This is a genomic window from Desulfallas thermosapovorans DSM 6562, assembly GCF_008124625.1.
Classification (GTDB): Bacteria; Bacillota; Desulfotomaculia; order Desulfotomaculales; family Desulfallaceae; genus Sporotomaculum; species Sporotomaculum thermosapovorans.
Window position 1 is genome coordinate 115,343 of the sequence record NZ_VNHM01000005.1, and the last position, 57,671, is coordinate 173,013.

The 57,671-nt window shown below is 48.9% G+C and carries 53 protein-coding genes and 1 riboswitch (2 of these 54 running past the window's edge); of the genes, 5 read left to right on the forward strand and 48 right to left on the reverse strand.

Annotated elements, in window-relative coordinates; all coding sequences use genetic code 11:
• From pyk to LX24_RS05990, 10 genes are all read right to left on the reverse strand, one after another.
• Nucleotides 1-1,585 carry the 5' portion of a pyruvate kinase gene (pyk, locus tag LX24_RS05945; RefSeq protein WP_166511218.1) on the reverse strand. It extends 167 nt beyond the left edge of the window, so the window shows 1,585 of its 1,752 coding nt (coding positions 1-1,585); it begins with the start codon at nucleotides 1,583-1,585; its stop codon lies off the left edge, out of view.
• Between the two features lie 20 nt (nucleotides 1,586-1,605).
• Nucleotides 1,606-2,568, reverse strand: a complete 963-nt coding sequence (pfkA, locus tag LX24_RS05950) for a 6-phosphofructokinase (RefSeq protein WP_166511219.1) — start codon at nucleotides 2,566-2,568, stop codon at nucleotides 1,606-1,608.
• Between the two features lie 206 nt (nucleotides 2,569-2,774).
• Nucleotides 2,775-3,008: a trp RNA-binding attenuation protein MtrB gene (gene mtrB, locus LX24_RS05955; RefSeq protein ID WP_166511220.1), complete on the reverse strand. Its 234-nt coding sequence runs from the start codon at nucleotides 3,006-3,008 to the stop codon at nucleotides 2,775-2,777.
• Nucleotides 3,009-3,079: 71 nt separating this feature from the next.
• The gene (locus LX24_RS05960) at nucleotides 3,080-6,523 is read right to left on the reverse strand and encodes a DNA polymerase III subunit alpha (RefSeq protein ID WP_166511221.1); all 3,444 of its coding nucleotides are present in this window, start codon (nucleotides 6,521-6,523) and stop codon (nucleotides 3,080-3,082) included.
• 64 nt (nucleotides 6,524-6,587) lie between these two features.
• The gene (locus tag LX24_RS05965; RefSeq protein ID WP_243131637.1) at nucleotides 6,588-7,163 is read right to left on the reverse strand and encodes a class I SAM-dependent methyltransferase; all 576 of its coding nucleotides are present in this window, start codon (nucleotides 7,161-7,163) and stop codon (nucleotides 6,588-6,590) included.
• A 167-nt stretch (nucleotides 7,164-7,330) separates the two neighbouring features.
• Entirely contained in the window at nucleotides 7,331-9,046 is a 1,716-nt protein-coding gene (locus LX24_RS05970; RefSeq protein WP_166511223.1) for a sigma-54 interaction domain-containing protein, read from the reverse strand.
• A gap of 274 nt (nucleotides 9,047-9,320) precedes the next feature.
• Nucleotides 9,321-10,262, reverse strand: coding sequence for an AAA family ATPase (locus LX24_RS05975; protein WP_166511224.1), 942 nt, complete (start codon nucleotides 10,260-10,262; stop codon nucleotides 9,321-9,323).
• An 81-nt stretch (nucleotides 10,263-10,343) separates the two neighbouring features.
• The gene (gene trmL, locus LX24_RS05980; protein ID WP_166511225.1) at nucleotides 10,344-10,826 is read right to left on the reverse strand and encodes a tRNA (uridine(34)/cytosine(34)/5-carboxymethylaminomethyluridine(34)-2'-O)-methyltransferase TrmL; all 483 of its coding nucleotides are present in this window, start codon (nucleotides 10,824-10,826) and stop codon (nucleotides 10,344-10,346) included.
• 5 nt (nucleotides 10,827-10,831) lie between these two features.
• A complete protein-coding gene (gene nth / locus LX24_RS05985; protein WP_166511226.1) occupies nucleotides 10,832-11,446 on the reverse strand; it encodes an endonuclease III in 615 nt (204 codons plus the stop codon).
• Between the two features lie 15 nt (nucleotides 11,447-11,461).
• Nucleotides 11,462-11,911 (reverse strand): CoA-binding protein, encoded by a 450-nt coding sequence (locus tag LX24_RS05990; protein WP_166511227.1) that lies wholly within the window; start codon nucleotides 11,909-11,911, stop codon nucleotides 11,462-11,464.
• A 261-nt stretch (nucleotides 11,912-12,172) separates the two neighbouring features.
• Here LX24_RS05990 and LX24_RS05995 point away from each other — a divergent pair, with 261 nt between their 5' ends.
• The 3 genes from LX24_RS05995 (at nucleotide 12,173) to LX24_RS06005 (ending at nucleotide 15,534) form a co-directional block, all read left to right on the forward strand.
• Nucleotides 12,173-12,904, forward strand: coding sequence for a DUF4912 domain-containing protein (locus LX24_RS05995; RefSeq protein WP_166511228.1), 732 nt, complete (start codon nucleotides 12,173-12,175; stop codon nucleotides 12,902-12,904).
• Between the two features lie 27 nt (nucleotides 12,905-12,931).
• Complete coding sequence (locus tag LX24_RS06000; RefSeq protein ID WP_166511229.1) at nucleotides 12,932-14,542, forward strand: glycoside hydrolase family 57 protein; 1,611 nt, start codon at nucleotides 12,932-12,934, stop codon at nucleotides 14,540-14,542.
• Between the two features lie 377 nt (nucleotides 14,543-14,919).
• A complete protein-coding gene (locus tag LX24_RS06005) occupies nucleotides 14,920-15,534 on the forward strand; it encodes an acetate uptake transporter family protein (protein WP_166511230.1) in 615 nt (204 codons plus the stop codon).
• 80 nt (nucleotides 15,535-15,614) lie between these two features.
• On the opposite strand, the gene LX24_RS06010 is transcribed toward LX24_RS06005, so the two are convergent.
• The 28 genes from LX24_RS06010 to LX24_RS06145 all read right to left on the reverse strand — a co-directional run bounded on the left by LX24_RS06010 (nucleotide 15,615) and on the right by LX24_RS06145 (nucleotide 48,200).
• Nucleotides 15,615-18,122, reverse strand: coding sequence for a sugar phosphate nucleotidyltransferase (locus LX24_RS06010; RefSeq protein WP_166511231.1), 2,508 nt, complete (start codon nucleotides 18,120-18,122; stop codon nucleotides 15,615-15,617).
• A 68-nt stretch (nucleotides 18,123-18,190) separates the two neighbouring features.
• Nucleotides 18,191-19,429, reverse strand: coding sequence for a glycosyltransferase family 4 protein (locus tag LX24_RS06015; RefSeq protein ID WP_166511232.1), 1,239 nt, complete (start codon nucleotides 19,427-19,429; stop codon nucleotides 18,191-18,193).
• Nucleotides 19,430-19,659: 230 nt separating this feature from the next.
• Nucleotides 19,660-20,031, reverse strand: coding sequence for a carbohydrate-binding protein (locus tag LX24_RS06020; protein ID WP_166511233.1), 372 nt, complete (start codon nucleotides 20,029-20,031; stop codon nucleotides 19,660-19,662).
• Between the two features lie 271 nt (nucleotides 20,032-20,302).
• Nucleotides 20,303-21,460, reverse strand: coding sequence for a homocitrate synthase (nifV, locus tag LX24_RS06025; protein WP_166511234.1), 1,158 nt, complete (start codon nucleotides 21,458-21,460; stop codon nucleotides 20,303-20,305).
• Between the two features lie 217 nt (nucleotides 21,461-21,677).
• Nucleotides 21,678-23,117: an Asp-tRNA(Asn)/Glu-tRNA(Gln) amidotransferase subunit GatB gene (gene gatB, locus LX24_RS06030; protein ID WP_166511235.1), complete on the reverse strand. Its 1,440-nt coding sequence runs from the start codon at nucleotides 23,115-23,117 to the stop codon at nucleotides 21,678-21,680.
• A 21-nt stretch (nucleotides 23,118-23,138) separates the two neighbouring features.
• On the reverse strand, nucleotides 23,139-24,593 hold the full coding sequence (gene gatA / locus LX24_RS06035; protein ID WP_166511236.1) for an Asp-tRNA(Asn)/Glu-tRNA(Gln) amidotransferase subunit GatA: 1,455 nt from the start codon (nucleotides 24,591-24,593) through the stop codon (nucleotides 23,139-23,141).
• Nucleotides 24,594-24,617: 24 nt separating this feature from the next.
• A complete protein-coding gene (gatC, locus tag LX24_RS06040) occupies nucleotides 24,618-24,899 on the reverse strand; it encodes an Asp-tRNA(Asn)/Glu-tRNA(Gln) amidotransferase subunit GatC (RefSeq protein ID WP_166511237.1) in 282 nt (93 codons plus the stop codon).
• 95 nt (nucleotides 24,900-24,994) lie between these two features.
• Entirely contained in the window at nucleotides 24,995-27,031 is a 2,037-nt protein-coding gene (gene ligA / locus LX24_RS06045; RefSeq protein ID WP_166511238.1) for an NAD-dependent DNA ligase LigA, read from the reverse strand.
• Nucleotides 27,032-27,047: 16 nt separating this feature from the next.
• The gene (gene pcrA, locus LX24_RS06050; RefSeq protein WP_166511239.1) at nucleotides 27,048-29,297 is read right to left on the reverse strand and encodes a DNA helicase PcrA; all 2,250 of its coding nucleotides are present in this window, start codon (nucleotides 29,295-29,297) and stop codon (nucleotides 27,048-27,050) included.
• A gap of 164 nt (nucleotides 29,298-29,461) precedes the next feature.
• Nucleotides 29,462-29,866 (reverse strand): phosphoribosyl-AMP cyclohydrolase, encoded by a 405-nt coding sequence (gene hisI, locus LX24_RS06055; RefSeq protein ID WP_166511240.1) that lies wholly within the window; start codon nucleotides 29,864-29,866, stop codon nucleotides 29,462-29,464.
• Nucleotides 29,867-30,007: 141 nt separating this feature from the next.
• Nucleotides 30,008-30,766: an imidazole glycerol phosphate synthase subunit HisF gene (gene hisF / locus LX24_RS06060; RefSeq protein WP_166511241.1), complete on the reverse strand. Its 759-nt coding sequence runs from the start codon at nucleotides 30,764-30,766 to the stop codon at nucleotides 30,008-30,010.
• A gap of 13 nt (nucleotides 30,767-30,779) precedes the next feature.
• A complete protein-coding gene (gene hisA, locus LX24_RS06065; protein ID WP_166511242.1) occupies nucleotides 30,780-31,505 on the reverse strand; it encodes a 1-(5-phosphoribosyl)-5-[(5-phosphoribosylamino)methylideneamino]imidazole-4-carboxamide isomerase in 726 nt (241 codons plus the stop codon).
• The gene (gene hisH, locus LX24_RS06070) at nucleotides 31,499-32,110 is read right to left on the reverse strand and encodes an imidazole glycerol phosphate synthase subunit HisH (RefSeq protein ID WP_166511243.1); all 612 of its coding nucleotides are present in this window, start codon (nucleotides 32,108-32,110) and stop codon (nucleotides 31,499-31,501) included. The genes hisA and hisH overlap by 7 nt, the downstream gene beginning before the upstream one ends.
• 19 nt (nucleotides 32,111-32,129) lie before the next feature.
• Entirely contained in the window at nucleotides 32,130-32,729 is a 600-nt protein-coding gene (gene hisB, locus LX24_RS06075; protein ID WP_166511244.1) for an imidazoleglycerol-phosphate dehydratase HisB, read from the reverse strand.
• Nucleotides 32,730-33,812, reverse strand: coding sequence for a histidinol-phosphate transaminase (gene hisC / locus LX24_RS06080; RefSeq protein WP_166511245.1), 1,083 nt, complete (start codon nucleotides 33,810-33,812; stop codon nucleotides 32,730-32,732).
• Between the two features lies 1 nt (nucleotide 33,813).
• Nucleotides 33,814-35,322, reverse strand: coding sequence for a histidinol dehydrogenase (gene hisD / locus LX24_RS06085; RefSeq protein ID WP_166511246.1), 1,509 nt, complete (start codon nucleotides 35,320-35,322; stop codon nucleotides 33,814-33,816).
• Nucleotides 35,323-35,395: 73 nt separating this feature from the next.
• Nucleotides 35,396-35,719: a YerC/YecD family TrpR-related protein gene (locus tag LX24_RS06090; protein WP_166511247.1), complete on the reverse strand. Its 324-nt coding sequence runs from the start codon at nucleotides 35,717-35,719 to the stop codon at nucleotides 35,396-35,398.
• 225 nt (nucleotides 35,720-35,944) lie between these two features.
• Nucleotides 35,945-37,210 (reverse strand): phosphoribosylamine--glycine ligase, encoded by a 1,266-nt coding sequence (purD, locus tag LX24_RS06095; RefSeq protein WP_166511248.1) that lies wholly within the window; start codon nucleotides 37,208-37,210, stop codon nucleotides 35,945-35,947.
• A gap of 39 nt (nucleotides 37,211-37,249) precedes the next feature.
• Complete coding sequence (gene purH, locus LX24_RS06100) at nucleotides 37,250-38,791, reverse strand: bifunctional phosphoribosylaminoimidazolecarboxamide formyltransferase/IMP cyclohydrolase (RefSeq protein WP_166511249.1); 1,542 nt, start codon at nucleotides 38,789-38,791, stop codon at nucleotides 37,250-37,252.
• A 167-nt stretch (nucleotides 38,792-38,958) separates the two neighbouring features.
• The gene (purN, locus tag LX24_RS06105; protein ID WP_166511250.1) at nucleotides 38,959-39,570 is read right to left on the reverse strand and encodes a phosphoribosylglycinamide formyltransferase; all 612 of its coding nucleotides are present in this window, start codon (nucleotides 39,568-39,570) and stop codon (nucleotides 38,959-38,961) included.
• A 129-nt stretch (nucleotides 39,571-39,699) separates the two neighbouring features.
• Nucleotides 39,700-40,746: a phosphoribosylformylglycinamidine cyclo-ligase gene (gene purM / locus LX24_RS06110; RefSeq protein WP_166511251.1), complete on the reverse strand. Its 1,047-nt coding sequence runs from the start codon at nucleotides 40,744-40,746 to the stop codon at nucleotides 39,700-39,702.
• Between the two features lie 72 nt (nucleotides 40,747-40,818).
• Entirely contained in the window at nucleotides 40,819-42,255 is a 1,437-nt protein-coding gene (gene purF, locus LX24_RS06115; RefSeq protein ID WP_166511252.1) for an amidophosphoribosyltransferase, read from the reverse strand.
• A 37-nt stretch (nucleotides 42,256-42,292) separates the two neighbouring features.
• Nucleotides 42,293-42,997, reverse strand: a complete 705-nt coding sequence (purC, locus tag LX24_RS06120) for a phosphoribosylaminoimidazolesuccinocarboxamide synthase (RefSeq protein WP_166511253.1) — start codon at nucleotides 42,995-42,997, stop codon at nucleotides 42,293-42,295.
• Between the two features lie 65 nt (nucleotides 42,998-43,062).
• Nucleotides 43,063-44,358, reverse strand: a complete 1,296-nt coding sequence (gene purB / locus LX24_RS06125) for an adenylosuccinate lyase (protein WP_166511254.1) — start codon at nucleotides 44,356-44,358, stop codon at nucleotides 43,063-43,065.
• Entirely contained in the window at nucleotides 44,355-44,888 is a 534-nt protein-coding gene (gene purE / locus LX24_RS06130; RefSeq protein WP_166511255.1) for a 5-(carboxyamino)imidazole ribonucleotide mutase, read from the reverse strand. The genes purB and purE overlap by 4 nt, the downstream gene beginning before the upstream one ends.
• A gap of 114 nt (nucleotides 44,889-45,002) precedes the next feature.
• Nucleotides 45,003-45,120: riboswitch (guanidine-I (ykkC/yxkD leader) on the reverse strand.
• Between the two features lie 152 nt (nucleotides 45,121-45,272).
• A complete protein-coding gene (gene guaA / locus LX24_RS06135; protein WP_166511256.1) occupies nucleotides 45,273-46,814 on the reverse strand; it encodes a glutamine-hydrolyzing GMP synthase in 1,542 nt (513 codons plus the stop codon).
• 76 nt (nucleotides 46,815-46,890) lie between these two features.
• Nucleotides 46,891-47,427 carry a hypoxanthine phosphoribosyltransferase gene (gene hpt / locus LX24_RS06140; RefSeq protein WP_166511257.1) on the reverse strand — a complete coding sequence of 179 codons (537 nt, stop codon included), beginning with the start codon at nucleotides 47,425-47,427 and terminating at the stop codon, nucleotides 46,891-46,893.
• 77 nt (nucleotides 47,428-47,504) lie between these two features.
• Nucleotides 47,505-48,200: a hypothetical protein gene (locus LX24_RS06145; RefSeq protein ID WP_166511258.1), complete on the reverse strand. Its 696-nt coding sequence runs from the start codon at nucleotides 48,198-48,200 to the stop codon at nucleotides 47,505-47,507.
• 154 nt (nucleotides 48,201-48,354) lie between these two features.
• On the opposite strand from LX24_RS06145, the gene LX24_RS06150 reads away from it, so the two are divergent.
• Complete coding sequence (locus tag LX24_RS06150; protein ID WP_166511259.1) at nucleotides 48,355-48,672, forward strand: nucleotide pyrophosphohydrolase; 318 nt, start codon at nucleotides 48,355-48,357, stop codon at nucleotides 48,670-48,672.
• 16 nt (nucleotides 48,673-48,688) lie between these two features.
• Nucleotides 48,689-49,999 carry a DUF1015 domain-containing protein gene (locus LX24_RS06155; protein ID WP_166511260.1) on the forward strand — a complete coding sequence of 437 codons (1,311 nt, stop codon included), beginning with the start codon at nucleotides 48,689-48,691 and terminating at the stop codon, nucleotides 49,997-49,999.
• Between the two features lie 160 nt (nucleotides 50,000-50,159).
• On the opposite strand, the gene fliY is transcribed toward LX24_RS06155, so the two are convergent.
• The 10 genes in view from fliY to LX24_RS06205 are tightly spaced (at most 29 nt apart) and all read right to left on the reverse strand, a layout consistent with a single transcriptional unit that may run on beyond the window.
• Entirely contained in the window at nucleotides 50,160-51,578 is a 1,419-nt protein-coding gene (gene fliY, locus LX24_RS06160) for a flagellar motor switch phosphatase FliY (RefSeq protein ID WP_243131638.1), read from the reverse strand.
• A complete protein-coding gene (fliM, locus tag LX24_RS06165; protein WP_166511261.1) occupies nucleotides 51,571-52,563 on the reverse strand; it encodes a flagellar motor switch protein FliM in 993 nt (330 codons plus the stop codon). Before fliM ends, fliY begins: the two co-directional genes overlap by 8 nt.
• A gap of 16 nt (nucleotides 52,564-52,579) precedes the next feature.
• A complete protein-coding gene (locus LX24_RS06170; RefSeq protein ID WP_166511262.1) occupies nucleotides 52,580-52,945 on the reverse strand; it encodes a response regulator in 366 nt (121 codons plus the stop codon).
• Nucleotides 52,946-52,965: 20 nt separating this feature from the next.
• Entirely contained in the window at nucleotides 52,966-53,586 is a 621-nt protein-coding gene (locus LX24_RS06175) for a chemotaxis protein CheC (protein ID WP_166511263.1), read from the reverse strand.
• 29 nt (nucleotides 53,587-53,615) lie between these two features.
• Entirely contained in the window at nucleotides 53,616-54,386 is a 771-nt protein-coding gene (locus tag LX24_RS06180) for a CheR family methyltransferase (RefSeq protein WP_166511264.1), read from the reverse strand.
• Nucleotides 54,387-54,887 (reverse strand): chemotaxis protein CheD, encoded by a 501-nt coding sequence (locus LX24_RS06185; RefSeq protein WP_166511265.1) that lies wholly within the window; start codon nucleotides 54,885-54,887, stop codon nucleotides 54,387-54,389. It abuts the gene before it with no gap.
• A gap of 18 nt (nucleotides 54,888-54,905) precedes the next feature.
• The gene (locus LX24_RS06190; protein WP_166511266.1) at nucleotides 54,906-55,664 is read right to left on the reverse strand and encodes a flagellar hook-basal body protein; all 759 of its coding nucleotides are present in this window, start codon (nucleotides 55,662-55,664) and stop codon (nucleotides 54,906-54,908) included.
• Nucleotides 55,665-55,689: 25 nt separating this feature from the next.
• Complete coding sequence (locus tag LX24_RS06195) at nucleotides 55,690-56,478, reverse strand: flagellar hook-basal body protein (protein WP_166511267.1); 789 nt, start codon at nucleotides 56,476-56,478, stop codon at nucleotides 55,690-55,692.
• Nucleotides 56,479-57,231 (reverse strand): sigma-70 family RNA polymerase sigma factor, encoded by a 753-nt coding sequence (locus LX24_RS06200; RefSeq protein ID WP_166511268.1) that lies wholly within the window; start codon nucleotides 57,229-57,231, stop codon nucleotides 56,479-56,481. It abuts the gene before it with no gap.
• A 14-nt stretch (nucleotides 57,232-57,245) separates the two neighbouring features.
• Nucleotides 57,246-57,671 carry the 3' portion of a flagellar brake protein gene (locus tag LX24_RS06205; RefSeq protein ID WP_166511269.1) on the reverse strand. 225 nt of this gene lie beyond the right edge of the window, so the window shows 426 of its 651 coding nt (coding positions 226-651); the start codon falls outside the window, past its right edge — the gene reads right to left on this strand; it ends in the stop codon at nucleotides 57,246-57,248.

Genomic DNA, 57,671 nt, shown 5'->3' on the forward strand with positions numbered 1-57,671 from the left:
TGATCAAGGCTGCAGCCTTCTCAATGGCCGGAATAAAATCGCGATCGGTGTCATGGGTCACCAGCACGCCGCCATCCTCCATTCTTTCCACAGCTTCGCGAGCGGTTACAGACACACAGGCCTTACCTGTGACCGACCGCTTAATGATTCCCGTACCTTTGGCAATAATTTCACCCACGGTATGTACTTTAATGAGGTTTGTGGTACCGTGTACTCCCACGGGCACACCGGCGGTGATTACAATTAAATCACCCGCTTTGATCAGCCCGGCAGCCAGCGAAACTTCCACAGCCGCTGATATCATACTGTCCGTATCCTCCGTACGCCCCACCAAAAGCGGCTGCACCCCCCATACCAGAGCCATTTTGCGCAGCACCGTTCTTTTTGGGGTAACGGCAATAATGGGTGCCTGGGGTCTGTACTTACTAACCATTTGGGCGGTATAGCCCGATTCCGTGGAGGTGATAATGGCTGCGGCTCCCAGATCCAGAGCCGTGGAAACGGTGGCATGGCTGATGGCGTCGGTAACAGTTTTGGACAGCGCCCGGCGCCTGTTTTTCAGTAATACATCAAATTTGATGGCCGACTCGGCCCGGGCGGCAATGCGGGCCATTGTTTCCACCGCCTCCACCGGATATTTACCCGCGGCGGTTTCACCTGACAACATTACCGCATCGGTACCATCCAATATGGCGTTGGCCACATCACTGGCCTCGGCCCTGGTGGGTCTCGGGTTTTGTATCATTGATTCCAACATTTGCGTAGCTGTAATTACCGGCTTACCAGCCTGCTTACATTTATCGATAATGGTTTTTTGAATTAACGGCACCTCTTCCGGAGGAATTTCCACACCCAGGTCACCCCGGGCCACCATTATACCATCGGAAACTGCAATAATTTCATCGAGGTTGTTGACGGCCTCCCGGTTCTCAATCTTGGAAATTATATCCATATGACCGCCATTGTCTTCGATGATTTTGCGAATGGTAAGTATATCATTGGCCCGGCGCACAAAGGAGGCGGCCACAAAGTCAAAACTGTTTTCTATGCCAAAGATAATATCCTGTTTATCCTGTTCCGTAATAGCGGGCATCTTCACGTAAACCCCGGGTACATTGACACCCTTTTGACTGGTTATTTCACCGCCATTTTCCACGGTGCAGTCTATTTTTGTCCCGGACACGTTTTTTACCCGCAGGGCTATCAAACCATCGGATATTAATATAAGGTCATTTGGTTTTACATCCCCGGGCAATCCCTGGTAGTTAACGGGCAGTATTTTTTCATTTCCCCTGATGTCCTCGGTGGTAAGGGTAACAGAACTGCCGGTAGTAAGGCGCACGAAGTCCTTTTCCAAATAGCCCAGCCGAATTTCTGGTCCCTTGGTATCTAGCAAAACAGCTATATTTTTGCCCACGTTACCGGCGGCTTTACGGACGGCTTCCAACCGGCGCAAGTGATCATCGTGTGTGCCGTGGGAAAAATTCATCCTGGCCACATTCATTCCGGCCAGCATCATTTTCTCCAACACCGTTACGCTTTCACTGGCTGGCCCAATGGTGCACACTATCTTGGTACGCCGCATGATAATCCCCCTCCCCATTCCTATATGGATAGTATATTTGCCAGGTTAAATATATCCATTTCTATGGGCCTTTTGCCCTTAAAGGCGTTATCCAACGGCCCGGCCACAATATTACCTCCCACCATACCCACCATTTGTTTACGGCAACCATCCATAAGTATTTCCACCGCTTTAGCGCCCATCCGGCTGGCCAGAATGCGGTCAAATGCCGTAGGAGTACCGCCCCGCTGCAGGTGACCCAAAATGGTAACCTTGGTTTCCAGCCCGGTTTTTTCCCGGATTTGCCTGCCCACTTCAAGACCGCTGGCGGCACCTTCCGCTACAATAATGATACTGTGCAGCTTACCCCGTTTGTATCCTCGAACCAGTTTTTCACAGACTTCATCCATACTGTGCCGCAGTTCCGGTATCAGTATTGATTCCGCCCCGCCAGCCAGCCCGGCCATTAAAGCTATATACCCACTTTCCCGTCCCATAACTTCGAGGATGAAGGTTCTTTCATGAGAAGTGGCGGTATCACGAATTTTATTGATGGCCTCCACCACCGTATTAATGGCGGTATCAAAACCAATGGAGTATTCAGTACCCGTGATGTCATTGTCTATGGTGCCGGGCACACCCACTACGGGTAAATTGTACTCGCTATTAAATATATCCGCCCCTCTGAAGGAACCGTCACCACCAATGACCACCAACCCCTGTATACCAAAGCGCTGTACGTTGGCAAAGGCTTTGGCCCTGCCCTCGGGAGTTTTAAACTCCTCTGAACGGGCTGTGCGCAATATGGTACCGCCCCGGTGAATGATATCCGCCACCGAGCTCAAATTCATCGGCCCCATGTCAGCCTCGATAAATCCACCGAACCCCCTTTGAATACCAATAACCTCCAATCCGTGGAAAATGGCCTTTCTAACTACGGCCCTGATGGCGGCGTTCATGCCCGGGGAATCCCCCCCGCTGGTTAAAACGGCAATACGCTGCACAGCTGCAACCTCCTTCAAATGACTTCCTCAAACACTGCAGGTGATGCTGATTTATTATATTAACAATATTACTTTTTACTATCACAACTTAAATATGCAGCTGCGTTTTCACCAATATTGCTCAACATAAGAGCAGTAAAAAATACCCAGAGCATTACCCTGGATATTTTGCCTGCCATTCACCGTGCCAATATGAACATATTGAATTATACCTGGTCGGTTCTCAGGTTGCCGTGTTTGGTCATTACCTCCGCCCGGCCGCGTATCTTGATAGCCGAAGTATGTTGAGTGAATTGGGCTACCATTACTTCACCCTTATCCAGTTTTTCGCTATGGTGAAACTTTGTATCACGCCCCCGGGTAAGACCAATGATGGTCACCCCGTTTTCCAATGCCTTGATCACAATATATTCTCCGGCCAATTCATTAAAATCGTTCATATTTTTTTCACCCCATAAAAAATTACCTTATTATAGCAGTCATCATAACATAGCCCTATCCTTTTGACAAGTTAATTTACTTGCTCGACCGCAGCGGCTCCATCACGATGATCATGAGCATCTTTTATTTTTACCCGTTCCGAGCCTAAAAAACCTGTCAACTGCTGTACTACATCGGAATCCAGGTTAACCCAAAAGCGGCTGTCCGCCAGGGCCAGTTTGTTATCCCGGGGGAAATAAAGATAGACCGGACACTCACCGGGATGAGAGCATAAAACCATTTGCAATCTGGCGATTGTTTCCATGGTTACATCCTCCAACTTGATAAACAACTCGCCATATTTTCGCAAAGTCATGGTTTCCAATGTATCAACAATAACCTTGACCTCTTCTCCATTAATACTGGTTACGCCCTTGGCCAGCACTGGGCTGTCCACCTTGAGTAAGGAGGCATACTGCTGGTAGCAGCGGGGAAAGATTACCAGTTCCACCGTGCCGGATAAATCCTCCAGGTTGGCAAAGGCCATGCTATCTCCTTTTTTGGTGGTTATCTTTTTCACCGTGCTCAGTATGCCCCCCACCACTACCTCGGTGCGATCCTCCAATTCGCTCAGGATAACTGTTTGGTGAGTGGTATGCCTTAAAATGGTTTCACGGTACTGTGACAGCGGGTGCCCGCTAACATAAAGGCCCAATGCCTCTTTTTCCATTACCAGCAAGTCACCGGGTTCGAACTCCGCAATACCGGGCATATCCAAGGAAAGGGTTTTCTTTACATCGTCCCCCCAAAAGTCCAGCAGCGAACGCTGGCCGTTTTGGCGATCCTGCTGCGCCAATTGAGCCAAGCCCAACCCGGCATCTATAGCGGCCATCATTTGCGAGCGGTGATGGCCCAGAGAATCCAGGGCACCGCTCTTAATTAGATTTTCCAACACCCGGCGGTTAATCAGTCGGGTATCCACACGCTGGCAAAAGTCAGCAAAGGACACATAGGGGCCGCCGCGCTCTTTGACATCAATAATACACTTGACGGCATTTAAGCCCACGTTTTTAATGGCAGCCATACCAAACCTTATACTAGCACCGGAAACTGTAAAATCCACACCGCTTGTGTTTACATCCGGCGGCAACACATCAATGCCCATACGGCGGCACTCCTCAATATAAAAAGAAACCTTATCAGTGTTATCTCTGACCGATGTCAAAAGTGCGGCCATAAACTCCACCGGGTAATTGGCCTTTAGATAAGCGGTCTGGTAAGAGACTAGCGCGTAAGCCGCCGAGTGACTTTTATTAAATCCATATCCGGCAAAGTATTCAATTAAATCAAATACCTGCCCGGCAATATTGGCATCTACATTATTCTTCTCTGCGCCCTCGATGAATTGGACCCTTAGTCCGGCCAGTATTTCGGGCTTTTTCTTGCCCATGGCCCGGCGCATTAAATCGGCCTCGCCCAGGGAGAATCCCGCCATGTCACTGGCAATGCGCATAACCTGTTCTTGATACAGAATTACACCATAAGTGTCCTTTAATATAGGCTCCAGCAAAGGGTGCAGGTATTCCACCTTTTTTTCACCGTGTTTGCTTTTAATAAAGTCATCCACCATACCGCTGCCCAGCGGCCCTGGCCGGTACAGGGCCACCAGGGCTATGATATCCTCAAAAACCTCGGGCTTTAAGTCTTTGAGGATGGCGCGCATGCCGCTGCTTTCCAGCTGGAATACACCTACCCCGTCACCACGGCTGAGCAGTTCAAATGTGGCCGCATCGTCCAGGGGTATTTCATTGATATTGATTTCCACACCATGATTCTCAGCAATCATGCGCACCGCGTCAGCGATCACTGTCAAGGTGCGGAGCCCCAAAAAGTCCATTTTCAACAAACCCAGTTCCTCCACCGGATCCTTGGCAAACTGGGTGGTCAGGGGCCCATCCGCTGCCTTGTAAAGGGGCAGGTAATGGGTCAGGGGTTGCCGGGTGATCACCACCCCGGCGGCGTGGGTAGAGGCATGCCTGGGCATACCCTCCAGCAGGGCAGCCATGTCCAGTAGCCGTTGCACCTGGGCATCCTCGCGATACACCTGTTTCAACTCGGGTGAATCCTGCAGGGCTTTTTCAATGGTGATTTTCAAATCATTGGGCACCAGCTTGGCAATGCGGTCCACATCGCTGTAGGCCATTCCCAACACCCGGCCCACATCACGAATGGCGGCCTTGGCAGCCATGGTACCAAAGGTGGCAATCTGGGCCACCCGGTCGGATCCGTATTTTCTGGTTACATACTCGATAACTTCCCCGCGCCTTTCAAAGCAAAAGTCTATATCTATATCGGGCATGGATACCCTTTCGGGATTCAGAAAACGCTCAAACAGCAAATCGTACTTCAGCGGGTCCAACTCCGTGATACCCAGCACATAGGCCACTAGACTGCCCGCTGCCGAACCACGCCCAGGACCCACCGGAATGCCTTGCTGCCTGGCATAATGAATAAAATCCCAAACTATTAAAAAATAGGCCGAATAACCCATTTGTTTGATGACGCCCAGTTCATAATCCAGCCTTTTTAGCACCTCATCATTTATACCGCCATAACGCCACTTGATACCTTCCAGGCAAAGTTCCCTTAAATATGAGTCCAGCGTATGCCCTTCGGGCACCTTGTACTCGGGCAGGTGCAGCTTTCCGAACTCCAATTCCACCTGGCAACGGTCAGCAATGCGCACCGTATTCTTCATTGCCCCGGCCATTTCCCCGAACAGCATGGCCATCTCCCGCTCACTTTTCAAGTAAAGCTCCTGGGACTGGAATTTCATACGCCCGGGATCATCAACGGTTTTGCCGGTCTGAATACATAACAGCACATCCTGCATCTCAGAGTGCTTGCGCAGTACATAGTGCACGTCGTTGGTAACTACCAGCGGTATGCCTGATTTTTGGTGCAACTGCAGCAAACCCCTATTGGCAGTCCTTTGCTCGGCAAAACCGTGGTCTTGCAGTTCCAGGTAGAAATTTTCCTTTCCGAATATATCCACATAATCAGCCGCGCTTTGGGCGGCCCGGTCAGGGTTATCCTTGATAATATGGGAGGTTACTTCACCGGCAATACAGCCGCTCAAAGCAATTAGCCCCTGGCTGTGGGCGGCCAGTAGTTCCTTGTCCACCCGGGGTTTGTAATAGAAACCTTCGGTAAAAGCCTGGGAAACCAGCTGGAACAGATTTCTCAGGCCAGTGTTATTTTCCGCCAGTAACACCAAGTGATGCAGGTTATCATCCACCCGGGGTGTACGATCATGCCTGGTTCGCGGTGCCACATATACCTCGCAGCCAATGATAGGTTTAATATTATTCTTTTTACAGGTCTTGTAGAAATCTACCACACCGTACATAACTCCGTGGTCGGTGATGGCCAGTGCAGGCATATCCATTTGGACGGCAGCATTCACCGCATCCTTGATCCTAGCCGCCCCGTCCAGCAGGCTATATTCGGTGTGTACATGCAGGTGGACAAACAATGCTCCAAACCCCCGTCCTGGTTAATAGTTCGTGGTTGGACAAACAAACAACCAGCTGGCAACTTTAAACCTGTGAGTTTAATTTAATATGGTGTATATGAATCTCATAATAAGGGAAATAAGGATCCTCAATGGTTACCGGTACCACCTGGTGCTGTTCATCAAATCCGGCAACTTCCATCAGTTCCTCCACAAATCTGAAACTGGCCGGCCTGCCCGGGTGGGCTATTAAAACGTTTCCCCCGTCAGCTGTGACCCGTGGGATTAATTCTTTTAAATACACGTTTAATTTTGGATCATAAAATATATCCGATCCCATAACCCAGCGGAACTTGCCCGGTAACTTAAAATCACGCCAATCACCCAGGTGGGTGCAAAAATCCAGCAACCCGTTACGGGTGGCATTCAGTCGTACCAGTTCCAAAGCGGACGGGTTGAAATCCGAAAAGGTAACCTGTGCTCCTTTGATACCACAAATAATCCCCGGCAGTCCCAATCCCGTTCCCAACTCCAAGAGCCGATCACCGGCAAAGGTTGCGTTTTTCCATATCCATTGCGCAAGTCCACGGGCCGCCGGCCAGATCTCCGCCCAGCAGGGTACTTTATCTTCATCCGTAGGGTCGGTAATCAGGCTTTCCACATCTTTGACCCCCAGTAAACTCACCTGCCGGCCAGGCAGTTCAAATGTCATTTCCCTTGTTTCAAAGGATAATATTTAAACCACCACCTTGTTATTGTATCGCAGCAATAAAAAAACCCCTTGTTCTTAAGGGGAATTTTATCTCAAAATTACCGGTTGCACAACGCTTAGTGGTCGATTTGATACTGTTTAATTTTTTTGTACAACCAGGCTCTGGAAATACCTAACAGCTTGGCGGCCTGTAGTTTGTTTCCGCCTGTTTTTTCCAGCGCCTCTAATAATGCCTCCCGCTCAACATTCTCCAGTAGAGCCGGCAGCGCTTTTTCCGTCAGGGGTTGACGGAAAGTTTCCTTTTGTTTTAACAAATAATGCGGTAGATGCTCGGGTTCGATAACTTGCCCGTCAACCAAATTAAAAGCCCGTTCAATTATATTCTCCATTTCCCGTACATTACCAGGCCAGTGATAACCCATAAAAATATTCAGCACTTCTTCACTGCAACCGGTTACTTGAATATTAAAAGCTTGATTAAACTTTTCAATAAAATGTTTCACCAGATTACCAATATCTTCTTTTCTTTCCCGCAGCGGAGGTATATTCAGATTTACCACATTAAGGCGGTAATACAAGTCCTGCCTGAACTTACCACTGTCAATCATCTCGGTAAGATCCCGGTTTGTAGCCGCAATTATCCGTACATTCACCTTTTTGGTATTGTGTCCCCCAAGGCGCTCAATTTCCTTTTCCTGCAACACCCTGAGTATCTTGGCCTGCATAGCCAACGGCATATCCCCTATTTCATCCAGGAAAATCGTTCCCCCGTTGGCCAACTCAAATTTACCGATTTGACCACCCTTTTTAGCACCCGTGAATGCGCCATCCTGGTAACCGAACAACTCCGATTCCAATAAATTCTCCGGCACTGCAGCACAGTTAACCTTGATAAACGGGCCATTACTACGGGGTGAATGACTGTGCACGGCATGGGCAAATAGCTCTTTACCTGTACCACTTTCCCCTGTTATCAGCACCGTGGAAGGCCCCCTGGCCACCCGGCGAACAATATCCTTCAGCTTTGTAATAGATTTACCGTTGCCGATGATCTGGCTTAGAGAATAATGAGCTCCCGGCATGTTGGTGTTTGTTTTCACTTGCTTATTCTTGGTTAGCATAGAAGCAAGTTTATCCAGATCTTGATAAACTACCTTGCTAACAGCCCCTTCCACCTTACCGTTTTCTATCACCGGGTAACGGCTAACTAAAGCCTTCTTATCGCCAATATATGTGATTTGGTTTTGCTCCGAGCGACCGTTAAATTGTATTAAGTAAGTTTTGGATTCGGGTACTATTTCAGTAATGTGTTTGCCCAGTATATCCATAGGACTTAAGGACAATAATTCCGCCATCGCGTTATTGACAAAATTAATATATCCTTCGCTATTAATTGATATATAGCCCTCATTGGTATTCTTGAAAATTGATTCCAAAACTTTTTTCTGCCGGGTTACTTGTTTGAGTTCTTCAGCCATATGGTGTAGTTCGGTAATTTCTTGAATAACCCCAATAGCACCCACGATGCTACCGTTGCGTATAATAGGAGTACGATTGGCAACATAAAGAGCATTGCCCAGCACAAATTTACGCCCGATATGTGCTTTACCGGTTTTTAAAACCTTTATGAGCCCGGTATAAGGAATAATTTCAGATACCAATTTACCTGATACCTGGTCATATGTTAACCCGAATAATTTTTCACAACCGTGGTTAAATATGGTAATTCGCCCGCGATGGTCCACTGCTATTACCGGGTTGGCGATACTACCAAAGATATAACTATCATCCTGCTCGGCTATATGTTTATTAAAACTGTTTTGCAAAGTCACACTATCACCCCCTGTCACAAAAGATTGACAATTTAAAATATTCAACAAAGAGCGTTAAATTCCTGCCTATTCTGTTAAATAAAAAAAAATTCCACATTATTAAGTTGCTTGAAAAGTCCATGCTACAGCAGTTCATAATCTCTACGTCAGCTGGTTCTTGCGCTGCTCACGTAGTGCCGGGTGTTAAAAAATTGAAAGACTTTAATCTTTCAGCCTTCCAACACCCGGCACCGAAGGCTACTCATCAAACAAACTCTCGGGAAAGTTTTGGGTCTTATTTCTTGTGAATATGGTGTTCATGACAGGAGCATTTTCCCGAATAACCCACAGGCGTTCCCGTCTGAGCAATTTGCACCAAACTTTCAATGCCGGTCTCGCTTTTCAACAAGTCCTGATCATCCTTATTTTTCAAGAATACATTTAGTGTTTTATTTATACTGTTACCGTCCAACGACTGCACATCCAGAGCGGATAAGGCTTTGGCCCAATCAATGGTTTCCGCAATGGAGGGTTTTTTGCGTAAATTCATATTAGCTCTAATATAATTGGCAACATTGGCTATTTGCCCGGTTATCTTGACACCGGCCTCGGGCACTTTAACTTGCAATATGCGGGTTTCCTTTTCTATGGAGGGAAAATCAATATAGAGGTAGATACAGCGTCTTTTTAAACCGTCGGACAGTTCCCTTTCCCCGTTACTGGTAAGCACAACAATAGGGATATGTTTTGCATAAACTGTGCCCAACTCGGGTATGGAAACCTGGAAATCGGATAACACTTCAAACAAAAAGGCCTCAAACTCAGCCTCCACTTTATCCACTTCATCAATTAGTAAAACTTTTTTTTCACTGGCCCTGATAGCCCGCAGCAGTGGGCGTTCCAGCAGGTATTCCTCACTAAATAAATTACGCTCCAACTGTTCCCCTGGTGCACCGTCCCGGGAGATTTGAATTTTTATCAGCTGGCGCTGGTAATTCCATTCATACAAAGCTTTGTTTTCATCAAGTCCCTCATAGCACTGCAAACGTATTAAATCCGTATTAAATATGGCGGCCAGCACCTTGGCAATTTCAGTTTTGCCCACGCCGGGAGCGCCCTCTACCAGCAGGGGTTTATTAAGGGTTAGAGCCAGGTAAATGGTCACCACTATTTCTTCTTCACATATATAACCTTCACGTTCCAAAGCTGCGCGTAATTCAGGTATGGTTATAGACATACACTAAACCTCCAGTTCCTTTACCATTTTTATTATATAAATATCTTGGTCATGTATACAGATTTAATGGACTTTATATAGTTAATAGCCAGGAGCGTTGGCGGTCTGTTTGAGCCCGGGAAAACCGTTTTGGCGCAGAGCTTCAAATAAAACTATAGCCACCGAGTTCGACAGGTTTAAGGACCGGGCCTGGCTTATCATGGGGATGCGAATGCATTTATCCCAGAAACGGCGTATAATGTCCTCCGGCAGCCCGCTAGTTTCTTTGCCGAATACCAGAAAGTCATCCGGACCATAATGCACATTGGTATAAACTTGCCCGGCCCGGGTTGTGGCCAAATGAAACCGGCAACCGGGGTAAGCTTTTAGAAAATCTTCAAAACTATCATGATAATGTATCGTTAATAAATGCCAGTAATCAAGCCCGGCCCTTTTCAAGTGTTTATCATCAACCGAAAAACCCAGTGGCTTCACCAGGTGTAATTGGGCACCGGTAACAGCACAGGTGCGGGCTACATTTCCTGTGTTGGCCGGTATTTCGGGTTCCACCAGCACAAGATGCATAATGATTAATTCTCCTTGTCCATAAGTTGTTTTTTTCTCTTCAGACAATACTGTGCTACGACACATTCGGCACAGCGTGGATTGCGCGCCGTACAACAGGAGCGTCCGAAATGAATCAGCCGGTGGTGCCAATGGCCGCGTTCGGCTGCGGGTATCAAGTCGGTTAAATCCTTTTCCACTCTGCGGGGGGTATTACCGTTGGAAAGGCCTAACCTGCGGGCCACCCGGTAAATATGCGTATCTACGGGAAAAGTAGGCTGGCCGAAGGCTATGTTCAGCACCACATTGGCGGTTTTTCGGCCTACCCCGGGTAAAGCCTGGAGATCGTTAAAATTACCCGGTACCCGCCCCCCGTACCTTTCCGCCAGTATCCTACAGGTTTTTATGATATGTAAGCTTTTATTGCGGTACAAGCCACATCCTTTTATTTCACTGGCTAATTTCTCATGGCTTAACGCCGCAAAATCATATGGTGTTTTGTATTTGGCAAATAAACCGGCGGTGGTTTTATTTACCTGTTTGTCAGTGCACTGGGCGGATAAAATAACTGCTATCAGCAATTCAAAGGGGTTGCGATAATGTAAAGTGGTTTCAACATGAGGAATATGCTCGGCCAGCATATTTAAAATTTTTTTTTAATATCCACATTGAACCTCCCCGGCTAGTAATCTGGCATGCTCTACTTTAATACATTTGTCCATGATTATAGCCACTCCGGCGGCCTTACATTTTTCCGCCGCCTCATCACTGGCTATACCCAACTGTAACCATACAGCGTTAGGGCTAATTTTAAGCGCTTCTTCTACAATTGGGAGCACCTGCTCACTACGGCGGAAGATGTTCACAATATCCACCTTGTCGGGAATTGCTAACAGGTCCGGATAAGCAGTTTCGCCTAAAACTGTTTTTAAACGTGGGTTTACGGGAATAATACGGTATCCCTTGTTCTGCATATATTGAGCTACCCGGTAACTGTCCCGGTGGGATTTGTCCGACAGGCCAACCACTGCTATAGTATGGTTTTGTTGTAATATATCCTTTATTTGTTGATCTGATATTTGTTGTTCTGAAGGATAGGCGTACATAATAGTATAATCGACCCCCGATATTTTAAAATACTTTTATTTTTCTCTTATTTGATAAATATACCTGCTAGAACAATAAATTTTTTACCACCCGCGACCGTAATCGGCGGGCAAAAGCATTATAATCGCAAGACGCAATGGCAATAATAAAAAAAGCTTTGGGGATAAAACGATTATACCGCGGAAATGTTATTTTTATCCGGTAACTAACCGCCGGTTTTTACTTTGCTGAGTTAAATTTAATAATAAGGAGGGCATTGCATGATCGTTACTTTCACCTGGGTCCTTGGAGCCGCGCTGGTATTGCTGCTCCTGGCCGTTTTTTTATGGTCGGCCCGTAACAAACAAAAAAAACCAATACCTCAGCATGTGCCAATGATGGCCCGGGAAGAGTTTGCCGGTGAAATTGCTATACCAGTCAACTTTCCACCTCAACCGGCAGCCAAGCCCGACATGCCGGAAATACCCTGGCATTATGGTAAGGATCGCATGGTGCTCATGGTACGCGATCCCAACTGGATTTTTGCGTACTGGGAAATATCGGCCACCAAACAGCAAGAATTCAACAACCGGTACGGGGCGGAAGCCTGGAACAACTCCCGTTCTGTTTTGCGGGTATACGATATAACGGGAGTTGATAATTTCAACGGTACCAATGCCAATGATTTTACAGACATATCCATTGATGACTATGTGGACAGCTGGCATATCAATGTGGCACGTCCCAATTCATCATTTTGCGTGGATCTGGGCAGGCTTTTCCCCGATGGCACCTTTATTACGCTGCTGCGCTCCAATATTGTGCAAACACCGAGCATGGCTGTTTCCGACCTGCTGGACGAGGAATGGATGTGGATAGAAGGTATCTATCGTACCATCACCAGTTTGCGTTTAGGCAGTTCTCCCATGATGTCGGAAGAACTGGCCGGGGGTATGGGCATTCTTCCCCTGGGAATTAGTTCACCGGGTTTGGGAAACAGAAAAAATCAATAATCAATGTCACATAAAGGAGAAATAATTTTGGGTAAAGGATACTTGTGTTTTGTATTGCACGCACACCTGCCCTTTGTCAGGCACCCGGAACACGAACATTTTTTGGAGGAAAGATGGTTTTTTGAAGCAATTACTGAAACTTATATGCCATTAATCGATAGCTTTAATGAGCTTGTTCAAGAAAACATACCATTTCGATTAACAATATCCCTGTCCCCGCCACTTATCACCATGTTAACGGACGGGTTATTGCAGGAAAGATATTTAAGGCATTTGGACAAGTTAATCGAGCTTGCGGAAAAGGAAACTGTACGTACCAGAGACACTGCTTTTCATCCCACTGCTTTAATGTATAGAGACCGGTTCTACCGCATTAGATACCTGTTTGCCGAAAAATACCAGCGCAATATTATTAACGCCTTTAAGAAACTGCAGGAACAAGGGCGTCTGGAGGTTATCACCTGCGCGGGAACCCACGGATTTTTACCTCTGCTTATCAACCAACCCGAAGCAGTACGTGCCCAGGTAGGTGTAGCCGTTGACCTTTATGCCAAACACTTTGGCCATAAACCACCTGGCATTTGGTTGCCTGAATGCGCCTATACCTACGGTGTAGACGAAATTTTAAAAGAATTTGGTATTAAATACTTTTTCACCGACACCCACGGAGTGCTTTTTGCCTCACACCGGCCGAGATACGGGATATTTGCCCCTATTTTTTGCCCCACCGGGGTAGCTGTTTTTGCCCGGGATGTGGAGTCTTCCAAGCAAGTCTGGAGTTCCAATGAAGGTTACCCGGGTGACTTCGATTACCGTGAATATTACAGGGATATAGGTCATGATTTACCTTACGATTATATAGAGCCCTATATTCACCCGGACGGCATTAGAGTTAACACCGGTATAAAATATTTCCGTGTAACGGGAAAGGATGGTCATAAGGAACCTTATTGCCGGTTTAACGCATTGCGCAAAGCCGAATTACATGCCGGCAACTTTTTGTTCAACCGGAAACACCAGATTATGCATTTGAATTCTTTGATGGACCGGGAACCAATAATTATCGCCCCCTACGACGCGGAACTTTTCGGCCACTGGTGGTTTGAAGGTCCGGATTGGCTAAAAAACGTTTTACGCAAAATACATTATGATTTTCCCGGCATTGAAACGGCCACCCCGCTGGATTATTTAAAAAAATATCCCTGCAACCAGGTGGCCCGCCCCTGTCCCTCCACCTGGGGTAATAATGGCTATAACGAAGTATGGCTAAGCAGAGAAAACGACTGGATTTACCGGCACCTGCATATTATGGCCGAAAGAATGACCGAGTTGGTGGAAAGCAATCCTTATCCCAGCGGCGTAATGCAGCGTGCCCTGAAACAGGCGGCCAGGGAACTGCTACTGGCTCAAAGCAGTGATTGGGCCTTTATCATGTACACTAAAACCATGGTGGAATATGCCGTACGGCGCACCAAACAGCATGTATACAACTTTTTACAGTTGTATGAGCAAATCAAAGGGCATAACATTAACGAGGACATGTTAAGGGATTTGGAGTATAAAAATAACATTTTCCCGGACATTAATATCAACTATTATCAAAAAGCACACGGACAATTGTATTCCGCCACCGGCTGATAATGCACTAAATGTATACAGTGTAAACGAAGATATACGCGCGCATAAACCCCTGGAACAGGGGTTGTTTTTTTACCGTTTTTAATGCTGGTTTCATTTACTGAATTGACTGAATATTTATTTAAGTGTAAACTATATGATAATTAAAATTATAAAAACAGCTTTACGGATAATGTTTATATAACCATTTGGGTGTCCAGGAATGCTTTTCAAGGAGGATTTTAACCATTTATAAATTATTATCCCGGCTGACATAGTTTTTGCAGATGGTAATTAACAATTTACCGGGAAATAAAATAAATAAACTCTCGGGAGGTGATACCCCCCAACCTTTTGGCTAAACCCGCTTTTATTTTAAATTATAAGGAGGTTGTTTAATGTCTCACGGACACGCACCGGCCAACCCGGGACCCGCGGGCTTGGTGGCCCTTGCCATGGCTTGTTTTACGTTCTATGCGGTACACACCGGTAAAGTTGAAGGCTCTTGCATAGCCTTATTGGGAATTTGGCTCATTGGCGGTTTTGTGGTGCAGGTAATTGTAGGTGTTATGGAACTTAACCACGGTAATATTCTGGGCGGCAATATCTTTACCTTTTTCTCGGCCTTTTTCATGCTGGTAACCGGCCTGGAACTAATATTTAAGTATTTCGCTGGTATATATGGTTGGACTGTGGATGCCCGCATTGACGGCTGGGCATGGCTGGCCCTGGCCATAGCGCTGTTAACCTGGACCCCCGGTTATTTGAAAGCGCCATTGAGCCTGTTTGCTGTGGTGCTGGCCCTTGATATTGCAGTACCAGTGGTAGCCCTTATGGATTTGAACATACTCGGTCATGAATGGCATGCCGTATCCGGTAACTTCCTCGGCATTGCCGGTGTATTTGGTTTATACACCGCCTGGGGCGTAGTTCTTAATACAACTTTTGGTAGAACTATAATACCCCTGGGGACGCCAATTGTTAAAGAACAAAGCGTCAGCGTGGGCAAATAATTTGGGTTGTTTTGTAAAATGGCCTGGCCGTGTGGGAAATGCGGTGGCATAAAAAGATGGAGGGTTGCACCTCCATCTTTTTATGCCTGGCCGGTTTTATGCACCGGGCCAACAATTTCATTAATCTTGTCTATATAAAAGTCCGCCAGTGATTCGGCAATTTCCATGGTGCTCCCTTCGCTGAAAACACGGCAAACGGGTTCTTCCGGGTCAGGCAACACCAGTGCCCAGCCCTCGGGATGGTAAACTTTCACCCCGTCCAGCAATTCCATGTTATCACTGGACCCCATCTCTTCGATCAAGCTACGAATTACTGTACCTTTGGTTGCCCAGGGCACCGCAGCTTTTTTATTTTCCATGAAAAATACGGGAATCTCATCCACCAGGCTGGCCAGGTCAGTTTTCTTAACGGATAGATACTCGGCTATTTTTATCAACGTAGCCAGCGCATCAAAGTGCAATAAAGCCTGGGATATTTGCGACGCCGGCCTGTTACCCGCCAGGCCGTCCTGGTACACCAGTTTTTCATAAAAATCCTGTACCGCGGTTTTTGTACGGATTACCCGGGCACCAAACTTTTCAGCCAGCAAATCCACAGCCCTGGGGGCCGTTACCGGCACCACCACCGTTTCCCCCTGTGAACGTAATACCAGCAAAGCGGTAAGGGATACCAGTAAATTATCCTGCACAGTACGCCCCCGGTTATCAATCAATGCCAGGTGGTCGGCCCCGGAATCCATAATTACACCCATGGAAAGGCCGCGCTCCGTCACTGCTGCGGCCACCCGCCCGGTCATTTCCTTGTATTCAGACCAGGGCAACGGCCATCTAACCGGGCCGTCTATATTTACCCGCTCCAGGCTGATATCTAGTTCCCGGCATAATGGCTTTAAATATTTACCCGAGCAATCCGGGTCATATATGGCCGCCATACTTAGTCCCATGGAGCGGATAGCGTTTTTATCCACATTATGCAATAGGAATTGCATGTAATTCTCCATAATTTCAGGGACCGGGCGTGACTCTGTTATTTGGGCAAAGCCGGCCCGTTTAAAGTCTTCCCGGGCCAGCAAATTTTCCACTTTGCGCTCTACGCTTCTGGAAATATTACCACCGTTTTTATTGGTAAATACAATATTAATTGCCCCGGGCTGCCTGGGTGATATTCTTACATGCAGTCCACCGTCACATTCCAAACGGCGCACGGCAAAACGATGCATGGGGGTAACCCCTTCGGATAATTGAAATACCTGTGCCCCCGCCGAGCGTAAACCGCAGTTTAACGCATCCCTAATTAATCTGGACGGTGTATAGACATCACTGCTTAAACAAATACGCGGCCTGGCACCCAAAGCATCCGCAAAGGCCGCCGCTATCCGGGACGCCAGTTCCGGGGTCATTTCCACATTGGCAATACCCGATACTCCCTCTAATCCAAAAATGCGCCTGGGAGCGCGGCTGCCCCAAACCATACTTTCCCGCACCACCGAACCGGTCTCCACCATTTTGTGCGGCCATAGCTTAATATCGGGATTAACCACGCATCTTTCTTTAATTATGGTGTCATTGCCGATAACGGCCCCTTCATAGACACTGCTTCCGGATTGCACCTGCACCCTGCTGGCCAGCACCGCCCCGCGCAGGTTAACTCCGGGAGCAACAAACACATTATTCCAGAGCACACTTCTTTTAATGGAAGCGCCGTCCTGTATCGTGCATCCCGGGCCGATCACGGTAAATTGATCAATTTTAACCCCTTTGCCTATGATAACACCATCCCCCAGCAGCACCGGACCATTAATTATAGCGCTATCGGCTATGTGTACATCCCGGCCGGCAAAAACCCCGGGTCTGATCTCCTTACCGGGCAGCTTAAGACCGACAGCACCGGACAGATAATCATAGTGAGACTGTATATATTGCCTCAAATCACCAATATCACACCAGTATCCATCCAGCACTACCCCGAACAATGGCCGGCCTTGTTTCAAAAGCAAAGGAAACAAATCCTTACTGAAGTCAAACTTTTGACCAGCCGGCACATAATCGAGCACCTCGGGTTCCAAGATATAAATACCGGTATTTACTGTATCGCTGAAAACTTCACCCCAACTGGGCTTTTCCAAAAACTGTTTTATATGTCCATGCTCACCGGTAATAACTACCCCATACTCCAGCGGACAAGGCACCTTGGTCAACACCAGCGTGGCCATGGCCCCTTTGCTTTTGTGGTAATTTATCGCATCGGAAAGATTAAAATCTGTCAGTGCATCGCCGCTGATCACCAAAAACGTTTCATCCAAAAACTGCTCGGCATTTTTAACACTGCCTGCCGTGCCCAGAGGAGTTTCCTCTATAAAATACTGCAAGTTAATATTATAATCGCTGCCATTGCCAAAATAATTACTAATGGCCTCGGGTATATATTGCAAGGTCACCCCGATATCGGTGAAGTTATGCTTGCGTAAAAGATTAATAATACTGGTCATGATGGGCCGGTTCATTACCGGAACCATTGGTTTGGGTATCCCACAGGTGAGCGGCCGCAAGCGCGACCCTTCCCCACCTGCCATTATAATGGCTTTCAACCTGCATCCCTCCAAAAAAATAATCTCGGATTTTTAACCGCTACCACTCCCAATAAAACCGGCTGTCGCTAGTTTTTTCCCAATACTTTGGAAAAGCGGTTAAAAAGACCCCCCTGACGAACATACCAGTTGCTACCACGGTACTCATCCCATACCTTGTTATAAATATGCAGTGTTTTTGCCGCTATATCCCGCCAGCTAAATTTTTGTAGCACCCTCCGGTAAGCGTTATCACGCAGTTGCTGTGCTTGCTGGGGATTGAGCAGCACATTTATGATCATATCCGCCAGTGAGCGGGGGTTACCCGGGTAGGCCTTTAAACCGTCCACATTATGTCTGACTATCTCACTTAAACCACCGGTATCGGAAACCACCACCGGTGTGCGGGCTGCCATTGCCTCCAGGGCCACGATGCCGAAGGGTTCATATAAGCTGGGAAACACTGCCACATCCGACCAGCTATATAGCGAATTGCGGGTGTAATCATCAATATAACCGGTAAAATAAATGCTCTGGGCTATGCCCATACGGGCAGCCTGATCCTGCAGCTCTTGCATATAAGGACCTTTTCCGGCAATGACAAATTTAGTGTTGGGAACCCGGGCCAATATCATGGGCACAGCATCCAGCAGCACCTGCACGCCTTTCTCCCGTACCAGCCGGCCCACATAAAAAACAATTTTTTCATCGGCAGAGGCATAATTATTACGAGAGAGCTTTTCATTTTTTTGCACAAAGTTTTCAGGATCCACACCATTGGGTACAACCTTTAACTTGTCGTCCGGGATTTGAAACACATATTTCATTTCACCCTCCATATAATGGCTACAACAGATAACCTGCCAGGCCTCGTAACAAAGCCACCATTCCACATCACTGATGTGCCGCTGGGTATCATTATGCAGCCCGTAGTTTCTGCCATATTCCGTGGCGTGGATGGTGGCCACCAGCGGAATACGAAAAGCATGCTTTAAGGCCCTTACCGCATAGGCCACCAGCCAGTCATGGCCGTGCACTATATTAAAGCCATTGTTTTCACTTAATATCGGAACCGCCTTTTCCAGCATGGCCACGTTTAACTGGGCCACCCAGGTGGTAAAATCGGGGGATGAAACATTATAGGGTATCACCCGGTACACCTGAACACCGTTTACCCTTTCCATCTCCGGCAACCCCGGTTCACCCATCGTGAATAAATGTATTTCAACCCCCATACCGGCAAGGGCATTGGTCAGATCATATACATGCTGAGCCAATCCACCCACACTTTTAGGGGGATACTCCCAGGAAAACATAGCCACACGCATTAATGATCCTCCTTTTGAGATACTTTAGAGACAACATTTATATAATATGTAAATGGCAGCTAAATTATTATAAAAAAGTAGCAATGCTTGCCATATTCTTTTTTGGCAAAAAAAAACTGCCCGTTAAAGGACAGCTGTTTTGATGATGCCGGGTGTTGAAAGGTTGAAGGTCAAAAGACTTTCAACCTTTCAACACCCGGTACCAAAGGTTACGATAAAGATTATTTAATTTAGTGCGTTTTACCGTTATGAATTTCAAAACTCCAGTTAATACCGTTGTTGTTGTCCCAGTTACCGCAACCATCATGGAAACAAAAATTAAAACGGCTGTCATCCGGCATTTCCAGAGTTTTAACCCATCCCCAGCCTGTTTTAGACATGCGGTAAGCCCTGACATTGCGCCACTGGCGGGCATCGCCATATCCCACATGTAAATATACTTGTGCAGCACCGCTGGCCGCCAGTAGCCCGTCATACAAAACCGTTATTTCTTCACCGCTGGTAATGGGAGTAGGGTCAACCACCACTCCTCCCGGATAGCGGGCGTCGTGCATAGCCTTCAGTTTATATTCTCCCGAACCGAAGTTGGTGGGATTAGCCATAATAAATCGCCTCCATTTTGCATTTATTAGATATCATTGTTTAAAAATATTATCCTTCGAAGGAGCCTTTTTTATGCACGTAGAATTAACACCTGGCACCAAAGCTTGCTTGTCAAACAAATTAGCGTCAATAAAAAAAGCGTTCAGCAGCCCGAATTGTTCGGGATATTGCAGAACGCTTTAATTAAGCCATGCTTTACTTGTGCTGTCTATTTAACAAGGTAAAAATCAACCGGGATACATTTAAAACTGCATTTTGGGAATTATTTATTTAATCCTTTACAATACCCCCGTAATAATCCTCATAAATGTACACCAACTCTTTGTCAAACAAGGGGCGCTTCATGGAAACCGTATAAGAACGGATTTTAGGGAGCAATTCCTCGGCCTGGTGTTCCGACAAACGAATACCGTATTCCGCATATTTCGCTTTTATGGCTGCGGTACCCGAGTGTTTACCCACCACAATCTGCCTTTCCAAACCCACTTCTTCGGGCATGAAGGGCTCATAGGTTTTGGGGTTCTTAAGCGCCCCGTCGGCATGAATACCCGACTCGTGGGCAAACATATTGGAGCCGACAATGGCCTTCCAAGCCGGTAATTCACGGCCTGAAGCATGGGACACATATTCCGCCACTTCCCGGAACATTTCAGTTTTAAAACCTAAATCAACTTTATACAAATGCTTTAAAGCCATAACCACCTCTTCCAGCGCCGAGTTACCGGCCCGCTCGCCCAGACCCATTACGGTAACGCCAATCCACCGGGCACCAGCCGCTACTCCGGCCAAGGCATTGGCGGTGGCCATACCAAAATCGTTGTGGGTATGCATTTCCACGTCAATGTCTACATTTTCCAAAATGTACTTAATGTTATTATAAGTGGTAAAGGGATCCAAAATACCTACGGTGTCGCAATAACGCAACCGGTCGGCACCTGCTTCCTTGGCGGCCCGGGCATACTGAACCAAAAAGTCAAGGTCACTGCGGGAAGCGTCCTCGGCATTTACAGAAACATACATGCCTTCCTTCTTGGCGAATTCCACCGCCTTAACCATGTGCTCCAAAACCCATTCCCGGCTGGTTCTAAGCTTGTGTTTAATGTGAATGTCGGATGTGGATATGGAAATAGCCACCGCATCCACACCGCATTCCAGCGAAGATTCGATATCCTTGATCACCGGCCGGTTCCAACCCATAATACTGGCTTTAAGCCCGGAACGGCATATTTTCTTTATAGATTCCTTTTCGTCGCCGCCCATTACCGGAATACCCGCTTCAATCTGGTGCACACCCATCTCGTCCAAAAATTTAGCAATTCTTACCTTTTCCCGGTTGGCAAATACTACACCGGCGGTTTGTTCGCCATCCCGCAGGGTGGTGTCGATAATTCTAATGTTTTCAACTGGTAGATCTGGTCTTTCAATCATTTAGTTATCTTCCTTTCCTTCCAGGTTGTTTATTTTATAAAATATATTTAGCATAAATATAAGCAACCCATTTACATACAATAATCATTTTATCATATTCCTGTAAAAGTGAAAAGATTTAACACGCCGTAATGCTGTATACATAGCCGTATGTCCATAATGCAAATTATGCATAAAATGTATTAGAGCAGGGATATTCCCTGCTCTAGGCACCTATTTAACTTAATTTCTCCTTTAACAGCTTATTCACCATACCCGGGTTAGCTTTACCCGTGGTGGCTTTCATCACCTGGCCTACTAAAAAACCAATGACCTTTTCCTTACCTGCCCGGTAATCCTCCACTGATTTGGGATTGGCGGCAATTACTTCGTCCACTACTTTATCAATCAATGCCGCGTCGCTGATTTGCACCAGACCTTTTTCCTCCACCACTTTACCGGGATCTTTTCCGGTGTTGAACATTTCTTCAAAAACAGTTTTGGCAATTTTACCACTGATGGTGCCCTTGTCCATCAGTTGCAACATCTCGGCCAGTTGAGCGGGGCTAATAAGTACATCACCGATTTCCCGGCCACTGGCGTTCATCATTCTGGCCAAATCTCCCATCACCCAGTTACTGACCAGCTTGGGATTATTAAACAACTGTACACATTGTTCGTAGTAATCCGCCAGTTCACGGGTAGCCGTTAATACCATGGCATCATATTCGGGCAGTTTATATTCGCTGACAAAACGTGCTCTGCGTTCATCCGGCAGTTCGGGTAAACCGGCCTTTATTTCATCAACCCACCTCTGGTCGATAACCAGAGGTGCCAAATCCGGATCGGGAAAGTACCGGTAATCGTGAGCTTCTTCCTTACTGCGCATGGACAAGGTAACGCCTTTACTATCATCCCATGTTCTGGTTTCCTGTATTACCCTTTCACCGCTCTGTACTAATTTAATCTGGCGCTCGATTTCATAAGTTACTGCTTTATGTAAAGCTTTGAAAGAATTCATATTTTTCAGTTCGGCCCTGGTGCCCAGTTCGGCCTGACCCACCGGCCTTACCGATATGTTGGCATCACAGCGCAGTGAACCTTCCTGCATTTTACAATCACTAACACCTGTGTATTGAATAATTGCCTTTAACTTTTCCAGGTAAGCCACAGCCTCATCGGCGCTACGCATATCAGGCTCGGAAACAATTTCAATCAGCGGCACTCCGGTGCGGTTGTAGTCCACCAGTGAGTACGGGGTGGTGGAAGGGGTACCCTGGTGCACCAGCTTACCCGCATCTTCCTCCATGTGCACCCGGGTGATACCGATACGTTTATCTGTGCCATTGATATTTATCTTTAAATGACCATGCTCGGCAATAGGTAAATCGTATTGAGATATTTGATAGTTTTTGGGTAAATCGGGATAGTAGTAGTTTTTACGGTCAAATTTAGAGAACGATGCAATCCGGCAGTTGAGGGCGAGCCCGGCTTTTATGGCATACTCAACCGCCTTTTTATTCACCACGGGTAGCACTCCGGGTAACCCCAGGCACACCGGGCAGACGTGACGGTTAGCAACGGCACCGAACTCGGTGCTGGAATGACAGAATATCTTGGTGTCGGTTTTTAATTCAATATGCACTTCCAGGCCGATAACAGCTTCATATTGGGCCAAATTTGGCACACCTCCCGGGATTTACTGGGGTAGTTTGCGATGGTGGTCCGTATTTTGTTCAAAGGCATAGGCTGCCCTTAATATATCGCCTTCGCCAAAGGGGCGGCCCATTAACTGCAAGCCCACGGGCAGGTTATGTGCCATGCCGGCTGGAATGGATATGGCCGGAATACCGGCCAGGTTTACCGCCAGGGTGCAGATATCCACCATGTACATTTGCAGCGGATCGTCCAGCTTCTCACCCCGCCTAAATGCAGTGACCGGGGCAGTGGGAGCCAAAAGCAGGTCAAATTGTTCAAAAGCCCGGTCAAAATCGGCTTTAATCAGAGTGCGTACCTTTAAAGCCTTATTATAATAAGCATCGTAGTAACCGGCGGACAGGGCATAGGTGCCCAGCATGATTCTTCTTTTCACCTCGGGACCGAATCCTTCGCTGCGGGTTTGCATAAACATATCTACTATATCCGCGGCGTCCTTGGCGCGGTAACCGTAACGCACACCGTCATAACGGGCCAAATTGGAACTGGCCTCGGCGGGGGCGATTAAATAATAGGCCGGCAGTGCATACTCGGTATGCGGCAGTGTGGTTTCCTCCACTACAGCGCCCAGACCGGTATAAACATCAATGGCTTTATAAATAATGTCCTTAACCGCCGCATCAATACCCTGGCCCATGTATTCCCGTGGCACCCCTATTTTCATACCTTTTATATCTCCATTGAGGAACGATGTGTAATCGGGCACGTTATATGGCGCCGAAGTGGAGTCCAGAGGGTCGTGCCCGCAAATAACATTCAACAGCAGGGCACAATCGGTGACATCCCTAGCCAGGGGACCGATCTGGTCCAGGGAGGAGGCGTAAGCCACCAACCCGTAACGGGATACCGCACCATAGGTGGGCTTCATACCCACCACGCCGCAAAAGGATGCCGGCTGGCGAATGGAACCGCCGGTGTCGGAGCCCAGGGCCAAAACGGTTTCCCCGGCCGCCACCGCGGCCGCAGAGCCGCCGCTGGACCCTCCCGGCACCCGCCCGGTATCCCAGGGGTTACAGGTGCTAAAAAAAGCCGAGTTTTCGCAGGATGATCCCATAGCAAACTCGTCCATGTTTGTTTTCCCCACCAGCACGGCCCGGCAGGCGTTTAAACGTTCCATTACGGTGGCGTCATAGGGGGGAATGTAGTTATAAAGTATTTTTGAGGCGCAAGTGGTGCGTATCCCATTGGTGCAAATATTATCCTTTACAGCCACCGGTATACCGGCCAGCGGCGGCAAATATTCACCGCCCGCCCTGGCCTTGTCCACCAGCCGGGCCCGTGCAACGGCCTGTTCTTTGTTCAGGGTAATATAGGCACGTATTTTATCTTCCACTTGCTCAACCCGGTCAAACACCGCCCGAATTATCTCTTCAGCGCTAACTTCTTTGCTAACCAGCATATCATGTAACTGGTGTGCGGTTAAGTAATTTAATTCCAACAGATTCCCCTCCAACCATTACTACTAAATAATCTTGGGCACCTTGAAAAAGTTGTCCTGACGGTCGGGAGCATTGGCCAGTACTTTATCCACCGGCATATGCTCGCCCACACGGTCTTCCCGAAAAACATTTTGCAAAGGCAGCACGTGGGCGGTAGGTGGTATATTATCTGTATCCAGGTCCTGCAGTTTACGGGCGTGCCCCAATATATCACCGAGTTGCCTGGCATAAACCATTTTTTCCTCTTCGGATAATGACAAACGGGCCAGTAGCGCCACGTGCTCGACATCCTTTATGTTAATCATGCCACACCTTCCTCATCTCTCAAAAACTGACATTATTATATCAAAGGCCCCCTCAAGGGAGCAACCTGGCTAAACAGCTCGGGACGTTCATGGTGTTAATCATTTTTTTCACCATGTCCGTGATTAAACAGGGCCAGGAAATCCTGTTCACCAAGTACCGGTACACCTAGCTTGATTGCTTTTTCATATTTGCTGCCCGGGTTTTCGCCCGCTACCACATAATCTGTTTTTTTACTCACTGACGAGGACACTTTACCCCCTGCTTTTTCAATCAACGCTTTCGCATCATCCCTTTTTAAATTTGCCAGGGTGCCGGTAAGTACAAAGGTCTTTCCTTTCAAGGGCTCCCCCACCCCGGCCGCGGGATTCTCCGCCACCACATTAACACCCTGGTCCATAAGCCGTTCAATTAAAGCCCGGTTCCGGGGCTCCCGCATAAAATTAACCACACTCTCGGCTATTTTGGGGCCAATCTCCACAATGGAAATCAGTTCTTCGTAACTGGCATCCATTAGCTTTCTTAAATCGCCGAAATGACCGGCCAGCACCCGTGCCGCCCGCTCACCCACGTGCCTGATACCCAGGGCAAAGATCAGCCGGTGCAGCGGGTTCTCTTTACTGGCTGCAATGGCCCGAACCAGATTATCCGCCGATTTATCCCCAAAACGCTCCAATTTCAGTAGTTGTTCCACTGTCAGGCCGTATAGGTCGGAAAAATCTTTGACCAGGCCCGCCTCCACCAACTGGGTAACCACGGCCGGACCCAGCCCGGCAATGTCCATGGCCCCCCGGGAGGCAAAATGAATCAACCCCTCCAGTAGTTGTGCCGGGCAGGTGGCTCCCGTGCACCGGTGAGCGGCCTCACCGGCGGGGCGTACCACTTCGGCACCACAGGCCGGGCAGGCGGTGGGCATCATGAAGGGTTTTTCCCCACCGGTGCGGTGCTCCTTTAATACTTCCACCACTTCGGGTATCACATCACCGGCTTTTTGAATAATTACCCGGTCGCCAATGCGTATATCCTTTTCCCGAATAATATCCTCGTTATGCAAGGTGGCCCTGCTGACGGTGGAGCCCGCCACCGGTACGGGATCCAAAAGCGCAGTGGGAGTAATTACCCCGGTTCGTCCCACACTGACTATGATATCTCGCACAGTTGTTTTGGCTTGTTCTGGGGGAAATTTGAAAGCTATCGCCCAGCGGGGGCTTTTCATGGTAGCCCCCAGGGCGGACTGCTGGGACAGTGTATTGACTTTAATCACCAGGCCATCTATTTGATAGGGTAGATCCGCCTTTCTATCCTGCCAAATCCGGCAGTAGCTGATTACTTCATTAATGTCCCGGCAAAGCTGGTGGTGGGGGTTTACGCGCAGCCCCAGGCTCTCCAGCCATTTAAGAGCCTCGCTGTGGGAACCGGGCGGCTGATCGCCGGAAATATCCACTATCCCGATACCGTAGACGAAAATATTCAAATTACGCCCGGCTGTAATCGCCGGGTCCAGCTGGCGCAGCGAACCGGCAGCCGCATTGCGGGGATTGGCAAAAAGAGCCTCGCCCCGCTCCTGGCGCCGGCTGTTCAGCTCTACAAAGGAGTCCTTGGGCATGTATACTTCGCCCCGTACCTCCAACAAATGTACTGGTTTATGCAGGCGCAGGGGTATACTGCGAATTGTTTTCAGATTAGCGGTAATATCTTCTCCCGTTGTGCCGTCACCCCGGGTGGCCCCGCGGACCAAAAGGCTGTCTTGATAGGTCAGCGAGACCGCCAGGCCATCAATTTTCAATTCCACCACGTAATCATATGGCTCATCACCCAGGACTCCCCTGACCCGGCGGTCAAAATCCACAAGTTCTGTTTCACCAAAAGCGTTGGCCAAGCTGAGCATCGCCACCGGGTGCTGAACCGTGGCAAACCCCTCCCGGGGTTTGCCGCCCACCCGCTGGGTGGGTGAGTCGGGGGTAACCAGATGGGGATATTCCTTCTCCAGTCGTTGCAGTTCGGCCATCAGCCGGTCATATTGGGCATCCGTAATGGTAGGTGCGTCCAGCACGTAATACCGGTAATTATGCTGTTCAATTTCCCGGCGTAGTTTATCAATAGTTTGGCGTATCTGTTCATGCCCGCCGCCCATCAGTCCATTCCCCTTTCTATCGTGTAAGCGGTGCATAGCGGGCCAGGAGTGTTTTGACACCCAGCCCCGGAAACTCTATTTTCAGCTCGGCATTATCACCTTTGCCCCGTACTTCTTTGATGATACCCTGTCCCCATTTGCGATGGTAAACCCTTTCCCCGGTACTGTAAGTTATATTTTGCCCTCCCGGTGACGCCAGCGACCCGGTACCGGTGGATCTACCGGTTGGTGTATTGCAATAAGCTTGACCGGGCACCTCTTGAAAGTCGCCACCACATGCACTGTCAACAGGGCCGGCCACTGGCAATTTCCCGGACAGGGCCCGGTCTTCCGGGTTATCCAGGGGAGCACCTGTATCAAGCAAATCAGGCGGCAGTTCCCGCAAAAAGCGGGAAGGCTCATTCATCCTGGTGTAGCCGTATAAAGTACGCTGCCAGCAATGGGTCAGGTACAGGTGCTCCATGGCCCTGGTTATACCCACATAGCAAAGCCTTCTTTCTTCCTCCAATTCATGCCTGTCCTCCATGGAACGGGAGTGGGGAAAAACGGTTTCTTCCATACCGGTAATAAACACCACGGGAAACTCCAGTCCCTTGGCACTGTGCATGGTCATCAATGTCACCTGGTCGGCATCCTGCTCGTAATTGTCCAGATCGGTAACCAGAGCCAGTGATGACAAAAAATCCTCCAGGCCACCGCCCTCACCACTGGCATCGTATTCTCCGGTAACTGTGTAAAATTCGCGCAGGTTTTCCATCCGGGTTCTGGATTCCACCGTGCGTTCGTTTTCCAGAGCCTGCCAGTAACCTGTTTCCTCCAGCACCATTTGCACCAGCCTGGTGATGGGTAAGCCTGGCATCCTTTTTTTGATATCACCCATGGTTTGACCAAAAACACGGGCTGCCCCGGCGGCTTTACCGCCCAGGCCGGGAATGCCACCGCCGTTTTCCAACAAGGTCAGTGGTGCCTGGCGGGTTTCGTCCGCCCAGTTAAGTATTTTGTTTAATGAAGCGGCCCCGATACCCCTTTTGGGTTCATTGATCACCCGCCGCAAGCTTAAGCGGTCATTGGGGTTGACCAGTAGCCGCAAGTAGGCCAACAAATCTTTAATTTCCTTGCGCTCATAAAACCTGAGGCCCCCCACAATGGTATAGGGTATGCCGGCAGCCAAGAATTTTTCTTCCAGCACCCGGGACTGGGCATTGGTGCGATACAGCACAGCAAAATCCCGGTAGTTTTTTTTCATTTGGGAGTGCCAGCGGCGGATTTGCTCCACCACGTAACTGGCCTCGGCATGCTCGTCCCGGGCGGTGAAAACAGTAATGGGATCCCCCAAAGACCCGGCGGTCCATAACTTCTTTTCCTTACGGTCCCGGTTATGCCGGATCACTGCATTGGCGGATTCCAGGATGGTGCGGGTGGAACGGTAGTTTTGCTCCAAAACAATGGCGGCTGCGTCCGGGTAATCCCGCTCAAAACTCATGATATTTTGAATATCCGCCCCCCGCCAGCCGTAGATACCCTGATCCGGGTCTCCCACCACGCAGATATTCCGGTATTTTTGGGCCAGTAGGTTAACCAGCACATACTGGGCATGGTTGGTGTCCTGGTATTCATCTACCAGTATATAGCGGAATTTTTCCTGGTAATAGTCCAGCACAGCCGGGTTGTTTTGCAGTAAATGCACCGTGTGCATCAGCAAATCGTCAAAGTCCAGCGCATTATTTTGCCGCAGCTTTTCCTGGTAAAGCTTGTACACTTTACAAGCAGTTTGGCTAAAATAATCATACGACTTTTTTTCCATTTCCGCCGGCCCGTAAAGCATGTTTTTAGATTGGGATATGGCCGCCGACATGGCCTGAGGGGGGAATTTTTTATCGTCCAGGTTTAACTCTTTGAGACATTCCTTAATAACGGTCTTCTGGTCGTCCGCATCGTAGATTACAAAGTTGGATGTAAAACCGGCAAAACCCGATTGGCGCCGCAAAATGCGCAGGCAAGTGGCATGAAAAGTAAAAACCCATAAATCACGCGCCATCCCGGGCACCGCAGCGGCAATTCTCTCCCGCATTTCCCGGGCTGCTTTATTGGTAAAAGTAATGGCTAAAATATTATAGGGATCGACGCCCTTTTCCAGCAGTAAATAGGCAATTCTGGTGGTCAACACCCTGGTTTTGCCGCTGCCCGCTCCGGCCAGTACCAGCAGCGGCCCGTCACCGTATGTCACCGCTTTTTTTTGCGCTTCGTTTAGCGCAGTTAAATCCATGACAACCTCCAAGTTTAATTTTTACCGAAGTGATAAATCACATGTGCCACAAAATTATATTACCACAACTTACCCTTTGGCAAGCAAAATGCCACCTTACGGTGGCTACAAACTAAACGATTGATCAGGCGATTTTTGTTTTTACCCGGCTTCCACCGCAGCGGCTACTTGCTTTCTTTGCCGTATACTTCCTCCGGGTTAAACAGAGGCTCCCCCTTGACGGTAACCGTTCCGTCCCCGGCCAGGGCATAGTGGAAACAGCTGTAATAACCCTCATGGCAGGCGGCTCCCCTTTGCTCCACCAGCAGCAGCAAAGTGTCTTTGTCGCAATCAAAATACATTTCCTTAACCCTTTGCACATTGCCCGATGATTCACCCTTGTGCCAGAATTTTTGCCTGCTCCTGCTCCAGAACCAGGTTTCACCGGTGGAAAGGGTTTTGGCCACTGCCTCGCTGTTCATATAGGCCAGCATCAACACCTCTTTGGTTTCCACATCCTGCACTATGGCGGGTATCAGACCGTCACCGTTATATTTAAGCTCTTCGGGTTTTATTTGCTTTACCTGCACCTTGTCACACCCCAGTTTCCATATTATGCTCTATATTAAGTAAACAAATTTATCCATTACACAAATTGTAAAGATAAGACAGATTTCTCAAATTACTTGTATCTTAGTTCCAATACTCTAATACCCATAGTTCAGAAATATTTAAATGCGCACGGGCACATTATGCTCCGCCAAATACCGCTTTGCTTCTGCTATTGTATAATTGCCGAAGTGAAAAATCGACGCGGCCAGGGCGGCATCAGCCTCACCCCCGGTCAGCCCGTCCAGGATATGGTCAAGATTGCCAACCCCACCCGAGGCAATAACCGGTATCCTGACCGCCCGGGCAACGGCCTTGGTCAGGGCTATATCATAACCATCTTTGGTGCCGTCCCGGTCCATGCTGGTTAATAATATTTCACCAGCCCCTCTTTCCTCCATTTGCACCGCCCAGGACACAGCATCGATACCGGTGGGTGTCCGGCCACCATGGATATAAACTTCCCACTTATTGTGACCCACACTGCGCGCGTCTATGGCTACCACAATACACTGGCTGCCGAACCGGGCCGAGGCCTCGTTAATCAGCCGTGGATTTTTTACAGCAGCCGTATTTACGGATACCTTGTCCGCGCCGGCGGAAAGCATGGTCCTGATGTCCTCCAGCGTGCTGATTCCGCCGCCCACTGTAAAGGGTATAAAAACCTCGGCTGCCGTGCGGTAAACAATATCCAGCACGGTTTTACGTTCCTCGGCGGAAGCAGTGATATCCAAAAAAACCAGCTCGTCCGCCCCTTCACGGTCATAAAACGCGGCCAACTCCACCGGATCTCCCGCATCCCGCAAGTTAACAAAGTTGGTACCTTTAACCACACGCCCGCCGGTGACATCAAGACAGGGGATTATTCTTTTCATCAACATGATAAGCCCTCTTTTACCTCTCTAAAGCCAAGGCTTCGTCAATGCTTACCGTACCAGCATACAGCGCTTTACCTACGATAACTCCTTCCACCCCCAGGGGAGCCAGTTCATGCAGGGCAACAATGTCCTGGATAGTGGACACGCCACCTGATGCAATTACCTTCAATTTACTGGACATAGCCAGGTTTCTAATAGCTTCCGTATTCGGCCCCTTTAAAGTGCCGTCCCGGGAAATATCGGTAAACACCACCCTGGTGATCCCCATCCGGCTGATTTCATCAGCCAATTCCAGCGCGTCCTTTTCCGCAGTAAGTCCCCAGCCTTCAATGGCCACCTTGCCATCACGGGCATCAATACCCACTACAATATGTTCACTGCCAAAGCGTTTACAGGCTTCAGCCACCAGCGCCGGGTTTTGGATAGCCACCGTACCCAAAATTACCCGGGCTACGCCCATTTGCAGCAGGCGTTCCACAGTGGCCAGGTCACGAATTCCGCCTCCTACTTGTACAGGTATGGTTACCGCTTTAAGAATTTCTTGAATAGTTTCCAGGTTCCTGGGTGAGCCGGCAAAGGCACCATCCAAATCCACCACGTGTAGCATACGGGCGCCGCTGCCCTGCCATACCCTGGCCACTGCGGCCGGATCATTGGAATAGATGGTCTCGCGGTCCAGTTTACCCTCCACCAGGCGTACACACTTCCCAGCCCGCAGGTCTATAGCCGGGATAATTAACATTTTTCAACCAACCTCCCAAAATTCTCTAAAATGCGCAGGCCAAGGGCACTGCTTTTTTCCGGGTGAAATTGTATACCGTACACATTGGCGTTGGCGGCAACAGAAGTAAATTCTATGCCATACTCGGTGGTAAACACCGTTAACTCTGGATCGCCGGGTTCCACATAATAGGAATGAACAAAATAAAACGCGGCATGTTCCGGGATATTTTTGAAAAGCGGACAGGGCTTTTTAAAGAACAGTGTATTCCAACCCATATGCGGAATTTTTAGCCCGGGCGGCAAGCGCCGCACCCGGCCGGGGAACACACCCAGCCCGGCGGTGGTACCCCATTCCTCACTGGACTCAAATAATAACTGCAATCCCAGGCAAATACCCAAAAACGGCTTTCCCGCATTAATTATGTCATATATAGCTTCCACCAGGCCGTGGGATTTAAGATTACGCATAGCATCGGAAAATGCCCCCACGCCGGGCAAAACAACCCCGGAAGCATTTTTGAGCACCTGCGGGTCCGCAGTCACTTCCACATATACGCCCGTTTTTTCAAACCCTTTGGCCACACTGCGCAAATTGCCCATACCGTAATCAATAATGGCAATCAAAGGTTTCCCTCTCTCCCAATTAAAGTACACCTTTAGTGGAAGGCAATCCCCCGCGGGGATCTTTAACCTCAGCGGCTAAACGCAAAACACGCCCCAAACCCTTAAATATAGCCTCTATAATATGATGGGTGTTTTTGCCCGCCATTAAATGCACGTGCAGGGTTAAAGCACCGTTGATGGCAAAAGCCCTTAAAAATTCCTCCACCAGTTCGGTATCAAAGTCACCCACTTTGGCGGCGGGAAGCGGTACATCAAAGGATAACCAGCCCCGGCCGCTGAAATCCAGGGCCACCGCCACCAGGGCTTCATCCATGGGCAGCAGCACGTGTCCATATCTTTCTATCCCGCGCTTGTCCCCCAGTGCCTTCTTTAACGCCTGCCCCAGGCAGATACCCACATCCTCCACGGTATGATGAGCATCCACCGCCAGATCACCCCGGGCTTGCAGCTTAAGCTGCATACCACCGTGTTTGGCTAAAAGATGTAGCATATGATCCAAAAAACCCACGCCGGTATTTATTGTGGATTGTCCTGTATCATCCAAAGCCAGCTGCAGTGATATACAGGTTTCATTTGTTTCCCGGTTGATTTCCGCAACGCGTGCATTTATTATTCCCATTCAATCTTTCTCCCCCAGCTCTGCAATAACCTGCTGTAATGAATGTAAAAAAATCATATTTTCTTCCGGTTGTCCCACAGATACCCGTAAATACCTTGTCAACAGCGGGTCGCCAAAATTGCGCACCAGCACACCCCGTTCAAGCAAGCCTTCGAAAATTTTTACTGCCGGGTAACATGTCTTAAACATCAGGTAATTGGCATCGGAAGGTAGCACGTCAAAACCCGGCATTTGCCGCATAGCCTTATATAAAGCCTCCCTTTGCCGAACTATTTCCGCCACCTGCCGGGCAAAGATATCCCGGCACCGAAGCACAGCCAGCGCGGCCGTTTGTGAAAAAATATTCAGGTTAAAGGGTTGCTTGACTTTAAAGAGATATTGCAGCACCCGGGGCCGGGCAAATAAATAGCCCACCCTCAGTCCAGCCAGGCCATAAGCTTTGGAAAAAGTGCGCAAAATCACCAGATTGGGGTGACTGTCCAGCAGCGGTAAGAAATCCTGGCCGCCAAACTCAACGTAAGCCTGATCCACCACCACCGGGCACTGGCAACCGGCTAGTATGGCTTGCACCTGTTCCACCGTGGCCGAATTACCGGTGGGGTTGTTGGGTGAACAAATTACCACCAGGGCGGCACTCTCCCCGGCCCGGATAATGCCCGGCACATCCAGGCCGAAATCCTCAAGCCTTGCCACTTCCACTATTTCAGCTCCGGCCACCCGGGCATGGATACCGTACATGGAAAAGGTGGGCACGGCGATAACCACCCGGTTACCGGCACCAAAGGTCAGCATTAAATTTAAAATCAATTCATCCGAACCGTTGCCCACCATGATGTTATCCTCACCCACGCTGTAACAGCGGGCCAATTCCCGTATCAATTGCTGCGCCATAGCATCGGGGTAGCGGGTGAAGGACTGTGCCCCCAGCATTTCATTAATATCCCGCCAAATTTCTGCAGGAAAATCATAGGGGTTTTCATTGGCGTTAAGTTTAATTACTTCCGGGTAACTTACTTCCTGATACGGGATTAGTTCCTTTAGCCTTTCCCGCACCAGCAAGCCCGGGTCAAATTGATTATCCATATCAGCATTTTTCCCCTTCCCCCGGGATACTGTTCAGACGGTTAAAATCAAGTGGCGAAACTTCATTCCATTTTTGCTTTGGCACCCGCCCCGGCAGGTTGCCAAAACCAGGTCTGATTGAGGGCATACCCGGCAAACCAGGCAGCATGTGATTGCTTGCGGTTTTATCGCTAACACCACCGTTAATGCCGGTGACACCGGACAATTCCCCGCCCGTGCTTTCCGCCAAAAATGCCAGTCTGTGCTGCACCGAGGCTGCGTGGGCGGTAAGCCCCTCGGTATTGGCCAGGGCAACAACATGCTCGCCGTCTTTAGCCAGCGCCCGGGATGAGTAACCGATTATGCTGGTCTTTTTCGTAAAGGTGTCCACATTAAGGGGGGAGAAAAACCGGGCCGTACCGCCTGTGGGCAGCACATGGTTGGGACCGGCTATGTAGTCACCCACGGGCTCGGGTGAAAAATGCCCCAGGAATACCGCCCCGGCACCATGCACCGAACCAAGCCAGCGATAGGGATCGGCCACCATTAGCTCCAAGTGTTCGGGTGCAAATGCATTGGCCACCTGTACAGCTTCGTCCAAAGTGGCGGTAATGACAATAGCCCCTCTTTCGTTAATTGATTTTTCGGCCACTTGGCGTCGTGTCAACCGGGCCAACTGTTTATTCAACTGCTGTTGCACTTTTTGAGCCAGTGCTGCAACCGGCGTTACCAGTATGGACGAGGCCAGCTCATCATGCTCAGCCTGGGCCAGCATATCCGCAGCCACAAAATCCGGTCTGGCCGAATCATCGGCCACAATAAGCACCTCGCTGGGGCCGGCCAGCATATCGATATCCACCACACCGAAAACCTGCCGTTTGGCCGCCGTCACATAAATATTTCCCGGGCCCACTATTTTATCCACCCGGGCTATGCTTTCGGTTCCGTAGGCCAGTGCAGCCACGGCCTGGGCCCCGCCCACACGGTAAATCTCGGTCACCCCGGCCTCGGCGGCCGCCACCAGGGTGTGGGGGTTCACGGCACCGCTTTTATCCGGCGGTGTAACCATCACTATCTGCCGCACCCCCGCCACCGCTGCGGGAATCGCGTTCATCAGCACTGAGGAGGGGTAGGATGCCTTACCACCGGGCACATAGATACCCACTCTACCCAGAGGTGAAACCATTTGCCCCAGAGTAGTGCCGTCAGGTTGCGGGTCTATCCAGGAGTTGCGCCTTTGGCGGTCATGGAAACGATAAATATTTTGGGCGGCCAGGCGCAGCGCAGTTAAAAAACCTTCGCCAACCCTTTGATAAGCGGCCTTTATTTCATCCTGCCCCACCGCAAGACCCCCGGGTGACAGTTTTGTACCATCCAAACGGTTGGTTATGGCGCATAATTGTTCATCTCCACCATTTTTAACGGCAGTAACAATGTCCTTAACCACATTTTCGACTTTTTCCAAATCCACAGTTCTATTCTGCAATAATTCGGACAGGGCTTTATCCACTGACGTTATTATGCGAATCACCAAATGCCCTCCTTTAATATGTTAAAGCGATGATACAATAAAATATTAAAGCAGTATCTTAACACTGTCAACACTAAATTTTAACGTCACTGGCTTCAGCCTGGGCTGTTTTTAACCTGTTCAGCACAGTTTTGTAACCATCCGCGCCATAATTCAGGGATCTCTTGACCCTGCTGATGGTGGCCGTGCTGGCTCCGGTTCGTGAGGCAATTTCACCGTAAGTATAGTTGCCCTGCAGCATTCTGGCCACCTCCAGTCGCTGGGCCATTGTTTTAATTTCGGTGACGGTACAGATATCCTCAAAAAATTGATAACATTCATCGGTGTCCTTAAGTTGTAGAATGGCTTCAAAAAGTTGATTCAACAAAGGATCACGCAATTTTCCGGTGTAAGCCACCTTATACTCCTCCCGGTTTATTAATTCATATTTTGTACATATAGGTTGTTATTTCTAAAAACCTAATATGCAGTTCGACAACTTGTAAACAAATCCTTTTTTTCTTTAACGCATTAAATTAAACAAAAAGCGGTAGTTTCCTGCTGGGGTTTAAAGGCAAAAAAAGGCGGTAGACCCCGACCTTCGTACCGTACGGGATTTACCGCCACTTTAATAACCTGTGGGCTATCTGCTGATAGCCTTTTTTCCTATATCTCTGCGGTAATGCATACCGTTAAACTTCACCCGGGATACACCCTGGTAAGCCAGTTCAATGGCCTCGGGAATTCCAGCGGCCCTGGCGGTTATGCCCAATACCCGGCCGCCCGCAGTAACCACCTGGCCGCCTTTATATGCCGTACCCGCATGGAAAGCCACTACATTCGGGGGCAAATCGGCCAGACCGGTGATAACTTCGCCTTTGCCGTACGGCCCGGGATACCCGCCGGAGGCCAGCACCACACAAACACAGGCGCCGTCATACCAGCGCAGGTTCACTTTGTTTAATTCGCCCGCCAGTAGTGCTTCCATCACATCAACCAAATCCGATTCCAGCATCATAAGCAGTGGTTGGGTCTCAGGGTCGCCAAACCGGGCATTAAACTCCAAAACCTGTGGGCCTTGCTCCGTCATCATCAACCCGGCGTACAGCACTCCCCGGTAAGGGCGATCTTCGGCAGCCATGCCGCGCACCGCAGGGATCATCACCTTTTCCAACACCTGCTGAGTGAGTTCCGGAGTCAAAACAGGTGCCGGCGCATAAGCCCCCATACCGCCGGTATTGGGCCCTGTATCATTGTCATACACTTGCTTATGGTCCTGGGCTGCCAGCATGGGCACCACATGCTCGCCATCGGTGAAGGCCAGCAGACTGACCTCTTCCCCCTGCAAACATTCTTCCACCACAACCCGGTTTCCCGCAGCGCCAAATACTTTGCTTTCCATAATGTCATTTACCGCAGCCAGTGCGGTTTGTTCATCCCCGGCCACAATCACACCTTTACCGGCGGCCAGGCCGTCAGCTTTGACCACACAGGGGCCACTCAACTGTTTAATATAATCCCTGGCCTTTTGTGCATTATCAAAAACAGCGTACCGGGCTGTGGGTATACCATACTTATACATGATATCCTTGGCCAGTACTTTGCTGCCCTCTATTTCCGCCGCCCGCCGCCTGGGGCCGAATACAGGGTAGCCTTCCTTTTCCAAAATATCCACCAAACCGGCCACCAGCGGCGCCTCGGGACCTACAACGGTCAAATCAATTTTCTCCTGCCGTACCAGGTCAACGATGGCCGGTATATTGCTGTCTTTAATATCCACGCATTCTGCCAGTTGGGCAATACCGGCATTACCCGGCGCGCAGAATATTTTTTTTACCCGGGAACTCTGATTAATTTTCCAGGCCAGCGCGTGTTCTCTACCGCCGCCCCCCACAATTAAAACTTTCATTGGCATTTCCTCCCCCGGCTAATTCTAACGGGCACCGGTTTAGTGCCGGAAATGACGCATACCCGTAAATACCATGGCTATATCGTGCTCATCGGCTACGGCAACGGACTCGGCATCGCGCACTGAGCCGCCGGGTTGAATAACCGCAGCAATACCTGCTGCCACAGCTTCCTCCAGGGTATCCGAAAACGGGAAAAAGGCATCCGAAGCCAGCACTGCCCCCCGGGCCGCGTCACCGGCTTGTCCCAGTGCAATACGGGCCGAAGTGACCCGGTTCATCTGCCCGGCCCCTACGCCCAGCACCTTCTTATCCTTAACCACCACAATGGCGTTGGATTTAACGTGTTTAACCACAGCCATGGCAAAAAGCAAATCGTCCATTTCGGCCTCGGAAGGGGCACGCTTGGTAACAACTTTAATTTTTTCGGTATCCACCACACCCCGGTCAAAGTCCTGCACCAGCAGGCCCCCGTTAACTTTGCGCACATCAAAACGGTCGGTTGTGGGACCGGCAAGCGGCCCGGTTTTTAAAATGCGCAGGTTTTCCTTTTCTTTTAACACAGCCAGGGCCTCATCATCATAATCCGGCGCAATAACCGCCTCCAGGAATATTTTATTCATTTCCCGGGCCGTATCCACATCCACCGGGGCGTTAAAGGCCACGATACCGCCGAATGCCGACACGGGATCTCCATCGTAAGCCATCCTGTAAGCATCAACCAGATTACCGGCACTGGCAACGCCGCACGGGTTATTGTGCTTGACTATTACAGCCGTTGTGCCGCTGAATTCCTTCACCGCCTCAAAGGCAGCATTGATATCCAGTATATTGTTGTAGGAAAGTTCTTTACCATGTAGTTGTACAGCGTTGGCCACGCAGGCCCCGGTTACCGATGAATCACGGTAAAAGGCCGCCTGCTGGTGGGGATTTTCGCCGTAGCGCAGTGTTTGCACCAGTTCATATTTTTTCTCCCATACGGCGGGGAAGTCACCGGCCGGCTGGTCGAGACCGGCCAGGTAAGCCGAAATGGCGGTATCGTAGGATGCGGTATGGGCAAAGGCCTCCTTGGCCAGTTCCAGGCGAAACTGTTCATCAATGGTGCCCTTTTGTACGGCTGCCAGCACCTCGGGATAGCGCTGCGGGCTTACCACCACCAGCACATACCGGTAGTTTTTGGCCGCCGCGCGCACCATGGTGGGCCCACCGATATCAATATTTTCAATGGCCTCTTCCAATGTGACCCCGGGCTTGGCCACCGTTTCTTTAAATGGATAAAGGTTTACCACCACAAGATCAATGGGTGTAATATCCTGTTCCTGTAATTGTTTTAAATGCGACTCAGTGCGCATGGCTAAAATTCCCCCGTGCACATTGGGATGCAGGGTTTTCACCCGCCCGTCCAGTATTTCCGGAAAGCCGGTAACTTCAGTTATGTAAGTGACGGGTATACCGGCCCCGCGCAGCGCCTTGGCGGTACCGCCGGTGGAAACTATCTCCACTCCGGCCTGCACCAGACCCCGGGCGAATTCCTCCAGCCCGGACTTATCCGATACGCTAATCAGCGCACGATTTATTGTCATTTTGCAAACCTCCTCATAATACAGTACACCAATGATTATAAGCAAGGTGACGGTTCTCCTGCTGCCTTTTGTGGGAGCTTGTGGTAGCATGTGTGCGATTAACCTGCTTCCTTGGCTGAATAAAAATTTTTGGAGCCGTTTTCCCACCGCTTCCCCACACTTTCGTGTTACTTCAGTATGCGCACTTTTCTTCCCTCTACCACCAGCTTGCCAGTGCAGTAGAGGTTAATTGCTTCGGGGTAAATCCGGTGTTCCTGCTCCAGGATGCGCGCTGCCAGGGTATCTGCGGTATCGTCATCGTGGACCGGCACCACGGCCTGCAGTATAATGGGTCCTGTATCCATACCTTCGTCCACGAAGTGTACAGTGCAGCCGCTGTATTTAACCCCGTAGCGCCAGGCTTGCTCCTGCCCGTGCAGCCCCGGAAAGGCGGGTAATAGAGCAGGATGGATATTCATTACCCGCCCGGGAAATGCCTCCAGCAGTGTCTTTCCTACCAAACGCATGTATCCGGCCAGGCACACCAGGTGCACATTATGTTCTTTTAGAATGTCAACAATATATTTCTCATACTCCGCCTTGTCCGGGTAGTCACCGGTGTTTACCGCCACCGCGGCAATACCGGCCTGCCGGGCCCTTTCAAGGGCATAGGCATCCTTGTTATTGCTGATCACCACCGCCACCCGGGCCGGTATGCGACCTGCCGCACAAGCATCCATTATGGATTGCAAGTTGGAACCCCGCCCCGAGGCAAGTACACCGATATTTTTTTTCTCCATAAATCTCCCTCACAAAAAACATCTGAATACCGAAAACAATTTACATCTGCGACCGTAATAAGCGGATTATTTATAGTTTTCCGTTCCCGGCGTTAAACACCCCAAACTTTTAACTGGCGAATTGCTGCTTTAAGTAAGATGCACCCGGCCATCACCCGGGATAACCTCGCCGATCACCCGGGCATCCTCGCCGCGGGATTTAAGGTCGGCAACCACATCTCCGGCCCGGGCGGCAGGTACCACCAGCACCATACCAAGGCCCATATTAAATACCCTGTACATTTCACCGCTATCCACCGGCCCTTCTTGGGCAATAACCTTGAATACGGCCGGCACTTCCCAGGTACCGGTATCTATTTGCACCGCCGTCCCACCGGGCAGTATACGAGGTATGTTTTCCACCAGACCGCCCCCGGTGATATGGGCCAGCCCTTTTATTTCAAACTTATTCAGTAGCGGTAGCACGGCTGAAACATATATCCTGGTTGGGCGCAGCATTTCTTCGCCCACGGAACAACCCAGTAAAGGGTGCACCTGGTCCACTTGATACCCGGCCTTATCCAGCAACACGCGTCTAGCCAGTGAATAACCATTGCTGTGCAAACCCGAGGCAGGCAAGCCCACCAGTACATCCCCAGGCGCAATGGTGCTGCCGTCGATAATTTTGTTTTTGTCCACCACACCCACCGCAAAGCCGGCAATGTCATATTCTCCAGCCCCGTAAAAATCAGGCATTTCAGCAGTTTCCCCGCCAATCAGGGCACAGCCCGATTGGCGGCAGCCTTCGGCCACCCCGGATACGATATCCGCCACCTGCTCGGGCTTCAGCTTGCCCACGGCCAGGTAATCCAGGAAAAATAGCGGCTGGGCACCAAGGGTAAGGATATCGTTGACGCACATGGCCACGGCATCAATACCAATGGTGTTATGTATACCGGTCAAAAAAGCCACCCGCAGCTTGGTACCCACTCCGTCGGTACCGGATACCAGCACGGGCTCGCGGTATTTGGTGGTATCCAGGGCAAACAGCCCGCCAAAACCCCCGATACCCGTGAGCACTTCGGGGCGCCAGGTGCTTTGCACCGATTTTTTCATCAAAGCTACGGCCCGGTTACCGGCATCAATATCGACACCCGCATCCGCATAAGTAATTGTTTTTTGTTTCTGTTCCAACACGCGTTCCCCGTCCTTAAATTTTCATCTATTTTAGGAAGCAAGGGAACCGTCCCCTTGCTTCCCCTTGCTTCCTTATTCCAGGCTGTATTTGCCGGCTTCCTGGGGTTTAACCACCTCCACCGGATACTTGCCGTCAAAACAGGCGGTACAAAAGGCATCCCGGGAATTACCGAATATGTTCAGCAGTCCCTCCAGGGAAAGATAATGTAAACTGTCCGCACCAATGGAACGGCAAATTTCCTCGGTAGACATCTGGGCGGCAATCAATTCCTGCTCGTTGGAGGTGTCAATACCATAATAGCATGACCGGGTAATGGGAGGTGAACTGAGGCACATATGTACCTCACGCACTCCGCAGTCCCGCAGCATAGCCACAATTTTACTGCTGGTGGTACCCCGCACAATGGAATCATCCACCATCACCACCCGTTTGCCGGCCAGTACCTCCCGCACAGGGCTGAGTTTTATGCGCACCGCCAGATCCCGCATGTCCTGGGTAGGCTGAATAAAAGTACGTCCGATATAACGATTTTTCATCAACCCTTCTTCAAAGGGAATGCCGGCCACTTCGGCAAAACCCCGGGCCGCCGCAGTCCCCGAGTCGGGCACGGGGATGACCAGATCGGCATCCACCGGGTATTCCTTGGCCAGCACACGGCCCATGGCCCGGCGCATCTGGTTGACGTTAAAGCCGTCAATAGTGCTGTCGGGACGGGCAAAATAAATGTACTCAAAAATACAATGGGATCGCCGGCGCGGCTGCAGTACCTGGTAAGATTCCAGCCCGTTTTTGCCAATAATCACGATTTCTCCCGGCTGCACATCCCGGAGCAGACCGGCACCCACTGTGCCCAGGGCTGCGGATTCCGAAGCCACCACAAAACCGTTATCAAGGGTACCCAGACAAAGGGGCCTGAACCCGTTGGGATCACGCATGGCAATAAGCTTATCCACAGTGAGTATTACCAGCGAATAAGCGCCCTTAATGTCAATCATACATTTAGCCAGGGCGTCCTTTAAATCACCCCGGTCCGAGCGGGCAATAATGTTTACAATTACCTCACTATCCGTGGAGGATTGAAAAACCGCACCGCCGGCCATTAACTGAGAACGCAATTCCGTTACATTGGTCAGATTGCCGTTATGCGCCAGGGCGATCATGCCTCCGGCATAGCGAAACAACAGTGGCTGGGCATTTATAGCATGGCTGGCACCGGTGGTGGAATACCGTACATGACCGATGGCCATATCACCTTTTAAATAACTTAATTGATCGCCGGAAAACACCTCGGGCACCAACCCCATACCCTTGTGCAGCTGTAACCTTTTCCCGTTGGCGACAGCTATACCTGCGCTTTCCTGACCACGGTGCTGCAGGGCATAGAGACCGTAATAGGTCAACCTGGCCACATCGCGCCCCGGAGCGAAAATTCCAAAAACACCGCACTCTTCCCTGGGTTTGTCGGGTAAAATCATATTACTTGGCAATCCGGGCCGAAAACTTACCATTTTATCTCCCCCAGATTAAAATATTTAATAGTAATTATCACCTGGTTAAACGCCGGTACACTTCCTGATAGGCTTCCTCCACGTTGCCCAGATCCCGGCGAAAACGATCCTTATCCAGCTTTTCCCGGGTATGTTTGTCCCAGAAACGGCACGTGTCAGGAGATATTTCGTCACCCAGCAGCAGCTCATCTTTATGCAGCCCGAATTCCAATTTAAAATCAACCAGCTCAATGTCCCGCCCGGCCAAATGAGAACGCAACACTTCATTAACCTTTAAAGCAATTTCCCTGATCCTGGCCATCTGTTCAGGGGTGGCCAGGTTGATGGCCTGAATATGGTCGTCATTAATCAGCGGGTCGCCCAATTCATCACTCTTATAGTAATACTCCACCACTGTGCTTTGCAAAGGGGTGCCTTCTTCCAAACCCAAACGTTTGGCCAGACTTCCGGCGGCGATATTGCGTACCACCACCTCCACCAGTATGATTTTAAGGGCTTTAACGATCATTTCCCGGTCGGATTTTTCCTCGACAAAATGAGAATCAATGCCGTTTTTGGCCAGCATACGGAAAAAATACGCCGAAATACGGTTATTCAGTGACCCCTTGTTGGTAATAGTACCCTTTTTCAGGCCGTTAAAGGCGGTGGCATCGTCCTTGTACTCCACCCAGTAATAGTCGGGGTTGTCCGTTCGGTAAACTCTTTTCGCCTTACCTTCGTAAAGCTGTTCCAGTTTTTCCATTAAATTATGCCTCCATATCAAATATTCACATCATTATTTCGGGAACATATGTTAACAGGCAAATTCTACAGGCCAAACCGCTTGTAAATTTCGTCCACGTGCTTCAGGTGATAATTATAATCAAATATTTCGTTGATTTCTTCCACAGATAAAATTGCGGCCACTTCCGCATCGCCCAGCAGCAGCTTGCGGAAATCCTCCCCCGTCCGCCAGCATTGCATGGCGTTGCGCTGCACCAGCTCGTAAGCCTTCTCCCGGGTTAAACCATGGTTTTCCACCAGGGCCAGCAGCACCCGCTGTGAAAAAATCAGCCCGTGTGTTTTTTCTATATTCTTTTTCATATTTTCGGGGTAAACCAGCAGGTTTTTCATAATATTGCTAAACTTATATAGCATATAATCAAGGGTGATGGTGCTGTCGGGTATAATCACCCTTTCCACCGAAGAGTGGGAAATGTCCCTTTCATGCCACAGGGCCACGTTTTCCATAGCCACCAGGGCATTGCCCCTTAATAGCCTGGCCTGGCCGCTGATGCGTTCCACTGTTATGGGGTTGCGCTTGTGGGGCATGGCCGATGAACCCTTCTGGCCCTTTTTGAAATATTCTTCGGCTTCTAAAATATCGGTACGCTGGAGGTTTCTGATTTCAGTGGCAAACTTGTCCAGCGAACTGCCAATCACAGCCAGGGTGGTTAAAAATTCAGCATGCCTGTCCCGCTGCAACACCTGGGTGGAAACCCGGGCCGGCTTCAAACCGAGCCGGGCACATACGTGCCGTTCCACCGCCGGGTCAATGTTGGCGTAGGTGCCCACGGCACCGGATATTTTGCCTGCACTGATGGTGGCGATGGCATTTTCCATACGTTTGATGTTACGCTCGGTTTCCGCCACCCATAGCAGCATTTTTAAACCAAATGTGGTTGGTTCGGCGTGAATGCCGTGGGTACGACCGATCATAATGGTATAGCGATGCTCTTTGGCCTTTTCCAACAATACGTCACGCAGTTCATGGAGACGTTTGAGAATCAGTTCCCCCGCTTCCTTAATCTGCAGGGCAAGGGCGGTATCCAGCACGTCCGAAGAGGTCATGCCCAGGTGAATGTATTTGGAGGCATCCCCAACATGCTCTGCAACACAGGTAAGAAAAGCAATTACATCATGATTGGTAACTTCTTCTATTTCATCAATGCGCTCCACGGTGAAATTGGCTTTTTCTTTAATTTCCTGCAAAGCTTCGGCGGGCACTACACCCATTTCGGCCAGTGCTTCACAGGCGCAAATCTCCACCTCGAGCCACTTGCGGTACTTGTTTTCCTGGGACCAGATGGCCTTCATTTCCGGTAATGTATAGCGATCAATCAAGCTTTGCTTCCTCCCTTTGTTTTTAAATACTCATCTATGCCCAATTCCTGCAAACGGGCTGATTTTTCCCCCACCTGCCGGGCCATTTTTTCTTTATAAGCAATTATTTTCTCCCGTACTTCGGGGCTGCCTGTACCAACAATCTGAGCAGCCAGAATACCCGCGTTTTTGGCCCCGTTTATGGCCACTGTAGCCACCGGTATACCCGAGGGCATCTGCACTGTGGCGTACAGGGCATCCACGCCGTTTAAGGCACCGGAAGCTATGGGCACACCAATGACGGGCAAGGCCGTGTGGCCGGCAATGACGCCCGCCAGGTGAGCCGCGCCGCCTGCCCCTGCAATGATGGCCACCAAACCCCGTCCGGCAGCCCGGCGGGCGTAATCGGCTGTTTTTTCCGGCGCCCTGTGGGCAGAGGATATTATTATTTCCCAGGGAACTCCAAGCTCGTCCAGTATATCCGCCGCTCCGCGCATTACCGGTAAATCGGAATCACTGCCCATTACTATACCTACCAATGGCTTATCCATTTCACGCCTCCTCCCGGGATGTGATTATAATACTATTAGAGTATGTATCTCTAAGTTTAAGATTATATGCGGTAATAAAAAAGCCAGACAGGTAGGTTCAAAGAGTGAAACCTACCCGCCTGGGCTTTTATCCCGACCGGTGTAGCCGCATGCGGTAATATGCCCGCAGCTGCCTGTACCGCTTGGACCAAACCACCGCCGGGGGCGGTGTGGAACCCTAGGTACACTTTCTCTCATGGGAAATATTTATTTAAAATAGCTTCCCAAGTTAATATTAACCTATGGATATTCGGACAGTCAAGCATAACCGGGCAAAATATAAATACTGATAAGAGCCAGCGGCACCAAAGGTTATTAGGAATAACAGTCCAATATGGATTTCCCTTACTCCCACTCAATGGTAGCCGGGGGCTTGGAGGTGATATCGTATACCACCCGGTTAACCCCTTCCACCTCATTGACTATGCGGCTGGAGATACGCTCCAGTACGTCATAGGGTATTCTGGCCCAATCGGCGGTCATACCGTCGTGGGAATGGACGGCCCTGATAGCCACAGTGTGGGCATAAGTACGCTCGTCACCCATGACCCCGACACTGCGCAAATTGGGCAGCATGGCAAAGTACTGCCAAATCTCCCGGTCCAAACCGGCCCGGGCGATTTCACCGGTTACTATGGCATCGGCCTCCTGGAGCAGGGCTATTTTTTCAGGTGTAACTTCACCCAATATGCGCACCGCCAGGCCGGGACCGGGGAAAGGCTGGCGCCAGACTATTTCGGGGGGCATACCTAACTTTTCCCCCACCTGGCGCACTTCGTCCTTAAAGAGCCAGCGCAGCGGCTCAATCAGGGACAATTTCATATCCTCGGGCAAACCACCCACATTATGGTGTGATTTAATCACCGCCGCCGTGGCCGTGCCGCTTTCCACCACATCGGGATACAAAGTACCCTGCACTAAAAAGTCTATCTCGCCCACTTTGGCGGCCTCTTCTTCAAATACCCGGATAAACTCTTCACCAATTATTTTACGCTTGCGTTCCGGGTCGGTAACTCCCTGCAGTTTATTTAAAAACCGCTCTGAAGCATCTACATATACAAGGTTGATATTAAAGCCGTCCCGGAAGAATTTCTGCACCGCCTCGGCTTCCCCCTTACGTAAAAGGCCGTGGTTGACAAACACGCAAGTCAGCTTATCCCCAATGGCCCGGTGCACCAGAACGGCGGATACCGACGAGTCCACACCGCCGCTTAAAGCGCAAAGCACGTGCTTGTCGCCTACTTGTTCCCTGATTTCCGCCACAGTATGCTCTATAAAGGAACCCATCGTCCAGTTTCCGGTACAACCGCAAATATCATACAGGAAATAGTGCAGTATATCCTGCCCTTTGGGGGTATGCACCACCTCGGGATGAAACTGCACTGCATACAAACCCCGCTCCGCATCCGCCATGGCCGCCACCGGAGCCTGCTCGGTGCGAGCCAAAATATTAAATCCCGGCGGTGGTGCCTCCACCAGGTCACCATGACTCATCCAGCACTGTTCCCTCTCACCCATGCAGCACAGCAAACCTTCCCGGGACATGACCTCAAGATCAGTTTTACCATACTCGTGCCGGGTGGCCCGGCTTACAGTACCACCTAATTGGAGGGACATCAACTGCATGCCATAGCAAATGCCCAGTATAGGTATGTTTAAATTATATATTTCCTTGTCCACCACCGGGGCACCTTGCTGGTATACGCTGGAAGGTCCCCCGGAAAATATAATGCCCCGCGGTTTTTTGGCTTGAATTTCAGCCAGCGGGGTGTTAAAGGGCAGCATTTCACAAAAAACACGACCTTCACGAACGCGACGGGCAATCAATTGGCTGTACTGCCCACCAAAATCCAGTACCACGACCATCTCCCGTTCGGGTATAGACATCTTTTATTTCCTCCCATATAAACTATTTGCATTTAGACAGTCATGCCGCCAACGCGGCACCGGCAGAGGATGAAAATTACTGGTAAATTTCCTTTTTCAATACAAAAATTTCAGGTAAGTGCCGGTATTTTTCATTATAATCAAGCCCGTAGCCCACCACGAATTCATCCGGTATGCTAAAACCGCTGTAATCCACAGGCACATTTACTTCCCGCCTGGAGGGCTTGTCCAGCAAGGTGCAAATACGCACGCTGGCCGGGTCTCGGGTTTTTAGAACATCCAACAGGTAGTTTAAAGTAAGGCCGGTGTCGACAATATCCTCGACAATGAGCACGTGACGGTTTTCAATACTTTTATCCAAATCCTTTAATATGCGCACCACGCCGGTTGATTTGCTGGACGCCCCGTAACTGGACACGGCCATAAAGTCAACCCGTACATCGATGTTCATGGCCCTAATCAAATCAGCCATGAACACCACGGCGCCTTTCAATATACCCACCATCAACAGTTCTTTGCCCGCATAGTCCCTGGAGATATTGTTCCCCAATTCTTGCACCTTTTTATCTATTTCCATCTTGGGAATCAACACTTTTTCCACATCCGGATGCAAAATAAATTCCCCCTGATATCAAAATCTGGGTTATTATAACAAAGCATTTCAAACATTGTCAATATACCGCGACTAAGCTACACATCGGGTGCGGTCACCTGTAGCTGTTTATTGAAATCCCACATTTTCATGTTGATTTCCAGTTTGTCCCTTTTGCCATGCTTGCCGGTGGCTTCAATGCGGGCTCTGCTAATCACCTGGTCACTCGGGTGCACCCAAATACAGTATTTAAAATCATCGTAACTTAATTCCATTAATGCATTCTGTACGATGGGTTTTAACTCCAGCACCCTGTACTTTACACCATCAATCTCTTCGGCCTTCAGTTCCTTAATGATGGGTACATCTTTAAAATTAAAATTACCCAGCGGGTTAAACTCGGTGACAAATAGCTCCGACTCGGCCATTTTGTTACCTTCCAGGAGAGTCCAGTTATCCGACCAGTACCCCTTGATAAATGTTTTTTCACCGGTATGAATAAATTCCACCGGCATATCCTGCATAGTTCCAGTGATGTGTACTCTATCCGGTGCCACCCGTACCCCCTGGACATCGGAAATCACCCTGTCTCCTATTTTAACCAGCATGCTGAAGCGCAGAGAGCCGGCATGCAAGGTTTTTTCCATGGCCGCAGCCAGTAATTCCTCGGGCGGCACACTGATTTTAGTATAATAAGCCCCGGCCCCACGGTAAATACCCAGCAAGACCAGCACGGCAACCACCAAACCCAGCAGTAACTTTTTATCCACTACCAGCCAGCGCGGCTCGGGCATAACAATTCACTCCTTTTATAATAGCAACGCATTCCTGTAAATTTATACGAAGTTTGCCTCGTAAATATTCCTTTTAACACCGGCTGTCCTGTTTTTTAAAGAATAATTGTGTTAAAATAGGAATGTTTTAATAAGCAAGAGGAGTGCTGGAAAGTTGGATATACAGGATATGCAAAGGGAAGTGGACGGTTGGATCGGTCAATTTGAAGAAGGATACTGGCCACCGCTGGCCATGCTGGCCCGCCTCACCGAGGAGGTGGGTGAGTTGGCCAGAGAAGTCAACCACCGGTTCGGCACCAAACCCAAAAAGCCGGATGAACCCGAGGGTGATCTGGCTATGGAATTGGCTGACATTTTATTCATTATTATCTGTTACGCCAACTCGCTGGGCATCAACCTTGACGAAGCATTTAAAAAAATGATGGAAAAATACAAAACCCGTGACTCCCATCGCTGGACCAGAAAAAAATAAAACAGGAGGGAATAATATGGCTACTGTCGTACCCCTGCGCGGACTACGCTACGATGAAAAAAAAGCCGGCAGCATTAAAGAATTGGTTACACCACCCTATGACGTAATCGACGCCGCCGCCCAGGAAAAATACTACCAGCTGAATCCCTATAATATTATCCGCCTGGAATATGGTAAAAGGAGTCCCTCAGATAACGATACAGACAACCGCTATACCCGGGCCGCAGAATTTTTCAGTCGCTGGCAGAGCGAAGGAATACTGAAACAAGAGGACGCCCCTGCCGTTTACTTCTACCAGCAGCAATTTAACATAGACAAACAAACACTGGTACGTACCGGTATCATTTGCGGTGTAAAGCTGGAGCCTTACGAAAACGGAGTAATTCTCCCCCACGAAGAAACCATGCCCAAGCACAAAGCTGACCGGTTGGCACTAATGCAGGCCTGTGGGGCCAACTTCAGCCCCATATTTGGTTTGTACAGCGACCCGCAGCGCAGCATTGACCAATTGTTACTGGACGCGGTGCAAGATTCCCCCGCCGCCGTCAGTTTTACCGATGAATTCGGCCACGGGCACCGGTTGTGGGTGATTACAGGTGACCAGCTGGTACGGCAAGTGCAGCAACTAATGCGGCAGCAGCGCATTTTTATTGCTGACGGGCATCACCGTTACGAAACTGCGTTGAACTACGCCCGGCAAAACCCCGGGAACCCGTCTGCCGGTTATGTAATGATGACTTTAGTCAACCTCTACGATCCCGGCCTTGTCATACTGCCCACCCACCGGCTGGTTGTACAGAGTAAGGTAGACAAGCAAAAACTACTGGCCGCATTACAGGAAGACTTTATCATTGAAAAAATAACCGCCACAGATGTTGATAAAGTCACGGAATTAATGGCTGATTTGGCGGGACTGCAGGAAAAGGGCGACACTGCACACCGGCAAGTATTCGGACTTTATTGGGGGGAAAACGTTTATTATGCAATAACGCTGAAGGATGATAGTATAATCGCGCGGAAAATGCCCGCTGAACGCTCAACTGCCTGGCGCAGACTGGATGTATCAGTTTTGCAAAAACTCATCCTGGAAAGCCGGCTTGGTATAGATGATGAGGCCCTGGCGGGTGGTGAAGCGGTTAAATACACCCGGGATGCCCGGGAGGCTGTACAGGCAGTGGATGAGGGTCGCTGCCGGATGGCATTTTTAATGAATCCCACCCTTATCGGCGAAGTAACCGAAATTGCCGCCAACGGAGAAAAAATGCCGCAAAAATCCACTTTCTTTTTTCCCAAGTTAATCACCGGGCTGGTTGTTAACAAGTTTTAAAGCATAAATCTTGCACATAAAAAAGGGGGTACGGGTGGCCATGCCCTTCTCCCCCTTTTTTTAAAAAAACTGTTCAAAAATCCGCGTGAGAGCTACTTATAACCTCCAAACAGGCTTGCTTTTACGGTATTCACGTAAGTCCGGGTGTTCTATACCGGTATTATCTCAAGCTGTTTATCCTATCCCTGGTGGAAATGATACTGGTGATTTTAACACCAAAGTTTTCATTAACCACCACCACTTCCCCTTTGGCCACCAGTTTACCGTTTATTAATATATCCACCGGTTCATCAACCAGTGTTTCCAATTCCACTATGGCCCCCGGAGTCATATGTAATACCTCTTTAATTTGCCTTTGGGTGCGCCCCAAAACCACCGAAACCTTTAAAGGAATATCCATTAACATATTCAGTTTTTCGGGGTCCACTTGCGGCAAAGCATCCTTATCATAACCTGAATTGGTTGACTGAGTCGCAACTTTTTCACGCCCTGCTAACGTTGTAAAATCATCACGTTGCTGTGCAGTGCGGTCTTGCACCTGTGCATTGTCGGGTTTTTCCATCACCCCTGGTTCAGGCACAGGTGTAGCAACTTCTTCTTCTGCCTCTACATCCATAACACCGAACTTTTCCAATAAAAGCCTGGTCTGTTCCCGGGCAGTATTAATATCCAATACTTGCATGATATTAGTATCCAGTAAGCCGTTTATCGTCATACGGAAATAACTTACCACTATGGGGTCTTCGAAGGGCAGGTTGATGCTGAATTTGCTTGTTTCCATCACGGTATCGGTTTCCGGTGGCAATATATTGATACTTCTGTCCAGCATATCAGCCAGCGCTGTCGAAGCGGAACCAATCATCTGGTTCATAGCCTCTGCAGCCGCACTGATTTCCAACTCCGATATTTCGTCTTGTAAATCCGTACCGTCTCTACCCATCATTAAATTTGCCATCACCATGGCATCCCGCATCTTAATAACCAGCACATTGTAACCACTGAGGCCCTCTTTAAAACGTACTCTGATAACCAGGTAGGGTACGTTGAACCCTTCAAAAAAATCCCTTTGGCGGGTAATAATAACCTTGGGGCTGGTTATCTGCACCCGTTTGTTTAACAACTGAGACAGCGTCGTAGCAGAGGAACCCATGGATATATTACCAATCTCGCCCAGGGCATCCTTTTCCTCCGGTGTTAATGCCGACTGTAAATCTTCATCCTCAGGTTCATCTATTTCATATTTTTCCCGTCCGTTACCTCCGCCGGTACCAAACAAGGTGTCAATTTCATCCTGGCTTAACCCCTGACCGGCGTCATCCCGGGCGGCACCCAGCATGGCATCTATTTCGGCCTGGTCTAACTCCTGACCGGCGTCATCCCGGGCGGCACCCAGCATGGCATCTATTTCGGCCTGGTCTAACTCCTGACCGGCGTCATCCCGGGCGGCACCCAGCATGGCATCTATTTCGGCCTGGCTTAACCCCTGACTGCCGTACTGCTCATTTTTATTACTATCTGAAGGTTTTATTAAGGCTTCTATTTCATCTTGCTGCAACAGTTTGTTTTCGCTATCACTCATCGCTATCTTTCCTTTCAACAAGTGAAACAATTTGAACGGCCAAATTGTCCCCCACTGAACCCACCTGGGCACCGAATTTTATGTCTTCCCCGACATAAATATCTAAATCGCTATCCACATTTTTGTCTAGAACTATTACATCCCCCACTTGAACTTGCAAAAAATCTTCCACGGTCACAGCTGTCTCCCCAATGACAGCGGTAATATCTACAGCACATTGCCCCAACCATTGGGCGATCAACTTATGGCTCTCCGCAAAATCAGCAGGGGTTTGCCTGATAAACTGCTGGTGAACCGAAAGCTTGGCGATAACCGGATCCAGCATTATGTACGGCAGACAAATATTAATCATACCCTGATCGTTTTCACCAATAATAACGGATAAAGTTATTAAAGCCACCACCTCGTTGGGTGCATACAGTTGCTGCAAGCGCGGGTTTGTCTCTATGGACCGGACTTCGGGTTTAATTTCATATACATCGTGCCAGGTGGGAATCAGGTATTCAAGGATACGGGCCATAAGTTTTTTGGTGACCTGTATCTCGATATCAGTCAATTCCCGGTTTAAATCACCGGTAGTGCCACTGCCACCGAAAACCATATCAATAACAGGAAAGATAAAACTGTTATTGGTTTCCATGATAGCTGAGCCATTTAGGGGTAAAAGATCAAAAACAGTTAGCACTGTAGGTGTGGGAATGGAACGAATAAACTCATCAAAAATAATCTGGCTTACCGAAGCCAGTTCAATATTAACATTAGACCTTAAATAACCGGATAAAAAACTGGATAAATGCCGGGCATAGTGCTGGTGCAGCATTTCCAGTGTTCTTAAATGTTCCTTGGAGAACTTATTGGGCCTGCGAAAATCATAGTTCCTAACCTTGGGTACGCTGCCCGCTTCCATTTCTTCCACCGGCAAATTACCCTGGGTCAAGGCTTCCAGCATGGCGTCAATTTCACTCTGGGATAGAACTTCCTGCATATTTCTCCCTCAATCTCTATCTATTCATAACCCTGTCTATAGCCTGTAGAATTCTGTCCTGTTTGAACGGTTTGACGATAAAATCCATGGCACCGGCCTGAATGGCCTCCATAACCATGGACTGCTGCCCCATGGCACTGCACATAATTATTTTGGCGTTGGGATCAATTTTTTTAATTGCTTTAACCCCTTCGATTCCGTCCATTTCAGGCATAGTAATATCCATGGTTACCAAATCGGGTTTATGCTCTGCGTATAGCTTTACAGCCTGGGCACCGTTTTCCGCCTCGGCTACCACTTCAAAGCCATTTTTAGTAACAATATTTTTGATCATCATACGCATAAATGTGGCATCATCCACTATTAGGATTCTCAAAGACATTAAATGTCCCTCCGTTCTGTTTAAGCTTCTATTCCCAGTGCAAGAAGCAGCTTTTCTATGGATTCGGGTTCGGACATCAAAAAAAAGTGCCCGCTTACCTTTTGATCATCCCTAAACAGCTGTGTTTCAATGGTTAAAATATTATCACCCTCCGATTGCCCGCATTCAATAACCAGAGATGTGAATACAGCGGCCAGCATGTCAAAGGCGAAAATAGGCGTGGACGGGTTAATTCGCAAACCAGTGAAATCAGTTATGGCAGATATAAAGGAACCGGTTAGTATATTACCAATCTCATTGATGGTAGAGGTAGCCAGCTCATCCAATTCGTTGGTGGTACCATCTGCAAATCCCATAAGCATATCTACCAGGCTATAAGTACTTTGCTCATTAAAAATATAGAAAACTATTCCTTTTATGTCACCCTCCAGCTGCAGGCTGACACAGGACACCAGTTCCTCATACCCGCCAATAATATCGATGACTTTATCAAATGCCACAAAACTGCTCTTTGGAACACCCATGCCAATCTTGCTGTCCAGCATTTCCGCCAACGCAGTTGCCGCGTGCCCAAGTCCGATATTGCTTATTTCCTGCAGCGCGTCCAATTGCATTTCGGACAGCCCACCGGTTTCTCTCATTATCTCAACCCTTTCCCTGCAACCAACTACTAGGTTATTTTTTTGTAAAAACACGGTGATAATTTTTCATAACCCAGTTCTTTATAGTTAAAAATCATCTCACTCCCGCCAATGAAAAGAACCCCTCCGGGATTAAGAGCACGATGGAACTTTTTGTATATTTCATCCTGGGCCTCCCTGGTGAAATAAATGGTCACATTGCGACACAGGATTAAGTCGTAAACACCTCTGTAGTCATTATCCAGCAAATTGTGATAACGAAAGGAAACCTGCCTTTTAATAACATCCTTCAAAGCATATAAATTACCCTGCGGGATAAAATAACGCTTTAATCTGTCCTGGCTGACGTTTTTCACGCTATCTTTGCTGTAATTGGCCTCCATCGCTTTTTTTAATATTTGCCGGTCGATATCGGTGGCCTCTATTTTGCTACGACCGGAAAGACCCATTTCTTCAAGGATTATAGCAACCGAGTATGGCTCCGAACCATTGGAGCAAGCCGCACTCCAGATTTTTACCTGGTTATGGCCGTTATACAAAGCGGGTAAATATTTTTTTTGCAAATCGTCGAATCGCAGGGGATCCCTGAAAAATTCGGACACATTAATGGTCAGGTAATCCAAAAATTTTTCGTAAGTTTCCCGTTCCTTAACCATTTGATTAAACAGTTCGCCGTAATTTTTTAGATTCAGTTTAACCAAATAGGAATCCAACCGGCGCTTCAATTGTTTTTCCTTGTAACTATTCAGGTCCAGGCGAAAAGCGGACATTACCCTGGCCTTAAAATCGTTAAATTCCATTTAAATCACCTTGATGCTCTTGCCTAAAGTTTTAACCTGCACTTCCCCGTTTTCCAGGTTCAAATACATAGTCCGCCCTTTGTTACCGCCCACATCCTCGCTGACTATATGTATGGACATCTGCTTTAATATTTTACGCGACATTTCAATATTCCTCTCACCAATATTAAATAATCGTTTTTTATCCACACCTGAAAACATCTGTGCACCACCCACCAGTTTGGCTTTCAACCTGCTTTGGCTGGCACCGTTTTTCACCAGGTCCAATACCATTAATGGTATGCCCAGGTCGGCGTATTTTTCCTTTTTGTTTATTTTGGAAAAATCCTTACTATTAGGGAGCATAATATGTAATAGTCCACCTATTTTAGTTACGGGATCCCACAGGGTTACCCCCACACAGGATCCCAAGCCAAGTGTTACAAGGCGCCCCGGACTTCTGGCCAATTTGTATTCCCCTATGCCAACATGGATATCTTCCTGTTTTTTTGCAAATTGCATTACATCACCCGCATCTGTTTACTTTTGCAAGTTATTGGCAATATTCCAAAGTTGATCTGCGGTTTGTATAATTTTACTGTTGAACTGGGTGGAACGCTGGGCCACGATTAAATTATTCATTTCCGTGACCAGATCAACATTGGATCCTTCCAGTTGACCCTGTATAATAACTCCAGCCTCTTCCTCCCCGGGCACCAGTAACAACTCTTCCCCTGCAGCGTCAGTGGCCTGGTATAGATTATCTCCCAACGGTTCAAGTTCGGTAGGATGTGTGAAAAAGGCCAGCTCAATTTGGCCTATCTCTACAGTATCGCCGTTCTCATCCTTACAGGATAGCATACCTTTCTCATTAATTTTAATATTACTGTAATTATCGGGCAGCGACTCCGCCAGTAATAAGTAGCCCTGTTTACTAATGACCCGGCCACCGGCGTCAACTTGAAAACTACCGTCCCTGGTATAACATACAGAACCATCCTCCCGGGTAAGCCTGAAAAAACCGTTCCCGTTAATGGCCAAATCCAGTTGGCGCCCGGTATAAACCATATTACCTTGACCAAAATGGCGATCCGTAAGGGCAATGACGTTGCCGCTTCCCCTGAGATCCCGCACCGTCCCATCATCATGCAAAGGATGACCGCTTAGAAAATCTATAAAACTAACCGACTGCCTTTTAAATCCCGGAGTGTTGGAATTAATAATATTATTACCAGTTACGTCCAACTTGCGCATTTGAGACAAAAAGCCCACTTTGTTATCGCCAATAATTTTTAGCATAGCTACCCTCCAAACCAGTTAAATATCATCTCAATACACCCACTTTGTTAATGGCCGTATCCAAAAAGCCATCCTGGGCCTGGATAATCCGCTGCCCTGTTTCATAAGCCCGGGTAGCAGCAATAATATCGGTTATTTCCTTTACTGCATCGACATTTGCCGCCTCCAGAAAGCCCTGTCTCAAACCGGGATTTTCCACAACCCGCGCCTCCTGTTCCGGAGCCTGGTACAAATTATTGCCTACACCCACCAACTCCAGCAGGTTATCAAATGTAACTATATTAAGCACTCCGGTTGTATCATCATTTTCCATTACGTTCCCATATTCATCAACCATTAAAGAGTTTACGTCGGTCACCTGAACGGGGCCGTTTTGTCCCATAACCCTAAACCCGTTATCGTTAACCAGATATCCCGCCTGGTCCAGGCTGAAGCTACCGTTGCGGGTGTAAAAAACTTCATCATCATTTGCAGGGTTGACCAGGGTGAAAAAACCGGGTCCCTGCAGTGCAAAATCAGTTTTCTTGCCGGTTTCCCGGGGGTCACCCGGAGCAAAGTCAGTGAATACCCGCTCTATTTGCGCCCCCTGGTTTGTGATACCCAGCGGTTTGTGCATGCTCAACCCCGTCAATGCATCAGTCAATGCATCACGCTGGCGGGAACTTAGCTGAACCAATTCCAGAAAAGGTTTGGCTTCCACCCAGTCTTTCTTGTATCCGGGCAAGTTAGCATTATTCAGGTTACCCGAAGCGGTATCAACTACGGCCATTTGCAAGTTCATACCCGAAACTGCGGAATATATGCCCCTGATCATTTACCTGGCTCCTTTCTCCTCACCGGTAAGTTTTGCTTTTAGCTTCCGTAACGCTTTGGAGTGCAGCTGGCAAACCCGCGATTCGGTCACCTCCAACACACTGCCTATTTCTTTTAAAGTTAGTTCCTCCTGGTAATAAAGGGCAAGCACCAACCGATCCCTTTCGGGCAGATCGCGAATTGCTTGAGCCAGTGTTTGCTTTTCATCCTGCAAAGCAATGATATCCAGTGGATCGGGACTATTCTCGTCTTTAATGGTGTCCGCCAGTACACCCTCTCCATCTGTACCAACACCGTCCTCAAGGGAAATAATAAAAGCACTGCTGTATTCGGCCGCCAACTGCCTCAGCCTGACGGCATCCACACCCATTTCCCCGGCTAATATTCTTTCATCGGGCATTTCTCCGTTTTGCCAGTAACGCTCCTTTAATTTGTTATATTGATGTAACTTCTGCCATTTACTCCGGGGCACCCAGCTTTGCTTCCTGATTTCATCCAGTATGGCACCGCGTATTCTGGTATATGCATAATTTTTAAACTCTGTGCCCATCTTGACATTAAACTTGTCAATGGCATCCAGTAACCCAATAACTCCGTATCCTTCCAGGTCCTCCCGGGTTATGCCCGGCGGCGCGTTTACCATCAACCGCCCGGCAAGGTATTTGACCAGCCCCAGGTGTTTGAGAACCAGTTCATCTTTCAGGGATTGATCCCCGGTTTTGCTATAGCGTGCCCAGATGTCAGCACTGCCCATATCATCACCCCGTTTTAACGCAGGCGTTTTTGCTGGGCCATTCTTTCAAAAATAAAGCGTACTATCATATCTTGCTGGTGAAAGCTAATATCTACAAATTTCACCCCCAGGTGGTAAATCAACCTTACCTGGTCAACCAACTGGTTGCGGATAACTATGGCCTCCAGTTTTACCAATTCCGGCTTGCCCCGGAAGGGCAAAATAAAATTTAACATTAACCTGGTGTTTTCCTTAATTTCCTCCCGCACGGCCAGCTTCATGCCACCACCACTTAAATCGACAACAGAAGCATCAATAAATTTGAGGGGTTTTTTATCATCTTGAAGCACCGCATATTTAACATCCAGCACCACAGGCAGCCGCACGTGCGATCTTTTTTGAATCCTTTCCACTTCCCTGGGATAAGCCAGTTGGTATAGATTTATATTATCTTTTGTTTC

What these genes read in the sequence shown, in the direction of transcription:
- LX24_RS06190 (WP_166511266.1), bottom strand. Translation starts at nt 55,664, where the DNA reads ATGCTAAAAATTATTGGCGATAACAAAGTGGGCTTTTTGTCTCAAATG.
- LX24_RS06170 (WP_166511262.1), bottom strand. Translation starts at nt 52,945, where the DNA reads ATGTCTTTGAGAATCCTAATAGTGGATGATGCCACATTTATGCGTATG.
- purH (WP_166511249.1), bottom strand. Translation starts at nt 38,791, where the DNA reads ATGACAATAAATCGTGCGCTGATTAGCGTATCGGATAAGTCCGGGCTG.
- mtrB (WP_166511220.1), bottom strand. Translation starts at nt 3,008, where the DNA reads ATGAACGATTTTAATGAATTGGCCGGAGAATATATTGTGATCAAGGCA.
- LX24_RS06180 (WP_166511264.1), bottom strand. Translation starts at nt 54,386, where the DNA reads ATGGAATTTAACGATTTTAAGGCCAGGGTAATGTCCGCTTTTCGCCTG.
- gatC (WP_166511237.1), bottom strand. Translation starts at nt 24,899, where the DNA reads ATGATTAACATAAAGGATGTCGAGCACGTGGCGCTACTGGCCCGTTTG.
- LX24_RS06020 (WP_166511233.1), bottom strand. Translation starts at nt 20,031, where the DNA reads ATGGCTAATCCCACCAACTTCGGTTCGGGAGAATATAAACTGAAGGCT.
- LX24_RS05995 (WP_166511228.1), top strand. Translation starts at nt 12,173, where the DNA reads ATGATCGTTACTTTCACCTGGGTCCTTGGAGCCGCGCTGGTATTGCTG.
- ligA (WP_166511238.1), bottom strand. Translation starts at nt 27,031, where the DNA reads ATGGGCGGCGGGCATGAACAGATACGCCAAACTATTGATAAACTACGC.
- purN (WP_166511250.1), bottom strand. Translation starts at nt 39,570, where the DNA reads ATGGAGAAAAAAAATATCGGTGTACTTGCCTCGGGGCGGGGTTCCAAC.
- purE (WP_166511255.1), bottom strand. Translation starts at nt 44,888, where the DNA reads ATGGATAAGCCATTGGTAGGTATAGTAATGGGCAGTGATTCCGATTTA.
- pcrA (WP_166511239.1), bottom strand. Translation starts at nt 29,297, where the DNA reads ATGGATTTAACTGCGCTAAACGAAGCGCAAAAAAAAGCGGTGACATAC.
- nth (WP_166511226.1), bottom strand. Translation starts at nt 11,446, where the DNA reads ATGCTGGCCGAGCATATTCCTCATGTTGAAACCACTTTACATTATCGC.
- LX24_RS06175 (WP_166511263.1), bottom strand. Translation starts at nt 53,586, where the DNA reads ATGAGAGAAACCGGTGGGCTGTCCGAAATGCAATTGGACGCGCTGCAG.
- hisA (WP_166511242.1), bottom strand. Translation starts at nt 31,505, where the DNA reads ATGTTAATTATCCCGGCTATAGACCTGCGGGCTGGGAAGTGTGTACGC.
- hisC (WP_166511245.1), bottom strand. Translation starts at nt 33,812, where the DNA reads ATGGATAATCAATTTGACCCGGGCTTGCTGGTGCGGGAAAGGCTAAAG.
- LX24_RS06185 (WP_166511265.1), bottom strand. Translation starts at nt 54,887, where the DNA reads ATGCAATTTGCAAAAAAACAGGAAGATATCCATGTTGGCATAGGGGAA.
- LX24_RS06200 (WP_166511268.1), bottom strand. Translation starts at nt 57,231, where the DNA reads ATGGGCAGTGCTGACATCTGGGCACGCTATAGCAAAACCGGGGATCAA.
- LX24_RS06195 (WP_166511267.1), bottom strand. Translation starts at nt 56,478, where the DNA reads ATGATCAGGGGCATATATTCCGCAGTTTCGGGTATGAACTTGCAAATG.
- guaA (WP_166511256.1), bottom strand. Translation starts at nt 46,814, where the DNA reads ATGTCTATACCCGAACGGGAGATGGTCGTGGTACTGGATTTTGGTGGG.
- purF (WP_166511252.1), bottom strand. Translation starts at nt 42,255, where the DNA reads ATGGTAAGTTTTCGGCCCGGATTGCCAAGTAATATGATTTTACCCGAC.
- hisF (WP_166511241.1), bottom strand. Translation starts at nt 30,766, where the DNA reads ATGTTGATGAAAAGAATAATCCCCTGTCTTGATGTCACCGGCGGGCGT.
- LX24_RS06155 (WP_166511260.1), top strand. Translation starts at nt 48,689, where the DNA reads ATGGCTACTGTCGTACCCCTGCGCGGACTACGCTACGATGAAAAAAAA.
- hisB (WP_166511244.1), bottom strand. Translation starts at nt 32,729, where the DNA reads ATGGGAATAATAAATGCACGCGTTGCGGAAATCAACCGGGAAACAAAT.
- LX24_RS06015 (WP_166511232.1), bottom strand. Translation starts at nt 19,429, where the DNA reads ATGCGTGTGGCTATGTTTTCCTGGGAGTATCCCCCTAAAAGTGTGGGT.
- LX24_RS06145 (WP_166511258.1), bottom strand. Translation starts at nt 48,200, where the DNA reads ATGCCCGAGCCGCGCTGGCTGGTAGTGGATAAAAAGTTACTGCTGGGT.
- nifV (WP_166511234.1), bottom strand. Translation starts at nt 21,460, where the DNA reads ATGATTGAAAGACCAGATCTACCAGTTGAAAACATTAGAATTATCGAC.
- purC (WP_166511253.1), bottom strand. Translation starts at nt 42,997, where the DNA reads ATGGAAAAACTGGAACAGCTTTACGAAGGTAAGGCGAAAAGAGTTTAC.
- LX24_RS05975 (WP_166511224.1), bottom strand. Translation starts at nt 10,262, where the DNA reads ATGTCTATAACCATACCTGAATTACGCGCAGCTTTGGAACGTGAAGGT.
- trmL (WP_166511225.1), bottom strand. Translation starts at nt 10,826, where the DNA reads ATGCATCTTGTGCTGGTGGAACCCGAAATACCGGCCAACACAGGAAAT.
- fliM (WP_166511261.1), bottom strand. Translation starts at nt 52,563, where the DNA reads ATGCAGGAAGTTCTATCCCAGAGTGAAATTGACGCCATGCTGGAAGCC.
- purD (WP_166511248.1), bottom strand. Translation starts at nt 37,210, where the DNA reads ATGAAAGTTTTAATTGTGGGGGGCGGCGGTAGAGAACACGCGCTGGCC.
- fliY (WP_243131638.1), bottom strand. Translation starts at nt 51,578, where the DNA reads ATGAGTGATAGCGAAAACAAACTGTTGCAGCAAGATGAAATAGAAGCC.
- LX24_RS05990 (WP_166511227.1), bottom strand. Translation starts at nt 11,911, where the DNA reads ATGTACGCCTATCCTTCAGAACAACAAATATCAGATCAACAAATAAAG.
- LX24_RS06005 (WP_166511230.1), top strand. Translation starts at nt 14,920, where the DNA reads ATGTCTCACGGACACGCACCGGCCAACCCGGGACCCGCGGGCTTGGTG.